General features: G+C 43.2%; 36 protein-coding genes and 2 pseudogenes. 20 read left to right on the forward strand and 18 right to left on the reverse strand.

The window, feature by feature from the left end:
• Nucleotides 1-191: 191 nt before the first annotated feature.
• Nucleotides 192-1,622 carry a hypothetical protein gene (locus F6J99_RS10925; RefSeq protein WP_293112948.1) on the forward strand — a complete coding sequence of 477 codons (1,431 nt, stop codon included), beginning with the start codon at nucleotides 192-194 and terminating at the stop codon, nucleotides 1,620-1,622.
• 11 nt (nucleotides 1,623-1,633) lie between these two features.
• On the opposite strand, the gene F6J99_RS10930 is transcribed toward F6J99_RS10925, so the two are convergent.
• The 4 genes from F6J99_RS10930 to F6J99_RS10950 form a co-directional block, all read right to left on the reverse strand.
• Entirely contained in the window at nucleotides 1,634-2,845 is a 1,212-nt protein-coding gene (locus tag F6J99_RS10930; protein ID WP_293112949.1) for a transposase, read from the reverse strand.
• A 327-nt stretch (nucleotides 2,846-3,172) separates the two neighbouring features.
• A complete protein-coding gene (locus tag F6J99_RS10935) occupies nucleotides 3,173-3,367 on the reverse strand; it encodes a hypothetical protein (protein ID WP_293112977.1) in 195 nt (64 codons plus the stop codon).
• A gap of 201 nt (nucleotides 3,368-3,568) precedes the next feature.
• Nucleotides 3,569-8,131 (reverse strand): AAA-like domain-containing protein, encoded by a 4,563-nt coding sequence (locus tag F6J99_RS45535; RefSeq protein WP_365973093.1) that lies wholly within the window; start codon nucleotides 8,129-8,131, stop codon nucleotides 3,569-3,571.
• 506 nt (nucleotides 8,132-8,637) lie between these two features.
• Complete coding sequence (locus F6J99_RS10950) at nucleotides 8,638-10,710, reverse strand: AAA-like domain-containing protein (RefSeq protein ID WP_293112950.1); 2,073 nt, start codon at nucleotides 10,708-10,710, stop codon at nucleotides 8,638-8,640.
• A gap of 499 nt (nucleotides 10,711-11,209) precedes the next feature.
• Here F6J99_RS10950 and F6J99_RS10955 point away from each other — a divergent pair, with 499 nt between their 5' ends.
• Complete coding sequence (locus tag F6J99_RS10955; RefSeq protein ID WP_293112951.1) at nucleotides 11,210-11,470, forward strand: BrnA antitoxin family protein; 261 nt, start codon at nucleotides 11,210-11,212, stop codon at nucleotides 11,468-11,470.
• Nucleotides 11,471-11,541: 71 nt separating this feature from the next.
• On the opposite strand, the gene F6J99_RS10960 is transcribed toward F6J99_RS10955, so the two are convergent.
• From F6J99_RS10960 to F6J99_RS10970, 3 genes are read right to left on the reverse strand one after another with little or no spacing between them, the layout of a single operon-like run.
• On the reverse strand, nucleotides 11,542-11,667 hold the full coding sequence (locus F6J99_RS10960; RefSeq protein WP_293112952.1) for a hypothetical protein: 126 nt from the start codon (nucleotides 11,665-11,667) through the stop codon (nucleotides 11,542-11,544).
• A gap of 50 nt (nucleotides 11,668-11,717) precedes the next feature.
• The gene (locus tag F6J99_RS10965) at nucleotides 11,718-12,017 is read right to left on the reverse strand and encodes a Fis family transcriptional regulator (protein ID WP_293112953.1); all 300 of its coding nucleotides are present in this window, start codon (nucleotides 12,015-12,017) and stop codon (nucleotides 11,718-11,720) included.
• 7 nt (nucleotides 12,018-12,024) lie between these two features.
• Nucleotides 12,025-12,363, reverse strand: a complete 339-nt coding sequence (locus tag F6J99_RS10970; RefSeq protein ID WP_293112954.1) for a type II toxin-antitoxin system RelE/ParE family toxin — start codon at nucleotides 12,361-12,363, stop codon at nucleotides 12,025-12,027.
• Between the two features lie 230 nt (nucleotides 12,364-12,593).
• Between F6J99_RS10970 and F6J99_RS45540 the strand changes: the two are divergent.
• From F6J99_RS45540 to F6J99_RS11000, 6 genes and pseudogenes are all read left to right on the forward strand, one after another.
• Nucleotides 12,594-12,698, forward strand: a pseudogene (locus tag F6J99_RS45540) (hypothetical protein); the annotation flags it as partial.
• A 258-nt stretch (nucleotides 12,699-12,956) separates the two neighbouring features.
• Nucleotides 12,957-13,733, forward strand: a complete 777-nt coding sequence (locus F6J99_RS10980) for a GTPase domain-containing protein (RefSeq protein WP_293112955.1) — start codon at nucleotides 12,957-12,959, stop codon at nucleotides 13,731-13,733.
• A gap of 42 nt (nucleotides 13,734-13,775) precedes the next feature.
• Nucleotides 13,776-14,534: a hypothetical protein gene (locus tag F6J99_RS10985; RefSeq protein ID WP_293112956.1), complete on the forward strand. Its 759-nt coding sequence runs from the start codon at nucleotides 13,776-13,778 to the stop codon at nucleotides 14,532-14,534.
• A 54-nt stretch (nucleotides 14,535-14,588) separates the two neighbouring features.
• Nucleotides 14,589-15,386: a hypothetical protein gene (locus F6J99_RS10990; RefSeq protein ID WP_293112957.1), complete on the forward strand. Its 798-nt coding sequence runs from the start codon at nucleotides 14,589-14,591 to the stop codon at nucleotides 15,384-15,386.
• 118 nt (nucleotides 15,387-15,504) lie between these two features.
• Nucleotides 15,505-15,684 carry a hypothetical protein gene (locus tag F6J99_RS10995; RefSeq protein WP_293112958.1) on the forward strand — a complete coding sequence of 60 codons (180 nt, stop codon included), beginning with the start codon at nucleotides 15,505-15,507 and terminating at the stop codon, nucleotides 15,682-15,684.
• 387 nt (nucleotides 15,685-16,071) lie between these two features.
• Entirely contained in the window at nucleotides 16,072-18,915 is a 2,844-nt protein-coding gene (locus F6J99_RS11000; RefSeq protein WP_293112959.1) for a family 10 glycosylhydrolase, read from the forward strand.
• On the opposite strand, the gene F6J99_RS11005 is transcribed toward F6J99_RS11000, so the two are convergent.
• Entirely contained in the window at nucleotides 18,853-19,305 is a 453-nt protein-coding gene (locus F6J99_RS11005) for a helix-turn-helix domain-containing protein (RefSeq protein ID WP_293112960.1), read from the reverse strand. The genes F6J99_RS11000 and F6J99_RS11005 overlap by 63 nt on opposite strands.
• Before the next feature lie 439 nt (nucleotides 19,306-19,744).
• Here F6J99_RS11005 and F6J99_RS11010 point away from each other — a divergent pair, with 439 nt between their 5' ends.
• A complete protein-coding gene (locus tag F6J99_RS11010) occupies nucleotides 19,745-20,194 on the forward strand; it encodes a PPC domain-containing protein (protein ID WP_070395198.1) in 450 nt (149 codons plus the stop codon).
• Between the two features lie 73 nt (nucleotides 20,195-20,267).
• Here F6J99_RS11010 and cobS read toward each other — a convergent pair whose 3' ends face one another.
• On the reverse strand, nucleotides 20,268-21,062 hold the full coding sequence (gene cobS / locus F6J99_RS11015) for an adenosylcobinamide-GDP ribazoletransferase (protein WP_293112961.1): 795 nt from the start codon (nucleotides 21,060-21,062) through the stop codon (nucleotides 20,268-20,270).
• A 79-nt stretch (nucleotides 21,063-21,141) separates the two neighbouring features.
• Nucleotides 21,142-21,543, reverse strand: a pseudogene (tnpA, locus tag F6J99_RS11020) (IS200/IS605 family transposase).
• A gap of 80 nt (nucleotides 21,544-21,623) precedes the next feature.
• Here tnpA and F6J99_RS11025 point away from each other — a divergent pair.
• Nucleotides 21,624-22,970, forward strand: coding sequence for a transposase (locus F6J99_RS11025; RefSeq protein ID WP_293112962.1), 1,347 nt, complete (start codon nucleotides 21,624-21,626; stop codon nucleotides 22,968-22,970).
• A gap of 102 nt (nucleotides 22,971-23,072) precedes the next feature.
• Here the strand turns inward: F6J99_RS11025 and F6J99_RS11030 are convergent, their stop codons facing one another.
• Entirely contained in the window at nucleotides 23,073-23,282 is a 210-nt protein-coding gene (locus F6J99_RS11030; RefSeq protein ID WP_293112963.1) for a hypothetical protein, read from the reverse strand.
• 496 nt (nucleotides 23,283-23,778) lie between these two features.
• Between F6J99_RS11030 and F6J99_RS11035 the strand changes: the two genes are divergently transcribed.
• The 3 genes from F6J99_RS11035 (at nucleotide 23,779) to F6J99_RS11045 (ending at nucleotide 25,736) form a co-directional block, all read left to right on the forward strand.
• Nucleotides 23,779-24,231, forward strand: a complete 453-nt coding sequence (locus F6J99_RS11035; protein ID WP_293112964.1) for a hypothetical protein — start codon at nucleotides 23,779-23,781, stop codon at nucleotides 24,229-24,231.
• 195 nt (nucleotides 24,232-24,426) lie between these two features.
• Entirely contained in the window at nucleotides 24,427-25,551 is a 1,125-nt protein-coding gene (tgt, locus tag F6J99_RS11040) for a tRNA guanosine(34) transglycosylase Tgt (protein WP_293112965.1), read from the forward strand.
• Nucleotides 25,552-25,598: 47 nt separating this feature from the next.
• Nucleotides 25,599-25,736 carry a photosystem II reaction center protein K gene (locus tag F6J99_RS11045; RefSeq protein ID WP_070395194.1) on the forward strand — a complete coding sequence of 46 codons (138 nt, stop codon included), beginning with the start codon at nucleotides 25,599-25,601 and terminating at the stop codon, nucleotides 25,734-25,736.
• A 422-nt stretch (nucleotides 25,737-26,158) separates the two neighbouring features.
• On the opposite strand, the gene F6J99_RS11050 is transcribed toward F6J99_RS11045, so the two are convergent.
• Nucleotides 26,159-26,374: a hypothetical protein gene (locus F6J99_RS11050; RefSeq protein WP_293112966.1), complete on the reverse strand. Its 216-nt coding sequence runs from the start codon at nucleotides 26,372-26,374 to the stop codon at nucleotides 26,159-26,161.
• 177 nt (nucleotides 26,375-26,551) lie between these two features.
• Between F6J99_RS11050 and F6J99_RS11055 the strand changes: the two genes are divergently transcribed.
• The 4 genes from F6J99_RS11055 to F6J99_RS11070 all read left to right on the forward strand — a co-directional run bounded on the left by F6J99_RS11055 (nucleotide 26,552) and on the right by F6J99_RS11070 (nucleotide 32,197).
• Nucleotides 26,552-28,936 carry a CHASE2 domain-containing serine/threonine-protein kinase gene (locus tag F6J99_RS11055; RefSeq protein WP_293112967.1) on the forward strand — a complete coding sequence of 795 codons (2,385 nt, stop codon included), beginning with the start codon at nucleotides 26,552-26,554 and terminating at the stop codon, nucleotides 28,934-28,936.
• A 53-nt stretch (nucleotides 28,937-28,989) separates the two neighbouring features.
• Nucleotides 28,990-29,652 carry a YggS family pyridoxal phosphate-dependent enzyme gene (locus F6J99_RS11060; protein ID WP_293112968.1) on the forward strand — a complete coding sequence of 221 codons (663 nt, stop codon included), beginning with the start codon at nucleotides 28,990-28,992 and terminating at the stop codon, nucleotides 29,650-29,652.
• Nucleotides 29,653-29,832: 180 nt separating this feature from the next.
• Complete coding sequence (locus F6J99_RS11065) at nucleotides 29,833-30,873, forward strand: calcium-binding protein (protein WP_293112969.1); 1,041 nt, start codon at nucleotides 29,833-29,835, stop codon at nucleotides 30,871-30,873.
• 106 nt (nucleotides 30,874-30,979) lie between these two features.
• Complete coding sequence (locus F6J99_RS11070) at nucleotides 30,980-32,197, forward strand: transposase (protein WP_293112970.1); 1,218 nt, start codon at nucleotides 30,980-30,982, stop codon at nucleotides 32,195-32,197.
• Between the two features lie 233 nt (nucleotides 32,198-32,430).
• Here F6J99_RS11070 and F6J99_RS11075 read toward each other — a convergent pair whose 3' ends face one another.
• Both F6J99_RS11075 and F6J99_RS11080 read right to left on the reverse strand, forming a co-directional pair.
• The gene (locus F6J99_RS11075; protein WP_293112971.1) at nucleotides 32,431-33,432 is read right to left on the reverse strand and encodes a 2-hydroxyacid dehydrogenase; all 1,002 of its coding nucleotides are present in this window, start codon (nucleotides 33,430-33,432) and stop codon (nucleotides 32,431-32,433) included.
• Nucleotides 33,433-33,787: 355 nt separating this feature from the next.
• Nucleotides 33,788-33,913 carry a hypothetical protein gene (locus tag F6J99_RS11080; RefSeq protein ID WP_267876404.1) on the reverse strand — a complete coding sequence of 42 codons (126 nt, stop codon included), beginning with the start codon at nucleotides 33,911-33,913 and terminating at the stop codon, nucleotides 33,788-33,790.
• 86 nt (nucleotides 33,914-33,999) lie between these two features.
• Between F6J99_RS11080 and gap the strand changes: the two genes are divergently transcribed.
• Complete coding sequence (gap, locus tag F6J99_RS11085; RefSeq protein ID WP_293112972.1) at nucleotides 34,000-35,016, forward strand: type I glyceraldehyde-3-phosphate dehydrogenase; 1,017 nt, start codon at nucleotides 34,000-34,002, stop codon at nucleotides 35,014-35,016.
• A 201-nt stretch (nucleotides 35,017-35,217) separates the two neighbouring features.
• Here the strand turns inward: gap and F6J99_RS11090 are convergent, their stop codons facing one another.
• Complete coding sequence (locus F6J99_RS11090) at nucleotides 35,218-35,397, reverse strand: hypothetical protein (RefSeq protein WP_070395189.1); 180 nt, start codon at nucleotides 35,395-35,397, stop codon at nucleotides 35,218-35,220.
• 61 nt (nucleotides 35,398-35,458) lie between these two features.
• Between F6J99_RS11090 and F6J99_RS11095 the strand changes: the two genes are divergently transcribed.
• The gene (locus F6J99_RS11095) at nucleotides 35,459-36,751 is read left to right on the forward strand and encodes an RNA-guided endonuclease TnpB family protein (protein WP_083305381.1); all 1,293 of its coding nucleotides are present in this window, start codon (nucleotides 35,459-35,461) and stop codon (nucleotides 36,749-36,751) included.
• Between the two features lie 192 nt (nucleotides 36,752-36,943).
• Here the strand turns inward: F6J99_RS11095 and F6J99_RS11100 are convergent, their stop codons facing one another.
• Nucleotides 36,944-38,395 (reverse strand): hypothetical protein, encoded by a 1,452-nt coding sequence (locus tag F6J99_RS11100; protein ID WP_293112973.1) that lies wholly within the window; start codon nucleotides 38,393-38,395, stop codon nucleotides 36,944-36,946.
• A gap of 385 nt (nucleotides 38,396-38,780) precedes the next feature.
• A complete protein-coding gene (locus F6J99_RS11105) occupies nucleotides 38,781-40,658 on the reverse strand; it encodes a DUF3370 family protein (RefSeq protein ID WP_293112974.1) in 1,878 nt (625 codons plus the stop codon).
• A 201-nt stretch (nucleotides 40,659-40,859) separates the two neighbouring features.
• Here F6J99_RS11105 and era point away from each other — a divergent pair, with 201 nt between their 5' ends.
• Nucleotides 40,860-41,879 (forward strand): GTPase Era, encoded by a 1,020-nt coding sequence (era, locus tag F6J99_RS11110; RefSeq protein ID WP_293112975.1) that lies wholly within the window; start codon nucleotides 40,860-40,862, stop codon nucleotides 41,877-41,879.
• Between the two features lie 357 nt (nucleotides 41,880-42,236).
• Here era and F6J99_RS11115 read toward each other — a convergent pair whose 3' ends face one another.
• A complete protein-coding gene (locus tag F6J99_RS11115) occupies nucleotides 42,237-42,605 on the reverse strand; it encodes a Uma2 family endonuclease (protein WP_293112976.1) in 369 nt (122 codons plus the stop codon).
• Between the last annotated feature and the right edge of the window lie 315 nt (nucleotides 42,606-42,920).

A 42,920-nucleotide genomic window follows, 5' to 3' on the forward strand; every position in this document is an offset into this window, starting at 1 on the left:
GTGCTGGGCGAGCAGGACTACCTTACCATGGCTGGCGACGCGACCAACTTTATCCTCGACAAGATGCAGGATGACTCCGGCCGATTGTTGCACACCTCTTTGAAGGGGCTAAGGAGGCGGCTTATCTGGCAACGGCTGGTGCTGATCCCCTAGTTAGTCAGTTTACCCCTACCTATGGTATGGTACTGAATTTGTTGCAAACTCACTCTCTTCCTCAAGCCAAGGAATTAGTTGAACGCAGCTTTGCTCAGTATCTAGCTACTTTGTACCTCAAACCTCAACAACAGGCAATTACTGAACTGACTGCGGAACTGACGAGAATTGATTTTCAACTGGCACCGGTAGATGTGGCAGTAATGGAAGGCTATCAAAAACTGAAGGAACACCTGAAAGTAGAGCGCCGCATCCTTAAAGACCTGCAACACCAAGCAGAGGCATCTGTTTCTAAAGCCGTATCCCAATTACTACAACAGGTGCAACCGGGAGTCATTCTTTATCTCAAGGGCAAGAATGTGCCAGTGTCTTCTCCTGTTCCAGCTGTTTTGGTGGCTAAACAAAAGGGTTCCGGTCAATTCCCCTATCTGGTGTGCTTAAGTGCTGCTAACCGATGGTATGTGGCAACAACTGCTGATGTGATGGGGTTAGATGGCTTTCCTGAAGTGGCCGATGACCAAGCATCCAATGGCTCTACGGAAGATTACTCAACCGGCTCAACTCAAGGTGAATCCTCTGACATTATCAATCTTCGATGCCTTGATATTGGAACTCTCCAGCCTTTAGAGGGACTTGAGATTAAACCAGGTCAAGTCAAAAGCGGAAATGAAGATACTGAAGCCTTGGCTAACCAAGTTCCCACCATTGCTCAACTCTGGGTTGCTCCAGAAGTGAGGGAGCAACAAGGTGTTGTTGCTGATCTAGAGGGTCAAATGGAAACCCATGCTCTTCGTCAGTGGGGTAATCCTTCTCAACTGATCAAACGCCACAAAAAACGGTTGTTTTTGCAGGAGCAAATTAACCAACGTCAAGCTAAATTCCGAGAATACCAGGCTCAGCATTGGCACGAATTTCTGAACCTGATTGAAATTTTAAAGGCATCTGGTTCTTTGGAGGACTTAACTCCCACTGTTCTGGGGCAAGTGGCTGCTTCGGTTCGGGGAGAAAATGAGTTGTGGCTAGCTTTAGCCATGCTGTCGGGAGAATTAGATGACTTAGACCCCCACCAACTGGCAGCAGCTTGCTCTGCTATAGTTACCGAAACCCCTAGACCGGATAGTTGGACAAACTATAAACCAAGTGACGAAGTGCTAGAGGCATTGGCAAACCTCAGGAGGATTCGGCGTCAAGTATTTCAGCTACAGCGTCGATATCATGTCGCCTTACCGGTTTGGTCAGAGGATAGGTTAATTGGTCTAATAGAACAGTGGTCATTAGGCAAATCCTGGCGGGAGATATGCGGTAATACCAGCTTAGATGAAGGGGATGTGGTGCGAATTTTACGTCGAACCTTAGATATATTATCCCAAATTCCCCATGTGTTGCCTCTATCAGAGTCTTTAAAAGCTAATGCGATTCGTGCTGCTCAGTTACTTGACCGCTTTCCGGTTAATGAAAGAGTGAATTGACACTCCCCGACCTAAAGGCGCGGGGATTCTTCGTTCAACGATTCGACTTGCTGAACCTGGCCGGAACCAAGAGCAGTAGAGGTTAAATCTCCCGAAGTGTTCGGATCGATGATCCAGGTTCCGGTGTGCCCCACCGTACCCAAGGCTTTTTTCAGGATGTTGACTGCGGCGTTGTGGTCTCGGTCTAATTTACAACCACATTTGCAGACGTGAGTCCTAGTTGATAGCGACTTCTTGACTACCTCGCCGCATTCTGGGCAATTTTGACTTGTATAGGCAGGATTCACTGCAACCGTGACTCTACCAAACTTCTTGCCAAAATGCTCTAACCATTTCCTAAACTGATACCAACCTGCATCGTTAATAGAGTTAGCTAAACAATGGTTTTTAACCAGATTTTTTACCCTCAAATCTTCATAGGCGACCAGGTCGTTAGACCGGATTACGCAACGTGCCAGTCTCTTGGCATGTTCTTTACGCTGCCTACTTATTTTGAGGTGCTGTTTACCTAATCTATTAACGGCCTTCTTACGGTTAGCAGAGCCTTTCTTTTTTCGAGAAACTCGACGTTGGTAAAACTTTAGTCGCTTTTCTCCTTTACGGTAAAATATGGGATTGGGTTCAGTGTTTCCCCTAGAATCGGTATAGAATTCTTTTAGTCCTACGTCCAATCCTACAGTAGCGTCAACCGGGTCTAATTGTTCTTCGTTCGTCACAGAGATGAAAAACTGAACATAATAACCATCAGCCCTTTTAAAAATGCGAACCCGTTTGATTTGCTTCTTGTCAAAGCGCCATAAGTCCCAGGTACCCTTGAGTTTTAACTTCCCTATTCCTTTCTTGTCACTGAATGTAATTGTTTTATTGTCAGGGGAAAGTTTCCATCCTGATTGCTTATACTCAACCGACCTACAGTGTTTCTGAAAACGAGGATAGCTTTTCTTGCCAGGTACTTTTTTCTTGCAGTTTTCAAAGAAGCGAGAAATTGATGACCATGCTCTTTCAGCCGCAGCTTGTCGAGCAGTAGAGTTTAGTTCATTGGCAAAAGGGAATTTTTTAGCTAGTATTTTGCAGTACTTGCTAAGGTCGTATTTCCCTGTCCCTTTGTTATCTATCCATAAACGAATGCAGCTATTCCGGATAAATTTAACCGTCCGAATTGCTTCGTTTATAGCTTGATATTGATGGGGTTTACCGTAGGCTTTAAACTCAAGTATGATCATCAGAAATCGACCTCTTCTGTTCTCTAATTACGCTAACACAATAAGCGTAATATGTCAAGTCCAAACAAAAAGGGAGCAGGGAGCAGGGAGCAGGGAGCAGGGAGCAGGGAATAAGAACCCACCCCTAACCCCTCCCAGGAGGGGAAGTGATGGAATAGGGAATAGCGATCGCTTAATCAAAACAGGGAATCAAGGTCAAAGAATAATGTACCTGATAACTGCGATAAACGCTACAATCAGTTATCAAAAAACAACATTTTTCTAGGTAATCTCCCTCCTGATCCCCTGTTCCCTGTTCCCTGTTCCCTATTCCCTACTATTTATAATTTACGATTCCTGATCAATAGGATTCTTACCAATATCAAAAACAATTATAAATTCCGCATCCGGCATTAATCGTTTCAGAGCCCACAAATGTCCTTCCGCATCCGATCGATTGCGAAAGCGAGCAACAACAACTCGCTGCATTTCCGGTAATAGCCTAATGACCACCCACGGATGAAGGCGTTCCGAATAGTTCATAATCAAACCATCTCCTTTTTTAGGGGAGCCAGAGCTAGCCCGGTGACGGTCCAACATCTACGGGCTAGCTCTTGACTCTGGGCGTCTCAGCGCCCACCTTTTTAGTATAGCACAAAAATATTATATTATAACATATTTTGAAAAATTTTGTTACAAAGGGGTCGGGAGCAGGGAAACTCTTGCCTCTTGCCTTCCCTACCCTTACTCCTCAAGTAAATCCTTCAACACCTCTTCCGTAAAAGGATTCTTACCAGCCCGGAGCTCATCTATCCATTTTTGCACTTTTGCTTTCCAGTGATCATTGCTGGCCCAGTCTACATATGCCTGAAAATCTGATATCGCTCCTGCGGTATCCCCAGTCAGGGCTCTAGCCACACCACGACTATGTTGATATCTTTCATATTTATATTTAGGTGCTTTGGCTATTGCTTTTTCACAGGCATCCATCACGTCAGCAGCATATCCATGGAGGCTACCAAACCAACAGAGTGCGTTCCAAGAATCAGCATAAATTTCTAGGTTTGGATCTAGTTGTTGGGCTTCTTTATAGAGAGATAGGGCTTTGGTTAATTCACCCTCTTTAGCTAACCACTCACCTTGTCTGACTTTAGCAGTTGCTGCTAGCTGTTTGGCTTTTATCTCTGGCTCTAATTCTAGCTCGGGATTCCATGCTTTGGCTTCTTGAAACTTAGCAATAGCACCCTCAACATTCCCCTGTCTTGCTAAATACTCACCTTCTTCAACTTTAACGGGTGCTGCTAGCTGTTTGGCTTTTTTATCTGGCTCTAATTCCAGCTCCGGATTCCATGCTTTGGCTTTTTGGAACTTAGCAATAGCACCATCCACATCCCCCTCTTTAGCTAATTTCTCACCTTGTTTAACAAGACCGGGAGCTACTGCTACTTTGTCAACTGAATCTTGACATGAGCTTAAGCTTTCTAAAGCTTCAAAATTCTCCACAAAGTAACCTTCGAGCAACTTACAGCCCCGAGCCAGCATCTCACCTAAATCTTCAACCGCCCAGAGTCTGACCGTTTTGTCCCATGATGCCGTAGCCAGGGTTTTACCATCGGGGCTAAAACTTAAACTCTCTACCGAGTCAATATGTCCTTGAAACAGTGCTAATTGATTTCCTTGTAAATCCCAAACTCTGACCGTTTTGTCGTCTGATGCCGTAGCCAGGGTTTTACCATCGGGGCTAAAACTTACACTCTCTACCGAGTCAATATGTCCTTGAAACAGTGCTAATTGATTTCCTTGTAAATCCCAAACTCTGACCGTTTTGTCGTCTGATGCCGTAGCCAGGGTTTTACCATTAGGACTAAAACTTACACTATTTACCGAGGATTGATGTCCTTTAAACAGAGCTAATTGATTTCCTTCTAAATCCCAGAGTCTGACCGTTTTGTCGTCTGATGCCGTAGCCAGGGTTTTACCATTAGGACTAAAACTTACACTATTTACCGAGGATTGATGTCCTTTAAACAGTGCTAATTGATTTCCTTCCAAATCCCAAACTCTGACAGTTTGGTCGTATGATGCCGTAGCCAGGGTTTTACCATCGGGGCTAAAACTTACACTATATACCGAGGATTGATGTCCTTTAAACAGTGCTAATTGATTTCCTTCCAAATCCCAAACTCTGACCGTATTGTCGTCAGATGCTACAGCCAGGGTTTTACCATCTCGGCTAAAACTTACACTATTTGCCCAGCCTTGATGTCTTCTCAACCAATCTAATTCATTTCCTTCGGCTCTCCCGGCTTTGCGATATATACCGAGATAAGGCAAGCTTATATCATATAATTCCGCCAGTTCCAGCCACGTTTTTAACCACAGTACCAGGAAATCCTTTCCTTCTAAATCCCAAACTCTGACCGTATAGTCTCTTGATGCCGTAGCCAGGGTTTTACCATTAGGACTAAAACTTACACTATTTACCCAGTCTTGATGCCCTTTAAACAGTGCTAATTGATTTCCTTGTAAATCCCAAACTCTGACCGTATTGTCGTCTGATGCCGTAGCCAGGGTTTTACCATCTCGGCTAAAACTTACACTATTTACCGAGGATTCATGTCCTTTAAACAGTGCTAATTGATTTCCTTCTAAATCCCAAACTCTGACCGTATTGTCGTTTGATGCCGTAGCCAGGGTTTTACCATCGGGGCTGAAACTTACACTCCATACCCGGTCTTGATGTCCTTTAAACAGTGCTAATTCATTTCCTTCTAAATCCCAAACTCTGACCGTTTTGTCGTTTGATGCGGTAGCGATGGTTTTACCATCGGGACTAAAACTTACACTATTTACCGAGGATTGATGTCCTTTAAACAGAGCTAATTGATTTCCTTCTAAATCCCAAACTCTGACAGTTCTGTAGTCTGATGCGGTAGCGATGGTTTTACCATCTCGGCTAAAACTTACACTATTTACCGAGGATTGATGTCCTTTCAACAGAGCTAATTGATTTCCTTCTAAATCCCAAACTCTGACCGTATTGTCGTCTGATGCGGTAGCGATGGTTTTACCATCTCGGCTAAAACTTACACTATTTACCGAACGAATATGTCCTTTAAACAGAGCTAATTGATTTCCTTCTAAATCCCAAACTCTGACCGTATGGTCTGATGATGCCGTAGCCAGGGTTTTACCATCGGGGCTAAAACTTACACTATTTACCGAGTCAATATGTCCTCGAAATCTTCTCTTTTCTTTGAATTTACTAAGACTCTGCTGTAGAACATAGAGAGGACTAATAGCAGGATACTTATCCAGGGTGCGACCATCTTTAACGATATTAAATAGCTGTTGCCCAGTCTCCATGGCTGAGTATAAAAGCTCTACCCCTTCTTCACTGGTGGTGCTATAGTAAACATTATCCTCTGGTAACCCTCGTAAAAAACTAATCCCTTGTTGTTCTAGTCGCGTACCTGTTATAGCTTCTTTGATTTGTTGAGCAGTTATCATAGCAATAATTATTGCTACAACTGAGAACAAACCCAGACTAATACCCCCTATGAGTATAGTTTTCTTGGCTTTCTTTTGAGCCTCAGTTAAGGTATCATTGGCCTTAGCTAATATTCGACTTTCTTCTGCCAATACCCTGCGGTCTAATTCCTGACCAGCTACCAAAAACTGATAATCCAAATCGCTCAAACTTTTATCCTTAGCCCAATCTTGAGCATTCTCTAAGGCCACCCCCCGCAACAAACGAGCTTCATCGTGACACCCAGACTCAACCCAAGCGGTAAAGGCTTCAGAGTAGGGACGCAGTCTAGCCAATTCTTGCTTAACCCAATCCCGATCAAAAACACTGCCATAAATCCGGTTGTTAACCGTCAAACAGCCATCCCGCTCCACTACCAACCCCGATAGCCTTAATTCTGTCTGTTCTTCACTGCCATCAGCAGCAATACTACCCTGATCTAATACGTGCTGATACAATCCCAACAGCCTACTCGCCCGTTGCTCATTTCTGAGAATGCGATCGCGTATGGTCTTCAAATGCTCTGGCTTATCCTGAGATACCCAATTATCAATAATTTGGGTATGGGCAACCTGTGCAACTGTAGTGCTGCAATGGGATCCCCCTCCCGTCCCCCTTAATAAGGGGGAAGCTTGAGCAGGCTTAGTACCTCCTCCAGAAGTGCTATGGATAGATCCCCCTCCCGTCCCCCTTAATAAGGGGGAAGCTTGAGCATGGTTGGTACCCTCTCCAGAAGTGCCCTCAACTCCAGTGCCCTCAACTCCAGTTCCCCCCTTGTTAAGGGGGGTTAGGGGGGATCCCAGTCTTGAACTGCTGTGGATGGATCCCCCTCCAGAAGTTCCCCCCTTGTTAAGGGGGGTTAGGGGGGATCCCAATCCCGGAGTGCTATGGATGGATCCCCCTCCAGAAGTTCCCCCCTTGTTAAGGGGGGTTAGGGGGGATCCCAGTCTTGAACTGCTGTGGATAGATCCCCCTCCCGTCCCCCTTAATAAGGGGGAAGCTTGAGAATGCTCCACCATTAACTTACACAACTTCTGGGTCAGAAACGGTTGTCCCCCCGTCCAGTGCAATATCTCAGCTAACACCTGTTCAGGATTATCCACTTTCCCTACCAAACCAGGGAGCAGAGGTGTTTTCGCCTCTTCAAAGGTAAACCCAGTCAGTTCAATATCCCGACCAATATTAAAGGGAGTGCGCTGTTTATCCTGAATCAAATCCGCTGGAGTTGCTACTCCCAGCAAACAAAAATTCAGCCGATTATAGACAGGATTTTCTGCTCTTTGGTTATAACAACTGCGAATAAAAGCAAAGAAATCATCTTTAAACTCTACTTTAATAATACTGTCAATTTCATCTAAAAATATAACAACTTTTCCTGGAATCTCTGACAACAGCACCTCTTCAATAAACTCACCCAACCACATTACTGGGGAGAGTTGCTGACGCTCTCGTAACCAAGGTAAAACCTTGAATTTATCTGAGAGCTTAAAACTATTTACCAGAGTCTTAATTAAGCTGGCATACCATTGCTCTGACGTTACGTAATTGCCAATTTGGGTAACATCAACAGAAGCACAAGCTACTCCCCTATCTATTAGTCTTTGCATTGTTTTTACCCGCAAACTAGACTTACCCATCTGTCGCGAGTTGAGCACATAACAAAATTCCCCAGCCATCAAAGCATCAAAAATTTCCGTATCAGCTTTTCTGACTGCATAAGTAGCAGCATCGTTAGGTAAACTTCCCCCAACTTGATAGATTGTTGGTTGGTTGGTCATGGTAGGAAAGGGAGTAGGGAGTAGGGAGTAGGGAGTAGGGAGTAGGGAGTAGGGAGTAGGGAGTAGGCAAGAGGCAAGAGGCAAGAGGCAAGAGGCAAGAGGCAAGAGGTAATCAACTATTATATAGGGATTTTTGGGAATGGAAAAAACTATAATTGCTGTTTACAATTCATTTATAAACGCTATATCAGCTATAGGGTTTGTATTTGAGATGTCAACCTAGGATGTCTTTTTGTATTGGACAACAAAACTCCGAATATCTTTCCCCTCCTGGGAGGGGTTAGTGAAGATATTCGAGTAGTTGCGTAGGGTGCGTTAGGGGCGGGCTTGCCATCATGTTCAACACCGAGAGCCAGTGTTGGGATAGCCCGCCCCGTAACGCACCACCTTTGGGCAAGCCCTGATTTTATCGATAGCCACTGTTGGCATAGCCCGTCCCTTGGTGCGTTACGGGACGGACGATCGCAACCCGGGATTTGAGCCTGAAAATCAGGGTAAGCCCGTCCCTAACGCACCCTACGCAACTCTAAAAGTCGATTACTAAAATACTCACGATACAAATTATATCTGGGAATACAATCATTACCGATTGCTCTGACTAATCCCAGACTTTCTAACAGATAGGTTTCCTTATAATCCAGGCGCACTGCTTGAGTAGTTGTCAGTAATTTTTTGAAAGCGTTTAGTAAATTGGGATGGAGCATGAGATTATTTAAAAGCTCTCGCAAATGATGGCGATAAATCCCTGATTCTGTTGGGGCTGTTTCTAAAAGATGCTCGATGGTGATGTTGGGATTTTTGCTAAGAGTAGAAAAAGCTAACTGTAATAAATAAGGATGTCCTCCTACCATACTCATTAATTCATGTAGTAAAATAACTGATAAATTTAGACCATGAAATCTAGCCAATTTCTGAACCTGATTCAAAGTAAAATCAGTTAAATCTACAGGATATCCTACATTAAAAGGCGACTTATTGATAGCCAATTCAATATAAACTTCCGTAGAATAAACCACTATCAACCGCAGTCTTTTCCAGCTATCATAAAACTGGCCATTTTCATGCCAACTCCGCAGCAAAGTAAGAAAACCTTCAGCAACGTGTTGATGAGGAAAAACTCGCTCTAGGTTATCGAGACATAAAACCAAAGGACTCTCTGAAGAAACCAACAAATACTCTTCAAAGTAGGTGCTACACTTTACTTCACTGGTAAAAAAACTATCTTCCCAATAATTTTGCAACTGATTGGGCAATTTCAATTTTTGAGTAACCCGCACACAAAAAGACTGTAAAAATATATCCAAGTCATGGCAAGGGAATTCATTCAGATTCAAATAAACTCTGCGATAATCCCTAGATTTAGCATAATCAAGAATCCGATGACTGAGTAAGGTTTTACCCATCAGCTTGGGTGCTTTAATCCGAATTAGCGCTCCTGGTTGTACAATCTTTTGATAACACTCAGTATCTTGGGGACGTTCTATATAAAAGTCTCCAACTTGAGCGGTTTGATGTGGTTGATTATTGGTGCTATTTGTGCTATTATTAGTTGGTAATTCAATACCCAGTAATGTTAAAAATTCTGGTATAGACTGAGGGCGATCCCTAGCCACTAAATTCATACCATGAAGAATGGCTCGATTTATGCGATCGCTAATCTGAGGATTCAAATCCTTTGGTGGTGGTAATACAGTTCCCTCAACCCGCTCATCAGCTGGTAGTGGTTCATTTCCAGTTAAGAGCACATACAAGGTAGCGGCCAAAGCATAGACATCGGTATAGGGACCCTGTTGCGCTCGGAACTCATATTGTTCCAGCGGAGCATAACCTGGAGTCCGCCCACACAGATGAGTTTGGGTAACCCCAGGGACAAACTTAGTAGCAATACCCAAATCAATCAACACCGCACCAGAACCATCGTTCCGAACCATGATGTTATTGGGTTTAACATCCCGATGGAGCAACCCTTGCTGATGAATGTCCCACAGAGCGCTACCAATTTGCCCGATGTAAAGCAAGGCTTTCTCTTCCGAAAGCACACCCTGCCGTTTCACCAGATCCGACAAGGTTTCCCCCTCGATGTATTCCATGATTAGGCAAGGCAATTCACCTTCTCGGATGATTTCTTCACATAAGCTGACTAGATGAGGATTCCCACAGCTACATTGGGCTAACTTTACTGCTTCGTTGGCAAAAATTTTCCAATATTCTAATAAATTATCTTGGCGGAGTACATGATTAAGGATAGTTTTAATAACAATGCGATCGCGTGTTTTATTATTTCGGGCTAAATAGGTAATACCCAGCCCACCTTCTCCTAATTTTTTTTCGATGGTGTACTTACCGTTTTGTAGCCGATAACCAGGAGGCCAGGTAAGATGACTTACGCCGTTGCTGTGGTTAGGTGGCTTAGTAGTTGAGGGAGGTTTGTAGGGAGCATAAGGCTCTGCCACAGTAACAGTTATTGTTTGTGTGGTGCTGCTATGACTATTTTTAGGGGAATTAAACCAGCGTTTAACTCTGTTATTTAACTGCTGCTTTAATTTCCCACAGACTGACCGATGCTTATTAGTTTTCATGGGAGATGCCCAACCTATCCAGGATATTAATTTCGGTAGGGTTTATAGCGTTTGGATCTGGGTTGTAAACACAGGAATTGCTGAAAAAGGCAATAGGCAATAGGCAAGAGGCAAAAGTAACCCACCCCTAACCCCTCCCAGGAGGGGAAAGAGATTCGGAGTTTTATTTTCCAAGAAAAAAAACCATAAAGGTTTACATCTCAAACACAAACGCTATATATTTCCTTATCAGTAATTCTAGCGTTTCTGATAATTATCAGAGCCATCCAATTTACTTCACCCTACTTCATACTCCTACTCCCTAGGTCAGCGATCAGCGAACAGCTTATGGGCTACGCGCACGCTACGCGAACAGCAATCAGTTATCAGCTTATGGGCTACATCATAGCCTCGAAGCCTGTGCCACGCGCAAGAATTGTTGAATAAAACAGGTTAGGATTTGTTTAATATTTGTTATGTTAGCTGACCACTGACCGCTGCAAGACAAGGAAAAAGTATTATGAGTATCTCGCCCAAACGACTTGAAGAAATTAAAACTATTCCTGACTCTGACATTGATACTTCAGATATACCTGAGTTAGATGATCATTTCTGGGAAAATGCCAAAATGGTTAAACCAATTACTAAAAAAGCGATTTCTATTCCCTTAGATAGTGACATCATAGACTGGTTTAAAAGTCAAGGAAAAGGCTATCAATCATCGATTAATAACGTTCTTCGTAGTTATGTGAATCATCAACTAAACAAAAGTAATCATTGATGGTAAAACTATTCCGTTAATCTCAGCTAATTCGTAAGCGATCAGCTATCAGCTTAAGCGCTACGCGCACGCTACGCGAACGAACAGCTTGTGAATAACATTGGTGTCGAAGCCTGTGCCACAAAGTTGGCCGCTGACGGCTGACCGCTGACGGCTGACCGCTGACGGCTGACCGCTGAACGCGCACGCGTGCGCATAGCGCATATGCTTGCCTATTGCTAGCATGCCTATTGCCTATTGAAAACCCCTATATAACATCACCATCAATCAATTGAAGCTGTAACCGCTTACCCAGTGCATTAGCTGCTCGTTCAATTGTGTTCAGGGTTACAGAGGTATTGTTGGGATCTAAAAGACGATCTAATGCCGCAGGACTAGTTTTCATGACCTTGGTCATTTCAGTTTTAGTCAGTCCTTTTTCAAGCATTGCTTGTTCGATTTGCCAAGCTAACACTCGTTTGAGAGCTACCGCTTCAACTTCAGCAAGGATGTTATCTTCTTCTAAAAGTTCATCTAAGGAAGAACCGATATAAGGATTATTATTCATTTGATTTTTATAAGTTACCTTTTCTTTGTAAAGCTAAAGCTAATTCGTGTTTGGGCGTTTTTTCAGTTTTTTTGATGAATCCATGTAACAAAACCATTTGATTGTTATGAATGCAGAAAATAACCCGGGCAGTGCGGCCATTAGGTAAGTTAGTACGGACTTCAAATAAACCATTTCCCATCGGGCGACAGGTAGGCATACCAATAGGCCAGCCGTACTCAACAGTTTTGATGTCTGTGCCAATTAACCGCCGTTCCTCCTTGTCTAAACTTAAGAGCCAATCACGGACCGGTTCGTTATCAGATTCAGTTTTATAAAACTTAGCAGGAATTCGTTTAGAGGTCATTGAGCTGATGTACCATTTTTGACTGAAGTCCTCCGTTCATTTGTACTACTTTACACCTCAAACTCCCTTACTGTAAACGATGTAGCGATTGAGTTACTCAAATATAGCAGTCGAAGCAAAGCTCAGGATATAATTAATTCTGGCTAGCTTTAGCCATGCTGTCGGTATAATTAGATGACTTAGACCCCCACCAACTCGCAGCAGCTTGCTCTGGTTTAGTTACCGAAACCCCTAGACCGGATAGTTGGACAAACTATAAACCAAGTGCGGAAGTGCTAGAAGCATTAGCAAACCTCAGGAGGATTCGGCATCAAGTATTTCAGCTACAGCTCTGATATCATGTCGCCTTACCGGTTTGGTCAGAGCATAGGTTAATTGGTCTAGTGGAGCAGTGGTCATTAGGCAAATCCTGGCGGGAGCTATGCGGCAATTCCAGTTGAGATAAAAAAATTTCCTGCATAACTTTTGGTGCTTAGCCAGATAAGTCTATAGATACTGTAAAATCAGCTATCAGCACTCAGCATTCAGCAGGTAGTGGATTAGCTGAATGCTTACAATCAGCGTTACCCCCGAGTTTCCACTATTAAACACTCATGGAGCCTTTAGAGTTACTGATCGTCTTAGCAATCTTAGCAATCTTAGCAATCTTAGCAATCTTAGCAATCTTAGCAATCTTAGCAATCTTTTTCCCACAATTATCACAATCACAATTATCACAATTATGTTTAAACTTCTATCGTGATATCTATCGTAAAATTATAGGTTATAAGATGATATTACTAGGACGTAGTGGTTCTGGTAAAACAACCCTGTATCAAGCTTTAGGTATGGTAACGGTACAAGGCATATTGCCAAAATCAAATACCCATCCAGAACCAACTAAGCGAGTCAAATTAGATATAATGGTTGGTCAACATCAGAAAAAGTCTCAGCAAGTTATATTTAGAGCGACTGTTGATGTTCCTGGAAGGAGCAAAGTGAGGTGGAAAAAGCATATAAAAGGGTGTGATATTATAATTTATTTGATTAATGCTTATGAATTACGTAGTAATCAAGATAGCCAAGATGAAGAAAAAGTAAGTAATTCACAAATTCAAAAAGACTTAGAAGATATATATAACTGGACAAAAGATTACAAAATTAATATAAAAATTTTTATTGTTGGAAATCACTTTGATGAAATCTGTCATGATTATGACCAAGGAAATAATTATCAAAAGTATCTGGAAGAATTTAAAAAACTCATCAAGCCTTGTAGTAGCCAAGACAAAGATTATCGACAGCTAGCTACAGATATAATTATTGGTAGTCTAAAAGAAGGAAAAGACATGCTCGCTATGATGGGCAGGGTGATTTCTAACCTTAAATAATCTTTATTTTTGTTACTATGAAATCCTTAAGGAGATAAAGCAATGACAACAAACAGAGAATTATGCCACTGGGCGCAGCAAATTAAAAGTACGAATCCAGATATTATCTACAAAGGAAAGATAGAACTTCACCCGGTTAAAGATGAGCAACAACGACAGACTATTCTTTCTGCAATTGATGAAGTAGTTTTACCTAAAAAAAATAAAGTAGGCATAAATATAGAATATAAAGGCGTAAAAATTTATTACAATACCAAGAGTTTTGTGGTCACAAGTATTCCAATAGAACGAGATAATTATGAACGCCTTTCACCTATCTTAAGCTATGGATACTTTCCCGAAAAATATTTATCAAAAGATTGGATTGAAACAGTTTCAAAGGAGATTAAAAATTTTGCTTTATCAATTGATAGAACATTTAGCAATGAGACATTATTGACAATTAAAGATGCCTTGATACAGGCTGAGGAAAGGAAGGTAAAGCTACAAAAAAGAAGGAAATTACAGAGATTAGTAAGCTACTTATCACTAGAATTAGTTTGGGGATTAATCGTCGTAGGAACACCATTAATTCTAGGATGGATACTTCAAATGCAGATAACTGAATTATTCCTTGAGTTACTTATCCAGCAAGCTCCGAACGAGATTAATACATTTCTACAGCAGATGATCAATATAATTAATCAATTAGTCATGAAGATTGCGTTCTTGATTTCAGTTAATAATGCTTTGTTGCTGATTTTATTTAAACTTCCAATAGGCTCATTGCTCAAACCAAAAGACAACAAAAATATCCGCTAAATTAGGATCGTTCAAAAAAACATAACTCAAATTTCAACCAGAAAACTAGTAACCATGGATCGTTCAGAACTTCCTGCACAAAAACAAAAGCGTCGGGCTATCCTTGCCCTTTCCGATAGTGCCTTAAGAAACCTTAAGTATGATCTTCCTCACAATCAAGAAGCACGAGATTTATTTTATCATGAGCAAATTTCTTTGTTGAATGTCGATGCTATTAATAATCCAGAAGAAAATTCGCTTTTGGAGTCATTAAGTCATAGTGGAGATTTGCTGAATTCTGGAAACCTTCTAGTTCAGAGTCCTTATGATTCCGATGATTATGTTGAGGTTAGTCAGGCGTATTACACATTTGCTCGCAAAAAGTGGGATATTTACACATATTTCTGGGGGTTTCTTGGAGCCAAAGAAGCTTCAGTGGATTTGAAAGAAATTCAAATTACTAAAAAACAGCAAAAAGGGGTGGGTCAGGGCAAATACATGGGTGGAAAAGGTAAAGCTAATGTTAATAAAATTGACTTCAATAAAGTGGAGAAGGAGATGAATCTCAATAAAAAGTTTCGTTCAGGGGGTAAATTAATGCCAGGTAATGCTAAAAAATATATTAAAAAATATCAATGGCTGTTTCGCGATCATGATTTTGAAGGTATTATTGAATTAGCAGAAGCAGGCATTGCCCTAGAAGAACAAGAGTTTTATATGAGTGTAACTCAACAATCCCAAAGTAATTTGGACGTGGCACTTTCCCTAAATGTTCCAGTATCCCTAAAATCCCTAGATTTGAATGGCAAATTTGAGCAAATTAAGCAAGATATTTTTGAATTTTCCCTAAAGACTAAGGTAACGTTTTGGTAGGTTTACCAAAACTCTGGGATATTTTTGAGCCTAGAAACGAATCCCACATTTAAGATCGCTACACCTAGCGATCGCTTTTTAGTATCAGTCACAAACAGAATAACAAAGATAAAGTATTATGAGTATTTCGCCCAAACGACTTGAAGAAATCAAAACTATTCCTGACTCTGCCATTGATACTTCAGATATACCGGAGTTAGATGATCATTTCTGGGAAAATGCCAAAATGGTTAAACCGATTACTAAAAATTTGGGTTTAAATCCCCGTCCTTCCACGAGAATTAAAGATTTAAAGTAGGGTGGGCAAAGTAAGATAATCATTGATACTCAAAACCATCAAACGGTTTTGCCCACCAGACAATATTACCCCATATAGGTTATACCAGTCATAAACTACAATTAAACCAATATACCACTACGCATTATGGTGTTTGACGAATGAAGAAAAATTAAAATCGCTCAATCCCTTGATTAGTAAGCTTTTTTATTCACTATTGCCTTTTGCCTTTTGCCTTTTGCCTTTTGCCTGGCGCGTAGCGCTATACCTGCCACCATCTGTGTGATCTAAATCCGCACTTCTCGCTAACCTTGTTAATTACCAACAGAGGTTAAGATTTTGATAACTAATTTTGAGGAGTAAACGGTGTTCAGGAGTAGCGATAGTAGTTCCAATTGGCAGTGCTCTTTGTCCAAGCAACTAACCCCCTTGATCAGAGATTTAACCAAAGTCAAATCTAATCCTATCGATCTCAAGACTATTGTCGTTAGTACCTTGATCGGGCTTTTGCTCAATTCTCTACCATGGTTACCAGCGGCTAGAGCTGAAACGGTGCAACTGGGAGTAGTTAAGAGTCGGGATAATCAAGGGCATTGGTCTAGCATTAGCAAACGGTTACATTCAATTGGGGTTAACTACTGTATTGTTGACTTGACTGAAGTTAAGAAAGCCTCTGACTTCGATAACACTAACTTGCTATTTTTGCCCAATGTCGAGTTCCTCCACCCCAAACAATTCCAAGCGTTACAGGAGTGGATTGCAGAAGGAGGAAAAGTTATTGTCAGTGGTCCGACTGGGTTACTTTCCAAACCTGACATCCGCAAAGAATTGCGTGAGCTTTTGGGTGCCTATTGGGGGTTTGCGATGACCCAACCCTCTATCCTTCATCCTTCCCCAGACAGTAACCAAACATGGGTGCAGGATACTGGAATTACAGGTATCATTCAGGGCGGCACTCTTATTCCTACTGATCTTAATTCCACTACTGCTGCGGTCTGGAGTCAGGTTGACAAGCCCCCTGCTGTAGTAACCTCTAACAATGCTACGTTTTTTGGTTGGCGCTGGGGTATCGATCGGGTAGCTCCGGCGGAGGTCGATAGTGCTTGGTTACGAGCGGCTCTTGGTCGCTATGATGTCCAAGTCACTGATGCCCAGCTCACTGATGTCCAACTCACCACTAATTCATCTACATCGTCTGAATCCTCTGATCACTCTCCACAACATTGTCGGGATATCGACACCACTATTGCCCAGAAACAGGTGGAAACAGAAGATGCAGAGTCTGGCAATAACACAGATGCTTCAGCCAAGCCTACTAATTCCCGATTAGCTCCGTCACCCAAGCCAGCAAAAGCCCCACCACCACGATATAGAAGACGAATTCGAACCCTAAAGCAAGCTACTGCGATGGAGCGGGAGTTGGAAAATCTGATTGGTCGGTTTGAAAGTGCTTTGCTAAGAGCCGATGCAGCTAACAGTAATCTGAATTTATCTACAGGCACTGCTATTGAACAATTTGTCACTGCTGGTACTAAGCAAGTGTCGGAAACTTCCGAGGAAACCTCTGAGGGTAAAACGGATGAAACTGATTCAGCTACTGACTCAGCTATTGAGGCATTGAATCAGGCCAGAGTGGGTTTGGAAAATTTCCGTCGAGCAGTGGCTCGCAGGGAGTATCAAAAGGCAACTCAGCTGTGGATGACAGCACGAAATACCCTGTGGGAAAACTACCCAATTGATCGTAAACTAGCCCAGTCAGAGATTCGAGCCATTTGGCTAGACCGGGGTACTATTGTTAAAGCGAAGTCTGAAAAAGATTTAGCTAAGATTTTTGACAAATTGGCTACAGCTGGTTTTCACACCATCTTTTTTGAAACCGTTAACGCTAGTTATACGATTTACCCGAGTGCGATCGCACCAGAGCAAAATCCCTTGGTTGAGGGATGGGATCCCCTAAAAGCAGCAGTCAAGTTAGCCCATGAACGAGGGATGGAATTGCACGCTTGGGTTTGGATATTTGCTGCAGCTAACCAGCGGCACAATGCGGTTTTGGATCAACCAGCAGACTATCTCGGACCAGTGTTATCCAAGAATCCAGACTGGGCAATCTTGGATAACGAAAAACGTGTGTTTCACAAGAGAACTAGAAAGGCATTTCTTGACCCCGCTAATCCGGAAGTGCGGGATTATCTAACCAAGCTATTGGAAGAAATAGCCAGCAACTATGAAGTAGATGGAATTCAGCTCGACTATATTCGCTATCCGTTTCAAGACCCCAAAGCTGGGCATACCTTTGGCTATGGTAAGGCAGCCCGTGAACAGTTCCAGGCATTGACCGGTGTTGACCCCATTGAGATTGACCCAAAGGATCAGAACTTATGGCGACAGTGGACAGATTTTCGCATACAGCAAATCGACACTTTAGTCAAGTCAGTGTCACAAATGCTGCGCCAGAAACGTTCCGACTTGATTATCTCTGCTGCTGTGTTTCCCATGCCTAGGGAAGACCGATTGCAAAAAATCCAACAAAACTGGGAAGATTGGGCGTCTCGGGGTGAGATTGACCTGATGGTACCGATGACTTATGCGTTGGAAACGGAAGAGTTACAGAAATTAGCCCAGCCATGGTTAACCAAATCCTCCATCAGCTCAGCCTTAGTTTTGCCAGGAATTCGCCTATTGAATTTGCCCGATATTGTAGCTGTTGACCAAATTCAACTGCTGCGAGATTTACCAGCTCCTGGCTATGCCCTATTTGCAGTAGAAAATCTCAATGATAATCTCAGAGGTATTTTAAGTCGCACTCAAGGACAAGAAGAGCCTACCACTGAAGTACAAGTACCTTACCGTCAACCGTTCCTAGCTGCAGCAGAACGTTATCAGGCTCTGCAACAGGAATGGAGTTTTATGTTGGCAAATAATCAAATAGTAATTGGGGAACCAGACCTTTCAGACTGGGGACAACAAGCCGATACCCTCTCCCTGTTGCTGAATCGACTAGCGGACAAACCATCCATGATGAGCTTGTTATCAGCACAATTGTCCATGTCATCCTTCCGTAATCGCTTTCAAACGTGGATGTTTGGACAATCCGTTGAGCAACCGTATCAAGTTCAGGTATGGGACAACCGTCTGGAAGCGATCCAACGATTATTGCGCTATGGTGAGCGGACGCTCCAAAATCGACCATTAGCTAGTGGCAGGGAAACTGCCACCAATGAAGTGGACATCACTGAAGGTCTCGATCCATAGACGAGCACCACAAGACAATGGTTTATCCGGGTTATAAACAATGCGGCACGGGCCAAGGATTTCTACCTGGTTGCCGTATATATTGTTGCCGCTGCGTTTTACGGAAATCACTGGCTTCCGTTCTTCGGGACTTTTGTGGATATTCGAGCCAATGTGATTGCGGTTGACATTTATCTTAGCTATAGCCGGAGGACGATTAGTGCGCCATTTGCCTTTTGGTCCTCTAGAGCCTTTAGTTATTTGGGGCAGATTGTTAAACAAGGGAATAATCCAGAATTTCCCACTTTTATAAGCACCCCTAACTCGCCCAGACTCTAGAAGTTGGCGCAATCGCCGAGAAGAAATACCTAATAGAGATGCTGCTTCGGTAGTACAAACACACTTGTTCATTTGTCTTTTTCCTTAACTATTCCGATAATACTATTATATAGGCAAAATGAATCATTGACAACTTCTAGTTAAAAAAACTCTTCCGAAGCAACTATTAAGTTTAATAGCCTCAGTTTGGTGTCAGAAATTGGCGTTTTTTTTGAGGAGAGAGGAGAACTGACTCGAAGGTTTTAATGATTGGATAAAGTTGGTGATTTAGACTTAAGCTTGAAATAGCGATCGCATTCAATTTGTGCTTTTTTGTCCTAGTCAAATGACTATAGTTAAGTAGGAACAATATCAAAAATTTGGCGGTGAGACATCCTGTCAGCAGTAGAGTAAGCTGGTTGTATCGTCAGGGTATAGCCTGGGCTGCTTCAAGCCCATACACACGACCCTCCTTTTTTAAGGGGGTTAGGGTACAGTGTTATAAATGTTACTAACGTAAAGATATATTTAAATGAGTAAAGCTTTTGCTGCTTGGTTTAGCTGGGTTATGCCTGTGGCAGCAACGTTGTTGGCAACGAGCGTAACTGCACCGGTAGCCAGAGCACAAAACCTGTACAATCCGCAGCCAATTTCTCATAGCAAAGAAATTGTTGACACCCTGACTCAGAAAGATATTCCGATCGGGGACGGTGGCTTTGCCCGAGACTATGTAGTAACTCTTGATGCGGGAGACCAAGTTGCCATCGACCTTCACTCAGACAACTTTGACACGATGATCTCTGTGATAGCTTCTGACGGTTCTATGGTAGCGGAAAATGATGATGGACCCGATGGCAGTACTAACTCATTATTATTTGCTCGCATAACTGAAACAGATGAGTACATTATCAGGGTGCGTGCCTTTGGCTCAACGGGCGGTGGCACGTTCAGATTAAAGATAACCCGACTTAAACCAATTTAGGGGGTTAGTGGTTGAGTCGGTCAGTGGTCAAGTAAGCAACAGGTCGTCTTTGGCAAAGCAATGAATGAAATAATTAGTGGAGGATGAGGGTCAGTAAGCAAAGAAACAAGGCTTCTGTCCATTCCACCACTGCTCCGTAAGTGTCTCCAGTATGTCCCCCTAGCTGGCGGTGAAACCAGCCGCCAGTCAGTAGAGCGATCGCACATCCTCCAATGGCCATGGTTAAGGATAACCAAGTATTTGTCGGATCTAGCAACACTGGCACTAGAGATAAACTTAAGACAACGAATAATCCCAAGAGAATATCTTGGGGAATACGTATCCATGGTTTGTGAAATGCCCCTTTACCGGTGGGTTTGAGATAGGGATAAAATGCGATCGCTACTACTTGTCCCCAGCGTCCCCAAGCAGCTGCTCCCATCAAAGCTGCCCACTGATAAGCCCCGATATCAGTTAGGGCAGCAGTTTTTAGCAAAAATAGAGTACAAGCTGCCATTGCCCCAAAGGCTCCTGTAGCACTATCTGCCATCACATCTAAACGGCGCTGGGGATCTGGAACTGCTAAACCATCAGCTGCGTCTATCACCCCATCTAAGTGTAATCCTCCAGTCAGGGCAACCCAGCTGACCACAACTACAGCAGAGCGAGTGAGTGCTGGCATCCCTAACTGTTGCAATAAGATGTCTAATATTACAAGTATCCCCCCAATCAGCAATCCGATCATCGGTGCCCAACGGGCAATGCCCCGAAACTCCATTCCCCAGCTAGCTGGTAGGGGGATAATAGTATAAAAAGTTACAGCACTACTCAAAGAACGGAAAAGTTGACGTCCCCATTGCCTAAATTGTTGTCCAGTGAAATACTTCATAACCGTCTACGTAGCAGGAAACCCCGCGTCTAAAGACCGGGGAGGAATGCTCGCCTTGTGGCTAAAGCCACCTAGGAACTCAACCGTGGTGAGGGTCGTTGATGTACCTTTGAATGGTTTCAGCGCTAACCTTACCGGCTGTAGAAAAAAAGTAGCTATTTGTCCAAAGAGATGGAAGTTTTTTGAGTACAGGAAACTCATTTCTTAAATAGTTGGCACTTCTGCCCTTAAAAGCTCTGACTACTTGGTATATAGCATCTGTAGGGTAAATTTATACAAATAAATTTACATGATATGGAGCTACTTCAAGAGCTTTGATGTTCCAGTTCTTTTCTAGAGCTATTTCCGCAAATATCTCGTAAATTCTGTCGCTGATCTCTCCAACCAAGACTTTTTTTATCCTTTTCGGTATCCACACCAAATGTACTACACATAACCCGACCGCGTGGTTGTAGTGCCTGTACTCAAAAGGTTTTTTTATCAATTTATTTTATCTGTTGACTGTCGATTTTAATGTAGCTTATAATAGAGGCAATGACAATAAGCCAGCAGAGGTCGATAATGGCTAATACCAAGAATAAAATGGGTGTACAGCAGATATTACTGGACCCCGACAAGGAAACGAAGGCTATACTGACTTACTTGTGTGAACAGTCCGGCAAGCTCTACAACATGGCAGTTTACTTTGCTCGCCAAACCTTTTTTAAAACCGGAAAAATATTAACTGGAAAGTTTGACTTGATCTACGAGGAAAGCGTAGGTAAGACACAGATTGCCAAGTCACTTCCCTCTACTCCTGCTCAACAAACATTACTAAGTGTGACAGAGGCTTTTAAGTCTTACAAAAAGCTCAAAGAATCATGGTTTAAGGGGAAGCTAGAAGACAAGCCTAGACCTCCTAAGTATTTAAAAGGCTCTAAGCTGTTTAAAGTCGCTTATCCTAATTCTGGCGGACAAAAACCCAAAAGAATCAACAACCAAGTTCATTTTTCTTTAGGGCTAACCGTGAGACGTTGGTTTGGAGTCAAGAGCTTCTTTCTTACCTTCCCTAGTAATCTAGAAGGCATAAAAATAAAGGAATGGACTATTCTCCCAAAAAATGGAGCATTCTATCTGGAAGTCTCCTATGAAATACCAGCTCAAGAGCCTTTATCCAGTGAAGAGAATGAAGCACTGAGCATAGACTTGGGAACTTCTGATAACTTAGCTGCATGTATTGATACCTTGGGTAATTCCTTCTTGATTGATTCCAGAGCTATGAAAGCTTTCAATCAGTATTGGAATAAACAAGTGTCAACCAGAAAAGAGGGCAAGCCTCAAAAGTACTGGGATAGCTGGCTTGATCGGGTGACTCGCCAGCGTAACCACCGCATAAGAGACGGTATAAACAAAGCGGCTCAGATAATAATAAAACACTGTCTCAGGAATGGTATTAAGACTATTGTCCTAGGGTGGAACCAGGGATTTAAGAAAAATGCCAATATGGGGCGACTAAATAATCAAGAGTTCGTTCAAATACCCCTTGGTAAATTAAAAGATAGACTATCTCAACTGTGCGATCTGCACAACATCAGGCTAGAGATAACCGAAGAAGCCTATACAAGCAAGGCTAGCTTCCTTGATGGAGACTCCCTGCCAAAGTTTGGAAAAAAGCCAGACGGGTGGAAAGCATCAGGGAAACGAGTTAAGCGTGGTCTTTACCGTACCGGCGATAGATCTCTTGTGAATGCAGACCTCAATGGTAGCGCAAACATTATGCGCAAAGTAGCCAGAAAGCTAGGAATCAACCTAGGCCGACTGAGTAGACGGCATTTGACGACCGTAGCGAGGGTTAGATTGTGGCAGCTACCCAATTCTACCCTGTCAGCAGAATCCCCGCGTATAATGACCGGGGAGTGTCAAGGGTAACTGCTGTTACAGAAATTTATTGAATTTTCCTTTGAGCACCATCGAAAGATTGAGATAGTATTGTGTCATAAGCTGTTGTTATAAGCAGCAAGTTACCTCACCCTATGGCTTAGGTCTCAACAGCAACGGGCTGCTAATATAGTTAGTTCGTGCCGACCAAAACGGCTCAATCAACATTCCTTGGTAGAAGCGATGCAGCGCCACTAAAGGGGAGCCAGTGCCGACCTGCGGGGGTCTCCCCCATGAGCAACTGCCTTGGTTTCCACGGGACTTATAAGGTGCTCCCATGTGAGCCACACAGTTCCTCCCCATAGCGCGACTGCATCAAGAAAAAGTAGTTAGCAATGGGTTGATCCTATTTAGGCGCTCAAGCTGTTGGTGTTCACTCAATAAGGGTAAAACCTTAAAAAGGAGTAATCTAGTTGTCTAGATTTGACTAGTTGACTATGAACTATTTAAAGATAAACACCTAACAGAGATTATCCCCTGGATCTATTGGAATTATCTGTTGGTCCTTACTAGGCAAGCAAAGACGCTTACACGCTTATACCCTTACACGCTTATACCCTTGTATTAACCATTAAGCATGCTTAGATTAGGTATTAAGTACGATAACCATTAACCCAACACCTAACACCTAACCCAAAACCCAAAACCTAACACTATTAACCTTTATTGTTGGTTTTAACCCGTTGCCGTAGCTGTGTTCTCATCAATTGGTTTCACCTTTAGGGTTGCCTCGCCAATCAATTAAATTAACCAGTTGCATGTCAATATCAGCCCTGAAAAGCATTATAGGCTTTTATCCATGAGTCACCACCAATCTCGACACCAACTCCCAGCTCCTTGCATCATTGAAACTGGCATTATCATCAACAAGCGAGATATGAAACGCTTGCTTGGTGATTTAGGTTGCGTCCGTTACATCCACACTCTAGATGGTCAGCTAAAGAACCAGGGGGAAGGGTTAGTTCAGGAAGTATTTGCTGATCCCCATTGCTCCACCCTGATTGCCAATCGGACACTTTACATCAATGTCCATAGTTTTGACTATTTACAACTGAGTCAGTCTCCAGAGCAAGAAGCATACTTTGACCTAATTCACGAAAATCGTCAGTTGCGACTGATTCCCCTGTTGAATCCTTTACAACAAGAGTGTGTTGAGCAACTTCAGGCGGAAGCCCTTGAAGCTATGGTCACACAGGTTCTAAGCGCAAAATGGGATGTGCAAATTGATGATGATGGAGATTGTCCTTTTTAGGTTAGAAGGTTAGAAGGTTAGAAGGTTACAGGTTACAAGTTACAGATTGATTAATCAAATTCCAGGGTACTAAGTATTGGCTTGCTCCAAGTTGGATGCATCGAATACACAATATCGAAGACGCAAGAGCTTGACCTGGGTTAACTGAATTAGACGCTATCGTCTAGTTAACGATATTTCAAGACCTAGATCAACTTGAATCAACAGAAAAATAATTTTTCATTTCAATGTCAGGCTTCCTGTAGCCACACTAAAGCAAGAGCTGGGGTGTTTGTGACCCCCCATGGTGTGGTGGAAACTCCCAGGTTTATGCCAGTAGGCACCCTAGCAACGGTAAAAACTCTAACACCAGCCCAGTTAGAGGTAGCTGGGGCCCAAATGGTTTTGGCTAATACCTATCATCTCCATCTGCAACCAGGAGAAGCCATCATTAAAAAAGCCGGTGGGCTGCATCGATTTATGGGTTGGAACGGACCAATCTTGACTGATTCTGGTGGCTTTCAGGTGTTTAGCTTGAGTCAGCTCCGTACTATTACTGAAGAGGGGGTGAGGTTTAAATCTCCTCGGGATGGGCGGATGATTGATATAACCCCAGAACGGTGTATGGAAATTCAGCATGCCTTGGGAGCAGATGTGATCATGGCATTTGATGAGTGTCCCCCCTATCCAGCTGAGCGAACTGAGGTAGAATTAGCAACTCAACGAACCTATCGCTGGCTCAAACGCTGTATTGTTGCCCACAATCGCCCCGATGAACAAGCTCTGTTTGGTATAGTTCAGGGTGGGGTGTACCTAGATTTGCGTGTCTTGGCTGCCGAATCATTGGTCGGGTTGGATTTACCAGGTTATGCCATTGGTGGTGTCAGTGTGGGGGAACCAGCTGAATTGATTCACCAAATTGTCGAGACAACCGCTCCATTACTGCCATGGCATAAGCCTCGTTATCTGATGGGGGTCGGTACCTACAGGGAAATGGTTTTAGCGATCGCATCTGGCATAGACTTGTTTGACTGCGTTATTCCCACTCGCCTGGGACGTCATGGTAGCGCTTTAGTGCAGGGGGAACGCTGGAACTTGAAAAATGCCCGGTTTCGGGAAGATTTTTCCCCCTTAGATGCCACTTGTCCTTGCTATTGCTGTCAGAATTTCAGTCGTGCTTATCTGAACCATTTAGTGCGATCGCGTGAATCTCTAGGCTATATGTTACTCTCTCACCACAATGTGACTGAGCTAATTCGGTTTACTCAAGCGATCAGGGCAGCCATCTTAAGTGATCAATTCACTACACAATTTGCTCGTTGGCTGTTCACTTCATGTTAAGATACATGTCAATTATTAAATCTGTGTTGAAAAGGAAGATTTAAGATATGGAAGCTGCACTCGTGTTAGGAACATTACCCGAAGCTTACTCTATTTTTGGTCCAGTGGTGGACGTTCTACCAGTCATCCCTGTGTTCTTCTTGCTGCTAGCCTTTGTCTGGCAAGCCGCCGTGGGTTTCCGGTAAACTTCTCCCGCGCTAGAAAACCTGTTTGGCTCTAGGGGTTGGTTTTATCGATAAATATCAACAAATTTAGACATATCTACCAAAAATCTCGCTAGTTGTGTCAGAAGGTGAGTAAGCTCAATACCTGACCAACGTTTGTCTGTGAGAAAGACTACGTAATCAATAAGCCCTACGATTCATCCCACCTATGAACCACTTAGGTCATGGTGGGATGATCAGTTGGCAGGGTTGATGATAGTGTAGATTAGTAGTGCGCCTGTAGGAAATATCAACCAGGGATTGAACCGAATAGTGTGGATAAAGCAATCAAAAACAGGAACGTTCGTAGTAGGGTATCCTGTGAGTAGTAAAGCTTGCCGATATCTGGGATACATACTATCCACTGATTGTTAAGCTAAAATACAGAAAGCTGTTTGTATAAGCTAAGTGCCAGTTTTTGCTCTCAAAACTATCAACGTGGAATTAGCCAATATATGAATCAGGTGGGCATCAATAATAATTGGCATGTATAGTGGTTGACCACGGCGAAGTTGAAGAAAAATTTCAGATAATCCGATTGATAGCTTGACAGAATAAGCACGACTTGCTTCCAAGCCCAGGAAAAAGCAAAATGGTAGTGTAAGCAACAAGGCTTCCATTGCTTTTCCTAAATCGATCGGGAAAATACTAAGAGCAACCTTTCCAACTTAGGTCAGGGCATTGAATCAAGGAATGAGTCACTACTCTACAGGGTGATCGAACCGTTGATCGTATTATTTATAGAATTATCAAGGGTGAACATCAAGGGTGATAGTTTCTAGTGATAAATATTATATATGAGTGCTCAGCTGGTAAAAGTGGCGACAGAAGAGTCACCAAACAAATCAAAACTTAGCCCCCAAGAGGAAAATCCCTCCCCCCCGCCACCAAAACCGGCGAAAACTTGGTCGCGGCTGAAACGCTTGGGAAAATATGTTGGGATAAACCCAGCATTGGTAGCGAGTTTGGCCGTAACTGGTTTAATGCTAGGGTCTAAGCACCTAGGAATGTTACAGTTTTTTGAGTTAAAGGCTTTCGACCGGATGATAGAGCTGCGACCAGCTTTACCTCCCGATGACCGCATCTTAGTAGTAGAGGTGACTGAGCCAGATTTAAAAGGCACAACAGCTCCAGGAGGGTCTTCAATCAAAGATGCTGTAATGTATGAGGTATTACAGAAGCTGGAGCAACATAAACCCGCCGTTATTGGTGTGGATATCTTTCGAGACAGTCCGGTAGGACCGGGTAATGCTGAATTTAATGAACTACTGCAAAGTAGCGATCGCATAATCCCAATTTGCTATCGGGGTCAATCAGAAGCATCCAGTGTTCCAGCCCCCCCAAAGATTTCTCAGCATCGTGTCGGCTTTGTTAATCTACTTGAAGACCCCGATGGAATCGTCCGGCGGGCTCCATTATATTTTGAGAATACCAGCATCCCAGGTTGCAGCACCAGATTAGCATTTGGCTTTCAGTTAGCGCGAAGCTATTTGGAACAGCGGGGAATCGAGCCCGAAAACATCTCCCCAAAACAGATGAAGCTAGGAAAAACAGTCTATAACAAGATATCTCCTACTGCTGGAGGTTACCAAAAGGGAGATACGGGAGGCTACCAAATTTTATTGAATTACCGCTCTGCTGATCACCTTGCCGATACCGTTACCTTAAGTAAGGTTCTCAATGAGGAGATTGAACCGGACTTGGTCAAAGACCGGATTGTCCTAATCGGTATGAATGCTCCTAGTATTAAAAATGATGACTTCTTAACACCCTACAGTTTTGCTCAAAAAGAAAGCAAGCATATGCAAGGAGTCATGATACATGGTCAAATCGTGAGTCAACTGCTCAGTGGCGCACTTGGAGAGAGAAGAGGACAGTTTTGGTTTTGGTCTGAGTGGACAGAAGGCTTGTGGATTTGGGGTTGGACACTAATCGGGGGCCTGTTAGTTGGGGTAAGCCGCAACACTCGACAGTTAGTAATGTCTGAGAGTATTGCTTTAGGTATTTTGCTAGGAACATCCTACCTGCTATTTCTCAACTCAGGATGGATACCTGTCGTGGCACCTGCGTTGGCATTAATCCTTTCGGGTACTGGTGTAATGACTTACACCGGTTACAAAGCTAAACAGGAGAGCATAAAAGCAGAGCAAGAGCGCCGCAAAATTGAAGCAAAAGCTCAAGAACAGGAACAGAACTTAGCCCTGTTACAGGCGTTGTTGAAGGAAAAAAACGAAACCACCTCCAGCGCTAACACCAAAACTATACCGATACCACAAACCGATTTATCTCAAGAAGATGCCACAGCAATTTGGAACCCAACAGCAGGTGCAGACTCTGATGGCACATCGGTAGAGTACCGACCCCAAAATAACCTCCTAGCTGGACGCTACCAAACCAAGCGTGTTCTCGGTTCGGGTGGGTTTGGTCTAGTCCATCTAGCAGAAGATACTCAGCGACCTGGTTCACCCCAGTGTGTGGTCAAGCAATTGAAACCGGCTCGTAGCGATCCGCAATTCTTGAAAATTGCCAGACGCCTATTCAGCACTGAAGCAGACATATTAGAAATTTTGGGTAATCATTTAAAGATTCCTCGACTACTAGCTTATTTTGAAGAAGATCAAGTATTTTACTTAGTGGAAGAATATATTCCCGGTCAGTCCCTTAGTGACGAATTACCAGTAGATAAACGGCTTGGAGTGAAGAAAGTCGCAGATATACTGAAAGATATTTTAGAAATTCTCGTCTTTATCCACAAATACGGCGTCATCCACCGGGATATCAAACCTGGCAATATTATCCGTCGTCAAACTGATGGTCAACTGGTACTAATTGACTTCGGAGCAGTTAAACAGATTAAAAGCCCAGAGCAAAGTCAGGAAAAAAATGATACGGTTGCCATTGGCTCTCGTGGTTATGCCCCACCAGAGCAATTAGCGGGACACCCCAGTTTCAATAGTGATATTTATGCTTTAGGTATGATTGGGATTCAAGGATTAACTGGAATTCGTCCCTATCATTTGCCCATTTCCCCAGAAACTGGTGAAGTGATCTGGCGCAACCTGGCAGATGTACCTGAAGAATTTGCCCAAATTATAGAAAAGATGGTAAGCTATCATTTCGCTGATAGATACCAGTCAGCTGAGGTAATCCTGCAAGATTTGTCCAAAGTGATTGGTGGTTAAAGGTATGGAGGAAAAAGGGAATAGGGAAGACAATGGAAACAATACCTTCAACTATGACTACACCTATTACTGATAATATCCAGCAGATTCGTCAACAGTTAAAACCTAATGTCCGTTTAATTGCAGTTAGCAAAACCGTATCTGTAGACAAAATGCGGGAAGCCTATAATGCGGGAATTCGGGATTTTGGAGAAAATCGCTTGCAAGAGGCTTGTGCTAAGCAGGAACAGTTACAAGATTTAGAAGATATTTCCTGGCATTTTATCGGTCACTTACAAAAGAATAAAACAAAACTTGCTGTTCAAAAAATGGACTGGATCCATTCCGTTGATGATTTAAAATTAGCCCAGAGTTTAAATCGGCGAGCTAATGAGTTAGATAAACGACTTAAGGTTTGTTTACAAATCAAGATATTGCCCGATCCTAATAAATATGGTTGGTCTGTTGAGCAGTTATTAGAAACATTACCAGAATTGGAAGCTTGCGATTCCTTAGATATTCAAGGGTTAATGACAATTCTTCCCTTGGGGTTATCGGAAGTTGAAATTTTTGATGCATTTGTAGCAGTTGCTAAATTCAAGGAACAGCTTAATCAAACAACTCAGTTAAACTTAAAAGAAGTGTCAATGGGAATGTCGGGAGATTATTTGCAGGCTATTCAAGCAGGGGCAACGATGATTCGCCTAGGGAGCAAAATTTTCGGAAAACGTCAATAGTTATTGAGCATTTTTAACGGTATTTTGCGGTGCGACCCAGGTCGGGTTTCCCGACAAGCGTCAACGGGCACCAATAAATCGGTCAAATTGGCTAAATACTGCCAAATTGGCTAGCCTTACCATACCTAACACCAGACAATAAAGGAGGTCGGAGTTGGATAGGAATAGGTGCTCGAAGAAATGTTTAACTTGAAAGTGGACTTGGAAACAAATACTACAAATACTAGTGTAATTCTCATAGGTGGCAGTGGCAACGATACTCTCAACGGTGGCTCACAGAATGATACCCTCAAAGGTAGAGCTGGGGATGATATTCTCAATGGTCGAGGAGGTAATGACCGTCTTGAAGGGGAGGAGGATTCGGATACTCTCGATGGTGGAGAGGGTAATGATACCCTGATTGGTGGCTCAGGGAATGATGTCCTTACTGGTGGACCCGGTCCTAGCTTTGGATTGAATTTGTTTGAGGTTAAACAGACATCTGATCATGATTTCCTCGATGGTGGAACAGGAAATGACACTCTCAACGGAGCAGATGGGAATGATGTCCTAAAAGGCGGAGCTGGTGATGATTCCCTTTTAGGTGATGTTCGTAGGCGTTTGACTGGAATTCCCATAAACTATAATCCAGGTAGTGACATCCTTGATGGTGGAGACGGCAATGACATCCTCGAAGGTGGTGGTAGCAGTGATACTCTCATTGGTGGCACTGGCAATGATACCCTAATTGGTGATGGTGATGATCAAAATGTCTTTGGTGGCGGGAATGATTATCTAATTGGTGGGAATGGTGATGATTCTCTAGTAGGTGGCAACGGTAGCGATACCCTGACTGGTGGTCATGGAGCTGATATCTTTCAGTTCACATTTAGAAATCGTCCATTACCCATCTTTCCCCCTTCAATCCCTTCATCACAACCGCTACAACCTTCAACGGGAATCAACATAACTGATAGTTCCCTATTGTCGAGGAACTCTGACTCGGAAGTTCCACGACCGGAAAGCGGAATTGACAGGATTACCGATTTCAATGTCCAACAGGGAGACAGGATTGAAATTGTTAGTTTTGGGGAACTTGATATTGATCAAATCTCCTACAATAAAACTACAGGTGCTCTGTCCTTTGAAGAGCGACAATTTGCTCAACTACAAGCAGGTCTTGATTTCAGTCCAGAGCAGCATATTGATTTACCTAATGTCGGCAGAAGGCTCACACCATAATCTACGGGCTTTGCCCGACGCGGGGCGCGTTCGATTTGGTGTGAGATGAATGACGACGCCAGGGTTTATTGCTAGAATAAATTAAATAGGCAGCAATGGATTGACCATGTTGATCTACGAGATGAAACTGGAAGGAACTAAACAACAGTACGGGCGGCTTGATGAAGCTATTCGTACTGGGCGTTTCATTCGTAACAGTATCATCAGAGCGTGGATTAACAGGGAAGTAAACAGCCGCAACGAAGCCTACAAATATTGTAAGGTTTTAGCAGATAATCCAGAGTTCCCTTGGGCAAAGCAGTTAAACTCGCAAGCAAGACAAGCCCACGCCGAAAGAGCATGGGCGGCCATCGAGCGCTTCTTTTTAAACTGCAAGGCAAAAATTAAAGGAAAAAAGGGGTATCCAAAGTTTAAAAAGTATCAGGTAAGGGCGTCAGTGGAGTACAAAACTTCCGGCTGGAAACTATCCAATGACCGTAAGTACTTAACCTTTTCAGACAAGTTCCAAGCGGGAACATTTAGGCTGTGGGGTAGCCGTGACCTTCACTACTATCAACTGAAACAGATTAAACGAGTACGAGTAGTTCGGCGACATGATGGCTACTATGTCCAATTCCTAATCAACCACTCAAGGAAAGAGACGAAAAAACTATGTAACAAACAAATTGGAATAGATGTTGGTTTAAACCATTTCTACACAGATTCTTTTGGCAATAAAGTTGATAACCCAAGGTTTTTAAGAAAAGGTGAACGACGTATCAAGAAACTCCAACGACGTTTATCTCGAACCGAAAAAGGCAGTAGTAACCGTACTAAAGCTAGGAATCGATTGGGAAGAGCGCATCTTAAGGTTTCCCGCAGACGTAACGATTGGGTATGTAAGTTAGCCCAGCGCGTCATACAGTCCAACGACTTGGTAGCGATTGAAAACCTCAAAGTTCGTAATATGGTGAAAAACCACTGTTTAGCTAAATCAATTAATGATGCAGCTTGGTACAAATTCCGAGAATGGCTAGAGTATTTTGGGAGCATTTATGGAGTGAAAGTGATTGCTGTTGACCCAAAATATACTTCTCAAAACTGCTCTAGTTGTGGTGAGAAAGTGGTCAAAACATTAAGCACCAGGACTCACAATTGTCCTCATTGCAGTTATATAGGTGACCGAGATGAGAACGCTGCAATCAATATCCTGTCTGCTGCATTGGAGCAATTAAAAACTACCCTGGGGCACAGGGAAAGTCACGCCTCTGGAGAGAATCCTCTCTGCCTAGCAGTGGAAACACCGCTAAGTAAGGGAACTCGTCGAAAGAGGAAACCCTCATAGCGATATGGGAATCCCCCGCTATACCCGTAGGGTTAGCGGCGGGAGGATGTCAAAAGTCTTCCCTCCTCGTTCCTTTGTTCCCCCTCCTCCTAGTGCGTTTTAGGCCAATTTAGTAATTGGTAATTGATAATTGGTAATTAGATTAGGATTACCAATTACTAAAATTTTGATTGAATTTTGCCGAGGTCACTAGTTGTTAAGGTTTGGGATTCAAGCTAATTTGATATTATGCCCTATTCCCTATTAATAATAATTTTATTTGGACAAGGAAGACCTTTCTCAAAGTTGCTAATATTAGAGAGTGTAGTTTCAGCAATGTTATGGAGGGCATCTTCAGTTAAAAAAGCTTGATGAGCAGTAATGATTACATTAGGAAATGTTAGTAAACGTTGAAAAATATCATCTTGAATGACTTCATTGGACAAATCCTCAAAAAACAAGTCAGATTCTCCCTCATAGACATCCAGAGCGATATAGCCAATTTTCTTGGACTTCAGGGCACCAATAATGGCTTTGGTATCAATCAATCCCCCTCGACTAGTATTAATTAGCATCACACCTGGTTTCATCTGCTCTAGAGCTTCGGAATTAATCAGATGATAGTTTTCAGTAGTTAAGGGACAATGTAGGGTGACAATATCAGAGATAGCAAAGAGTTCAGCTAGCTCTACATACTTGACTCCTAAAGCTTGACACTCCGGGTTTGGATAGGGATCATATGCAACTAATTGACACCCCATACCAGTGAGAATTTGGGCTACGATAACACCAATTTTACCAGTTCCCACGATGCCTACAGTTCGACCATGCATATCGAATCCCAAGAGTCCATCTAGGGAAAAATTTCCTTCTCGTACTCGAGAATAAGCACGATGTATCTTGCGATTCAGGGCTAGCATTAAGCCAATGGTATGTTCAGCGATCGCATAGGGGGAGTAAGCCGGAACACGCACTACTGTCATGTCCAATTCTGTCGCTTTTGTGACATCCACATTATTAAAACCAGCACAGCGTAGAGCAATCAGACGAGTTCCCTGTTCCGCCAGCTTTTCCAACACTTGTCCGTTGAGGGAATCATTAACAAAAACGCATACTGCTGGACATCCTGATGCCAAAATAGTCGTTTGAGTATCGAGGTGCGGTTCAAAAAAAGTTAATTCATGACCATATTGGGAATTAACAGCTTCCAGAAACTGTCGGTCGTAGACTTTGGTACTAAAGACAGCGACTTTCATAGATGTAATGCCAAAACCAGCTTAATTAAATTGTAGATAAAAATTTAAAGACTAGGTTTAAAGAAAAGGTTAATTCTCTGGTAAGCATTTAACAGTCAGCTATCAGGGGTCATGTAAATGCTTACCTTCTCTTTTATTTCTTTGAAGGAAGTTTAACACAGAGCAGTGGTAGAGATTGATACCAATTACCACAGTCTTAAATTAAGTTAAAGGATTAACAAATAATGAGTAGAGTGAGCTATAAACAATAGCTTGGATGCCTAGCAAAAATCATTGAGTCACATCTGGTTGCTTTGCAATCCGTTCATGATAGTTTTGATGCTCCCAGCTGTCAACAACACAGGAAGAATTAATCTTACCGATTGGATGACATTGTTTTGATGCAGAAAGCGAATGGGAGTTTCTCCAAGACCGTAATGGTGCGTTTTCCGTGATGGCGAGCAATGCCTTGACCGTAGGTCACGCGGGGCGCGTTCGCCATCACGGGTCGCACCTCTGCATCGCTGGATGAGGATTATTAATTATCGAAAAACGTAAATTTGTAAACCTCTTAAAGGAGATTTGTCCATGGCAACTGTCAAAGTGGGTATCAATGGATTTGGTCGTATCGGACGACTCGTATTCCGTGCTGCCCTCAACTACCCAGAAATCGAAGTGCTGGGCATTAATGACCTAGTTCCACCACAGACTATCGCCTATTTACTCAAATACGACTCAACCCATGGTCGTTTCAAGGGTACCGTAGAAGCTGAAGCTGATGGAATTGTGGTCAATGGCAATAAAATCCCCTGTGTCTCAATTAAAAACCCAGAGGAACTGCCTTGGACGAAACTCGGTGTGGAATATGTAGTAGAATCTACGGGTCTATTTACCACCTATGATGGGGCATCTAAGCATTTACAAGCGGGAGCGAAGCGGGTGGTAATCTCTGCTCCGACTAAAAACCCTGATTTGGTTCCCACCCTGTTGATGGGTGTCAATCACGATACCTATGACCCGGCTAAAGATAGTATCGTTTCCAATGCCAGTTGCACAACTAACTGTCTTGCTCCCATTGCTAAAGTGATTAATGACAATTTTGGGCTAGCGGAAGGGTTAATGACTACGGTCCATGCCATGACTGCTACCCAGCCAACGGTAGATGGTCCAAGCAAGAAAGACTTTCGGGGGGGGCGAAGTGCTGCTCAGAACATTATCCCCGCTTCTACGGGTGCGGCCAAAGCTGTCACGCTAGTGTTACCGGAACTGAAAGGTAAACTCACGGGGATGGCATTACGGGTACCAACACCGGATGTATCAGTGGTAGATTTGACCTTCAGGACTCAAAAGGCAACCAGCTACCCAGAGATTTGTGCAGCAATGAAGGCAGCGTCAGTTGGGGCGATGAAAGGAATTTTGGGTTATACAGAGGAGCCAGTGGTGTCCACCGATTTTCAAGGCGACCCTCATTCAAGCATTTTCGATGCTGGAGCGGGAATGGAACTTAATTCTAATTTCTTTAAAGTTGTCTGTTGGTACGACAATGAGTGGGGTTACTCTAACCGCATGATTGACCTGATGTTATCTATGGCAGCTAAAGGTTAGGGGTAAATAGCAGCTAGCCCAGGGAAAGGAAAAATCAGTAACTACTTTCCCTGACTAGAACCCGCAGAAGGGGAAGAGGGAGAACAGACTGGAAGAGACCGCAAGTTGGGAAAGACCAAACACAGGAGTAACAAGCGAGAGTTAGCCACCTAATTTATTGGGTGGCCGGGGAGCGTACCGGTATTTATACCGGCTCTCGTGTCATGGGAGCTGCTTTGTCCTACCCAAAGTTTCTAGAAATTCAGAAAGGCTTAAATTGGCTTCTTTAGCCATTTCTTTTAGTCCATTCCAGGCCGTTTCTGTAGTCATTACACTATAGGATTTTTTTCGCACACCATGCAAGCTCGGTCTTCCCACTTTTTTCTTGATTTTTTCTGGCATTTGCTTGACACATTAATTATCAGGGTATATAATTAATGTAGCACAACAAAAGGTCGATAGAATGTACGGATGTCAGCAGCACCTAATAACTACAACGACTGAGAATCAAGCATTCATAGAGTTCATCTGTTCGGAAGCCAACAAGTTAACAAATTGTGGCTTATATTATTGCCGTCAAATGTTGTTTAAGGTTGGCAAATACCTTAACAACGCGGAACTGGATAAGATAATGAAGACAAATGTCCACTTCAGGGCATTAAGATCTGCATGTGCTCAACAAACTTTACACGGAGTCATTGAGTCTTTCAAGTCTTACAAAGCTCTCAAGAAAAAGTATGACAAAGGGCAATTGACAGATAAGCCTAGAGTTCCAAAGTATCGTAAGAAAGGAGGGTTATCTGTAGTTAGCTATCCTGCCCGCTGGGTAAAGCTGGTAAAAGGTCAACTCAAATTTACCCTGGGAAAGCAAGTTAAAGCCTGGTTTGGCATTGATCACTTTCTACTACCTATGCCATCCAATATAGACTTCAAGTCAATTAAAGAGTATCGTTTTGTCCCCAGGAATGGCTGTTTTTATCTGGAGTTTGTATACGAGCGACCAAAACCAAAGCCGGTAACACCTACAGAGAATGTATTAGGTATCGACCCCGGCCTCAATAACTGGTTAACTTGCGTTTCTAATATTGGAAAATCTTTTATCGTAGATGGCAGAAAAGTCAAGTCACAAAACCAGTGGTACAATAAGCGAGTATCTGCAATCAAAAAAGGTAAACAATGGGACTATTGGGATGAAAAACTAGCATCTCTGACTGAAAGACGCAACTGTCAAATGCGCGACAACGTGAACAAAGCGGCTAGATTTGTTGTTAACTGGTGTATAAGACATCAAATCAGTATAGTCGTTTTCGGTTGGAACAAAAGGAATAAAGATGGTATCAATATTGGGAAGAAAAATAATCAGCAATTTGTTCAAATCCCTACCGCTAAATTAAAAAATAGAATTGAGCAGCTATGTATTGAGTACGGTATTAAATTTATTGAGACTGAAGAGAGCTATACCAGCAAGGCAAGTTTTCTAGATAATGATTTTCTACCTACGCTTGGTGGGAAACCCAAGGGGTGGAAAGAATCTGGAAGGCGAGTAAAGCGTGGACTTTATAGGTCTCGAAAAGGTGAATTAATTAACGCCGACTGTAATGGGGCTGGTAACATCCTCAGGAAAGTAGAGACACAGCTAGGGTTTCCCCTAGCCAAGGTCTGTAGAGCAGTTTTGAGCCTGCCACAACGATACAGATTAGATTCACTTTCTAAATCGTATCGTGAAGCAACTTCACGCAGAGGTGCGACCCCGTAATTTAATTCTTCAAACGGAAAGCGCACCAAGCGCGGTTTTAACCCGCGAAGTGAAATCCGCTTAGAATCCCTGTGCTTTCAAGCCAGGGAGAGTTCAATTTCTCGTATCCGGTGAAATAGAAAAGCAGATGCGATTGACCGTAGGTCACGCGGGGCGCGTTCGCATCTGCTGAGTCGGTTTGAGATTAATGAATTATTGGTGATTAAGTAAAGGAAAGTATTTTCCTTGCCGATACTCCCAAGTTATGCCCTCGGGATCCCGAGAGCGACTCCACTGACTGAAGTTTGGCTCAGTGCGCATCCTCTTGAGTAACCTGTCCCCACAACGGAAGCGATCGCACATTTGTTTGACACTGTAGGGTTCTACTGAAATACTCTGGGATGACCCATTAGTGGTGGCAGTAGTCTCATCGCTATCAGGTTCAAAGGTGGCTGATGATTCTTGATTAACCTGATTAAGCTGATCAACTAAAGGAAAATATTTTCCTTGCCGATACTCCCAAGTGATGCCCTCGGGATCCCGAGAGCGACTCCACTGGCTGAAGTTGGGCTCAGTGCGCATCCTCTTGAGTAACCTATCCCCGCACCGGAAGCGATCGCACATCTGTTTGACACTGTAGGGTTTTACTAAAAAACCTTGCGATAACCCATTAGTAGTGGGAGTAGTATCCTCTATTTCAGGTTCAAAGGTGTCTGATGATTCTTGATTAACCTGATTAAGCTGATCAACTAAAGGAAAATATTTTCCTTTCCGATACTCCCAAGTGATGCCCTCGGGATCACGAGAGCGACTCCACTGGCTGAAGTTGGGCTCAGTGCGCATCCTCTTGAGTAATCTGTCCCCACAACGGAAGCGATCGCAGATCTGTTTGACACTGTAGGGTTTTACTAAAAAACCTTGCGATAACCCATTAGTAGTGGGGGTAGTATCCTCTATTTCAGGTTCAGAGGTGGCTGATGATTCTTGATTAACCTGATTAAGCTGATCAACTAAAGGAAAATATTTTCCTTGCCGATACTCCCAAGTGATGCCCTCGGGATCTCGAGAGCGACTCCACTGGCTGAAGTTTGGGTCAGTGCGCATCCTCTTGAGTAACCTGTCCCCGCACCGGAAGCGATCGCACATCTTCTTCACACTGTAGGGTTCTACTAAAATTAGCTCTGATGAAGATTTAGCAGGAGTAATCTTCTTTTGTCTATTAGTTCCAGAGGTAGCTGATGGAAATGCTGTGGTGACCTCGTCAGCTGGGAGAGCTTCGACGATATAATCTGCTAACGGCACCTCCTGGCTGTAAACCCCTTTAGTTGTGTGATACTTGATGATGCTTTCCCCGCTAAACCAATCTAGGGCTGTCCTCACAAAAAGCCACCCAGCTTGGGGAGACTTCTCCAGACATACTGGTGTCTTCTGGCCATTGGTAAGATTAACCAAGTTGTGTGTTGGCTTGAACATCCCCTTTTCGGGTATATACAGCTCATCTTGCTGACGTTTTCGTCTCGGACTACATTCGAGACAGTATTTAGGAGGCTTACCAGGATAGCACTCACGAGTAGTCATATGATTGCATTTCGGGCAAAAAAATGTAACTGGACGGGTATGAATCGTACGAGTGTGAGCACGCACGATAAAGGTTTGAGAAGGCATAAGTGTTCAACGTCTCATATAGTTATCTAGCAACAGTTATCAAGGAACCTGAGTGTGATATAGTTGTTCTGGTGCCGACAGCAATTCTAGGTATATCCCTAGGCACTGGCTACCGTAACTAGATCATCTCTATCATCTAGAGTAAGCATTTCTGCTGGTTTGATGATCTTAGGCAAAACTTCGTCAGCAATAAATAAACTCCTAAATAGTTAATACTGATCGCTTTTGCTGGCATCAGCTATTTTTGATAAAGTTCAGTATGCTGCTAACGTTAAACAATAGCAGATTCAGGCTAAATCCGTCAGACTACTAGAATTGAGATCAATATTTGATCGTGCGATCGCACAATCGCGACCTTGCATTTGTGAGCCGATTTCCAACTTTCCTAACCCTCCAAAGTCCGAACTGTCAGCACCTGGGGTGGTGTCGAATCCGGGGGATAGAGAAAATCCACCTCTAGCTGCCTAACTTCTTCAGGGGCTAAATTCAACGTCACCAATGGATGCCCTGGCTGTCCTCGTCGCTGCACTAAATGCACATAGCGCGTCTGAGCCTTTCGATCATCATCATCATAATTTATTCTGAGTGTACCCCGAAAGAACACGTTTTCAACCAGTGGGTTCAAAAACAGCAGTCGATCAGTACCCCCCTCATCCTTCAATGGCGTTTGCAGCGATACCGTCACCGTTTGGGGTTGATTAGTAGTATTCTTCAATGGCAAAGTTATATTGTATTCTACCCCATAATTACTGTGGGCAAAGTATGCCGTATCGGGATAGCGCCTTAACATCGGTGCACTTTGAATTTGCCCTGTACTCAGAGTAATCAGATGTAGAGTCCCCAGCACATAAGAATATCCCTGCCCTAGCTGAGGAATACTCAAATAGTTAACATTTGGATTATCTTGAATCAGCACTTGCCATTTAGAACCTTGGGAAACACCAGCCACCCGACCAAACACCGTCGGTTCTTGAGGTGGTTCGAGAGGAGTGGGTATCGGTCCACGGGGTTGAGCTAAGCCACCCGTATCCAGTAAGTGTTGCCATTCTGCTACCGTAGGTTCCCGATAGTTTCCATTGCCATCACGAGGGGCTTTCATCGCTAAGTTAGCCAGATAAACCATTCCATCACTCCGTAAGCGCATCATGGTAGAACGACCATTTGAAGCTGGTGATCGTTTAACTGGAATTGGCTGATTCATTAACATCTGGCTTTGTTTTGCCTTCAGCACCAGTTTGGCGGGAAATAGTTCTTGGAGAATTCCCCTGAGTACATCATTCATCGTCCGACTGCCAGGACCAGCATAGACTGTACCGTTGGGATTATCCACCATATCCGGCAACGAGATAAACGGTGCATCTGGGGTAGACAGATAACTCGCCCCTTGCAAGACCTCCACTGTAACAGGTGTGTCATTGGGATTATAAACTATCAATCCTTGGTAAAGGGGATGGGTTTCGGCCTGAGTCTCTGCTCTAGCAATATGGTGGGTAAAAATATCAAACCGTCCATTAAAGCCATAGTCAAGGTGGCCAGAAGGAACTTGTTTCCCTTCCGGTGAAAACGTAGACAGCAAAATTCCCTCACTTCTGACTAGTTCTGGACTATTGCTATTAAAGACAGGCACCTGATCCAATTGTCCTGGTAAACTACGAACATCATCAGGAGAAACGTCCACTCCAGCAATATACTGAGGTGGAACAGCATAGATGTTTAAGGCCCGACACAGCAAAGCCGCTACTTCACCACGGGTAGCACTCTGATTTGGCTTGACCTGTTTGAGATTGGGATAGTTAACCACAATAGTATTAATTGCTGCGGATGCGATCGCATTTTTAGCATATTGGGGAATCTGGCTAGCATCAGTAAAATACCGTCTGATAGTTCCATCGGGATCTGACGGGATAGGGAAATTCTTGGCTCCTGCTAAAACGGCGATCGCTTGCACTCGAGAAATGGACTCATTCGGTTTAAATCGTCTGCCAGGATAGCCCGAAAAAAATCTCCGCTTGTAGGCATCTTGAATCACATTCTTGGCCCAATGATTACTAGGTACGTCCAGAAAACGAATACCACCTCGTTGAATCGGCGCTGAGGGAAACGCATTCAGCATTAAGACAGCAAACTCAGCACGGGTAATCCTAGAATTAGGACGAAATTTACCATCCGGGTAACCACTGACCAACTTACGCTCCCGCAGTTGGTTGATACAATCTTTCGCCCAATGATTTTCCAGGTCAGGGAAAGTAGCGGTATTGGTCATCAGTAGTATGTAGTCTAAACTGCTTTAGTGTGGGCAACTAACTTGGAATTTTTTATTTCAAGCCCACGATCAGTTCTATTTCTGATATTGTTGCTCAATTAACCGGGGTGTTATCCCATGTAACAACATCCTCAACATAGTCCCTATCTACGTTGGTAACATACATTTAAGAATAAAACCATAAAAACTACGATTGGTTCAATGACTGACAATTCTCAAATCCAAGACCAACAAGAGGATTCGACCATAGACTCTTCCCAAGATAACCTAGAGGAAAAAGTTATCAAGTCCTCAGTTATAGAAACTATTCCGGTTGCTCCAGAGGGCTTTAAGTCTGGCTTTGTGGCGATTGTGGGACGCCCGAATGTGGGCAAATCCACACTGATGAATAAACTGGTAGGGCAAAAAATTGCCATCACTTCGCCAGTGGCTCAAACCACCCGAAATCGGCTGCGAGGTATCTTGACCAGACCGGAAGCTCAGTTGATTTTTGTAGATACGCCAGGGATTCACAAACCTCATCATCAACTGGGTAAGGTATTGGTGAAAAACGCCCAAATAGCCATTGAGTTAGTGGATGTGGTGCTGTTGGTGGTGGATAGTACAGTGGAGGCGGGAGGAGGCGATCGCTTTATTGTTGATCTACTGAGCCATACCAAGACACCAGTAATTTTGGGTGTTAACAAATCAGATATACAACCTCGCCAGAGTAGGGGAAAATCAATTGATGCTAGTTACGCTAAACTAGCTACTGCTCAAGGCTGGGAAGTCGTCAAATTTTCTGCCCTAACAGGTGATCACTTAGATCTATTGCAGCAGAAATTAATTGAATGCTTAGAACCAGGGCCATATTATTATCCCCCTGACTTCTTAACTGACCAGCCAGAACGGTTTATCATGGGGGAATTGATTCGAGAGCAAATCTTACTTCTAACTCGTGAGGAAGTACCCCACTCAGTTGCTATTACTATTGATTTAGTGGAGGAGCAACCAAAAATTACCCGTATTTTTGCTACGATTAATGTAGAGAGAGACTCCCAAAAAGGTATTTTAATTGGCAAAAAGGGTACTATGCTCAAACAAATTGGTACTGCGGCCCGCCAGCAACTTCAAAAGTTAGTTGCTGGTCAAGTTTACCTGGAATTGTTTGTGAAAGTAAAACCGAAATGGCGACAATCTCGCTTACGGTTATTAGAGTTAGGATATCGGGTGGAGAAGTAATAGTAAGTACGCTATATATAGCAATTCTACGACTTGTGAGGTACACAATTTATAAATTTTAGGGAACAGGGAACAGGGAACAGGGAACAGGGAAGAGATAAGAGGGAATAGGGATGGGCTGCATTAAGAGGTGCGACCCGTGGCGAATTTAATTCTTAATGGGTCAAGCGCACCTAAAAGGGAATCAACGTCAAATAAGACTGTACCTCATGAGTCCTATAAACTCTATATATCTAGCCTTTTTAGTTGATATGTTAACCTAGGATTGATATAAAAAGGGGACAGATAACAGGATATTTTAAAGAGCAAAATCAGCATTAATACTTTATAGTTACTACTTCATCCTTAACAATTAGTCTAAACGGCAAATACTTGTTCAACTGTCAAAGCTAACTCGGGAAATGTTTCTGATTCAATCTTTTTATTTCCTGTAAATTCAGTCAAATCATAAAACCCATCAACTAAACGCAAAACCGAGACCTTAGACTTTATTGGATCAACAATCCAATATTCAGGCACTTCCCGCACTGCGTATTCAGAACGCTTGTAGCGGTAATCATCTTGGGGATTACCTGCACTGACAATTTCTACTGCTAGTAGTGGTGCTGATTCCAGCACCGCTGATGACATGGAACGGATAGCTTGCCGCTGATTTTCTGAGATAATGACTAAATCAGGAATTCTAGATTTATTCTCAGCTGTGCGAACCCCAAGATTACCAGGCATAACAACCCAATCTACACTAACCCTCTCAATTTCTCTTCTCTTGGTGCGCGTTCACGCTTAGCTTTGAAAAAGCGCGGGGTCGCACCGGATCAAATTGCTTGAATAAAAAAAGCATAATCAGGGCATGTAGTCCACTAGCAGGTGGCATAGCAACAAGCTCTCGATTAACAAGCTCATACTTGTAGTCAGTTTGACACTCCCCGCCCGCTTATGGACGGGGATTCTTAGTTCCTCGACATGCCTTGTCTTGATGCAGTCGCTCATGGGGGAAACCCCCAAGACCGCGCTGCATCGCTAAAATTAGCTATCCGTCAA

Source organism: Moorena sp. SIO4G3, assembly GCF_010692305.1.
In the GTDB taxonomy this organism is placed as follows: Bacteria; Cyanobacteriota; Cyanobacteriia; order Cyanobacteriales; family Coleofasciculaceae; genus Moorena; species Moorena producens_A.

Bases quoted from the DNA above. Each gene is read 5' to 3' on its own strand.
- F6J99_RS10930 (WP_293112949.1), bottom strand. From the start codon at position 2,845: ATGATCATACTTGAGTTTAAAGCCTACGGTAAACCCCATCAATATCAA.
- F6J99_RS10935 (WP_293112977.1), bottom strand. From the start codon at position 3,367: ATGAACTATTCGGAACGCCTTCATCCGTGGGTGGTCATTAGGCTATTA.
- F6J99_RS45535 (WP_365973093.1), bottom strand. From the start codon at position 8,131: ATGACCAACCAACCAACAATCTATCAAGTTGGGGGAAGTTTACCTAAC.
- F6J99_RS10950 (WP_293112950.1), bottom strand. From the start codon at position 10,710: ATGAAAACTAATAAGCATCGGTCAGTCTGTGGGAAATTAAAGCAGCAG.
- F6J99_RS10955 (WP_293112951.1), top strand. From the start codon at position 11,210: ATGAGTATCTCGCCCAAACGACTTGAAGAAATTAAAACTATTCCTGAC.
- F6J99_RS10960 (WP_293112952.1), bottom strand. From the start codon at position 11,667: ATGCGCACGCGTGCGCGTTCAGCGGTCAGCCGTCAGCGGTCAGCCGTC.
- F6J99_RS10965 (WP_293112953.1), bottom strand. From the start codon at position 12,017: ATGAATAATAATCCTTATATCGGTTCTTCCTTAGATGAACTTTTAGAA.
- F6J99_RS10970 (WP_293112954.1), bottom strand. From the start codon at position 12,363: ATGACCTCTAAACGAATTCCTGCTAAGTTTTATAAAACTGAATCTGAT.
- F6J99_RS10980 (WP_293112955.1), top strand. From the start codon at position 12,957: ATGGAGCCTTTAGAGTTACTGATCGTCTTAGCAATCTTAGCAATCTTA.
- F6J99_RS10985 (WP_293112956.1), top strand. From the start codon at position 13,776: ATGACAACAAACAGAGAATTATGCCACTGGGCGCAGCAAATTAAAAGT.
- F6J99_RS10990 (WP_293112957.1), top strand. From the start codon at position 14,589: ATGGATCGTTCAGAACTTCCTGCACAAAAACAAAAGCGTCGGGCTATC.
- F6J99_RS10995 (WP_293112958.1), top strand. From the start codon at position 15,505: ATGAGTATTTCGCCCAAACGACTTGAAGAAATCAAAACTATTCCTGAC.
- F6J99_RS11005 (WP_293112960.1), bottom strand. From the start codon at position 19,305: ATGAACAAGTGTGTTTGTACTACCGAAGCAGCATCTCTATTAGGTATT.
- F6J99_RS11010 (WP_070395198.1), top strand. From the start codon at position 19,745: ATGAGTAAAGCTTTTGCTGCTTGGTTTAGCTGGGTTATGCCTGTGGCA.
- cobS (WP_293112961.1), bottom strand. From the start codon at position 21,062: ATGAAGTATTTCACTGGACAACAATTTAGGCAATGGGGACGTCAACTT.
- F6J99_RS11025 (WP_293112962.1), top strand. From the start codon at position 21,624: ATGGCTAATACCAAGAATAAAATGGGTGTACAGCAGATATTACTGGAC.
- F6J99_RS11030 (WP_293112963.1), bottom strand. From the start codon at position 23,282: ATGGGGAGGAACTGTGTGGCTCACATGGGAGCACCTTATAAGTCCCGT.
- F6J99_RS11035 (WP_293112964.1), top strand. From the start codon at position 23,779: ATGAGTCACCACCAATCTCGACACCAACTCCCAGCTCCTTGCATCATT.
- F6J99_RS11045 (WP_070395194.1), top strand. From the start codon at position 25,599: ATGGAAGCTGCACTCGTGTTAGGAACATTACCCGAAGCTTACTCTATT.
- F6J99_RS11050 (WP_293112966.1), bottom strand. From the start codon at position 26,374: ATGGAAGCCTTGTTGCTTACACTACCATTTTGCTTTTTCCTGGGCTTG.
- F6J99_RS11055 (WP_293112967.1), top strand. From the start codon at position 26,552: ATGAGTGCTCAGCTGGTAAAAGTGGCGACAGAAGAGTCACCAAACAAA.
- F6J99_RS11060 (WP_293112968.1), top strand. From the start codon at position 28,990: ATGACTACACCTATTACTGATAATATCCAGCAGATTCGTCAACAGTTA.
- F6J99_RS11065 (WP_293112969.1), top strand. From the start codon at position 29,833: ATGTTTAACTTGAAAGTGGACTTGGAAACAAATACTACAAATACTAGT.
- F6J99_RS11070 (WP_293112970.1), top strand. From the start codon at position 30,980: ATGTTGATCTACGAGATGAAACTGGAAGGAACTAAACAACAGTACGGG.
- F6J99_RS11075 (WP_293112971.1), bottom strand. From the start codon at position 33,432: ATGAAAGTCGCTGTCTTTAGTACCAAAGTCTACGACCGACAGTTTCTG.
- F6J99_RS11080 (WP_267876404.1), bottom strand. From the start codon at position 33,913: ATGGCGAACGCGCCCCGCGTGACCTACGGTCAAGGCATTGCTCGCCAT.
- gap (WP_293112972.1), top strand. From the start codon at position 34,000: ATGGCAACTGTCAAAGTGGGTATCAATGGATTTGGTCGTATCGGACGA.
- F6J99_RS11090 (WP_070395189.1), bottom strand. From the start codon at position 35,397: ATGCCAGAAAAAATCAAGAAAAAAGTGGGAAGACCGAGCTTGCATGGT.
- F6J99_RS11095 (WP_083305381.1), top strand. From the start codon at position 35,459: ATGTACGGATGTCAGCAGCACCTAATAACTACAACGACTGAGAATCAA.
- F6J99_RS11100 (WP_293112973.1), bottom strand. From the start codon at position 38,395: ATGCCTTCTCAAACCTTTATCGTGCGTGCTCACACTCGTACGATTCAT.
- F6J99_RS11105 (WP_293112974.1), bottom strand. From the start codon at position 40,658: ATGACCAATACCGCTACTTTCCCTGACCTGGAAAATCATTGGGCGAAA.
- era (WP_293112975.1), top strand. From the start codon at position 40,860: ATGACTGACAATTCTCAAATCCAAGACCAACAAGAGGATTCGACCATA.
- F6J99_RS11115 (WP_293112976.1), bottom strand. From the start codon at position 42,605: ATGCCTGGTAATCTTGGGGTTCGCACAGCTGAGAATAAATCTAGAATT.